This is a genomic window from Halalkalibacter lacteus (assembly GCF_036663595.1).
Lineage (GTDB): Bacteria > Bacillota > Bacilli > Bacillales > Bacillaceae_D > Halalkalibacter > Halalkalibacter lacteus.
Map to the genome: position 1 here is coordinate 1 of NZ_JAWRVL010000009.1, position 57,671 is coordinate 57,671.

Below are 57,671 nucleotides of genomic sequence, written 5' to 3' on the forward strand. Positions count from 1 at the left end.
CGCCCTTAGCTCAGCTGGATAGAGTGTTTGACTACGAATCAAAAGGTCGGGAGTTCGAATCTCTCAGGGCGCACCATCATTTTGCCGGTGTGGCGGAATTGGCAGACGCGCACGACTCAAAATCGTGTTCCTTCTGGAGTGTCGGTTCGACCCCGACCACCGGTATTTAAAAGCTACTATAATAACTTTAATATCAACGCTTTTCGCATTTCGCGGGAGGCGTTTTTTGTATTTATATCGTTAGATTCGTCCTTAATAATCGTACGCGATGAGTCATGTGCGCTGTCGAAAGGAGCGAATTTTTTTATGCGAAAAAGTAAGCGAAGAGATAACCATATAACTGCCGCTGAATTTTACGAAGTGGGGATGCGTTAGAAGTATTTCTGCGCGAGCTGAGCTGAAAAATCTAAGCAGTGATACTCACAATTATTAGGAAAGAGAACTCCTTACGTTTAAGAAGAAGATATCGAAATACAAGAAATCGATACAACGCCGATAAACATTACGACAACGAATAAAGAGGATAACTTGATCCGATATATGGCGAATGAACAGAAGTTAAAGACAACGACCATTAATGCAAGATTACGAGCCATTCGCGCGACAGATACAGCATCGCTTAAAAGCTTATGGAAAGCAAGCTAACATTACGGGGGAGGGTGAATCCGCACACGCCTTTGCAAAAATGTACGTACAGGGCGGAGCAAACATTTTGAGCTGCAGCAGATACTACGCCATTCTTCGATGGACATGGTTCGAACGTATGTAAATTTAGTTAGCGATGAAGTAAAAGAAAGGCATAAAGAATTCAGCCCTTTATGTCAGTTAAGAAGTCGAAATTAAGACATAAAAAAAGAGCGCTCCACCTACGAATGTACTCGCCATTCACCGGTAAAGAACTCCTCGCCTAAGGCCATTTTACCGCGAAAAAGAGGTGCAAGTCAAGATGCAATCCATCTGTCTATCAGACACCATTCCGCAGACTTTTATGCGTAGTGGCTCCGACACCTGAATCCTTTATTCTTGAAAACTCAAACGCCGAAGACATCGAGTGGGTCCGTATTTTAATAAACGCATCTCATGACGCGGACTGGAATGACGTAGGAAAAGCGCTTGATTTCCAAGTAGAACTATAAAACAAGAATGAAGACCACCGCTAAATGAGTGGTCTTTTTGTATTTATTCGCCCTCGAACCGCCTAGACGGAATCAACGCCTTCACTCGCTCAATTAATGCGTCATGCCGGGCGGCAGTCAATCGATCCCTTTTACCGCGATATTTAAGATATCTAGCGTAGCCTTGATGCCCTTTCGCTCGGAAGAGTTTGCTTCGTGATAATATAGACAGAGCTTCTCTTCCGGTGAGGCATCCACTTTATATCCAACATAGGTCGCTGCTTGTAGCGTCTCGTATCCACTTTCGTTAACTTTGATGTAATCGACTAATACTTTTAAATCTCGGTTACTCTTTGCAGCATTTGAGACAGCGGGCAGATTCTGCGCCCAACTTTTACCGCGTTCTCCTATCACACTCTCCAAAGCTATCGCGACTTTCTTCGGTAATAATACTTTTACAGCACTCATTATATCGCCTCCGTAGGTTTTATTATTATAAAACTTATTCGAAGACAGCTCGCCATAGTATTAATTGTTCGTGCAGAACCGTAGTAATACGAAATACTTCGATTGTACTACTGCGGTAATACTTGAAAAGTTGACGTGCATTACGCGAAATAACTACAAAAAATGCTATAACCGCGGTAATATTGTATCTATGATTGCGGTAAGAATGCTGGTATTACCAACGTTAGATGTTCGCTTCATACCTTCCGTCATACCCATTACGCGCCTTTATTGCGGAAAGGTACCGATAAATCAACGTTTCTAGTGATGGTGAATGCTAACTTTAATCAAATGTTTAAATTCGATATACATACACGGACCGCTTTAGTCCGGTGAAGGAGGACGATCGAGCGCAATTTCAGTCGCCAGGCACATTCAATTTACGAGCAACTTTTTTTCACTTAGGGGGTTAGGTACAAGGGGAGATTAAAAGTCAGTCGTTTTTTGTTGGATGAATATAAACAATATTTGTAAATAAATAAATCGTTGTTATGAACGAAATAAAACAAATGATTAACAATACAAATTTGTTAGGGAAACCTTGTAAAGGAGAAACTAACAATGTCATAAATATCAAGAAAGTAATAATAATCATACAGAACAGGACATGAGCTGAAAAAAGAGCAGTTGTATATTTAAATTTATCCAATAATCAACTTCCTTCCTATTTATTATGAAAGTTGTACCTTTAATATATTACTAGTAAAATGGATTTTTCCCTTACCTGAGTTTTTACTTAAGGTGGCTTCTCTTGTTTTTTGAATATGCCATATGTTTTTTATAAGTAAAAGAACATATTAAAAAAATGAATAGTGAAACATACATAATGGTGAATATAAACAATAATAAAAAATTCTAAAGGGGGTATCTGATGATAGTAAAAAGTCACAAGTTTAATTTTATAATAGTTGGACTATTATTGATGATCTTGCTTTTACTCATTGCTTGTGTCTCCCAATCAGAACAAGCAATTGAAGAGGATGAAGTTGAGATTTTATCATTAAAAGTTCTCCATTTAAATGATATACATGCATCAATTGGTGACTTTCCCTATATTGCCTCCTACATTGATTCTCAAAAAAACAAAAATGACTATTTTCTTCATCTAAATGCTGGAGATATGTTTAGTGGCGACCCTGTTGTTGATCTTCAGCAAGGGACTCCAATAATTGAGTTATTAAATAAGCTTGAATTAGATGCAGTTACGATGGGGAACCACGATTTTGATTATGGGCAGGAGTATACAGCTGCTGCTGAAGAGTTATCAGATTTTCCATGGTTAAGTGCTAATACAATTGTAATGGACGAGACAAATGTGATTCAACAGCCTAAGCCATATGTAGTTTTTGATATGGGAGAAATCACTGTGGGAGTTCTTGGTTTGACACAATCCCCTCCATCAACAGCTCCGGCTGGCATTAAAGGGTTGGATTTTCTAGACCTTAAGGAAACAATTGAGAAATACACATTCTTACGAGATGAAGTTGATGTGTTCATTGGGTTAACGCATGTGGGAATTCAGGCAGATCGAATGATTGCTCAACAATTTGATCTGTTTGATCTCATCATCGGTGGGCATTCACACACGGTAATAGAGAAACCAGAAACTGTAAATCAGACAGCTGTTGCCCAAGCTGGAGCAAATGGATTATATATTGGAGATGTTACAATTGATTTCGATCGTAAATCCCGAGAAGTTGTGAACGTTGATGGAATATTGCAATCTGTGGAGGAACTGCAAGAAAGAGATGAAAAGGTTCAAACCATGGTAAAACAATACATTGATGAGATGGCTACTACATTACAGAAAGTGATTGGGGTTACTAAAACAGGGCTGACACGGGCAGGGCGAAATGAAAGAGATGTGCCATTAGGAAATTTTTGGACAGATGCGATGCGTCATATGACAGGAGCGGACATTGCCCTAACGAATAATGGGGGAATCCGTGATAGCATTGAACCTGGGGAGATAACGAGTGGTGACATTTATACGGTAGAGCCTTTTCAAAATGATTCAGTCGAATTTAAGATGACAGGTCAAGCAATTAAAGATGTAATTGAATTTTCCTTTAAACGAGGTAACCAAATTGATTTGCAAACGTCAGGCTTGCATTACACGATTTTTACAAATGATAAGGGCCAGTATGTCGGTGCTGAGTTAGAGGTTGATAATAAAGTAATTGATTTAGATGAGACGTATCGTGTTATAACGAATAGTTATATTGCTAGTGGGGGAGACGGCTATCACTTTGAAGGAAAGGTCATGTTACCTGCAGCTGGAAATCTTGCAAATGCATTAATTATCTATGCTGAACAAGTTATGCAAGAAAAAGGTTCTATTGATTATGAAGATGAAGGGCGTATCTTGATTAGAATGGCTGAATAAACAAATGACGCGAAAGTAGGTATCTTTGAAGTCCGCCCAAGGGCCACTAGAAAGGAAACGAACCGTTTTAGAAGGAGAATTTCCAAGTCAGATTAATCGACCAAGTAGCTGTTTTTTTTTGGGCAATTTCCTCAATTTGCTATTCAGAAAAGTATTTATGTAATTCTTTTACTATCCAATCAAAAACTTGATGCTATTGTTTCAAAAGAAAATCCCCCCTTTATTAAATCAAAGGAAGGATATCTCTTAATGACCAAAATCTACTGTAATTTGTTTAACTTGATGGCATGCGGTTTGCCCCCTATAATTATTTCACGGCAATATAATCGCCGTTTTTCCCTCCTGTTTTTTTTGCTAAAAAGGTCTCTTTAATGACCATGCTTTTATCAACTGCTTTACACATATCATAAAAAGTTAAGGCAGCAGCTGTTACCGCGGTTAGAGCTTCCATCTCAACTCCAGTATTTCCTTTACATGAAACCTCAGCTTGAATAATCAGTTCGTAAGCATTGTTCACTTCTTTGTATTCAAAATGAAAGTCAACCCCTGTAATTTGAATAGGGTGACACATTGGAATAATGTCAGATGTCTTTTTCGCAGCCATGATTCCAGCAATTTGTGCAACCTGAAGGGGATCACCTTTTTTGATTTGGGCGTTTTGTATCGCATCATATAATTCTTGTTTTAACAAGATGGAACTTTGGGCGACAGCTGTTCGTTTTGTACTATCCTTTTGAGAAATATCAACCATTTTTGGTCGTCCTTTTTCATTCCAATGTGAAAATTTACTCATAGTTCTTCTTCTCCTTTTCCTTTATAAGGTTTCCAGTCTGTCTCATAGTTAATGTTTGTGAAGTCTTTATATTCATTTGAATAGTGAACATATTTTGTGTTGACTGCTTTTAGTAGTGGTCGCACACTTCTTTTGTTGTTTACGAGGAGTTCGTTGGCATACGGCAAACAACGACGGTGATAGATCGCTAGCAATGGTTGTTCGTTTTCTTCTGTGACGGGAATAATCGCATCAATTGATTGAGTATTAGTATGTTCCAATAATGATGTGATGAATGCTGAGGTGACAAAAGGTATGTCAGCCGCTAAAATGAAAAACCACTCATAATCAGGAATAGAATGCATTGCAAAAGTTATCGCATACAATGGACCATTATGAGGCTTAGTTTCTATTAGGATATTGGCACTTGTTTGAATAAACTGCGTTGAGAACTCGTTATTGGTTATAACATAGGTTGACTTTATACCAGCGTCAATTAGAGCGTTAACACTATGTTGAAAAAATGGGATATCATTATATTCCTCAAACATTTTAGGCTTTCCGAAGCGCGATGACTTTCCCCCAGCTAAGACAACTCCTGCGATCGTCATTTTTTTACTAATTCATCTGCAAAATGAGACATAGTAGGTAAAATTAATTTCTCCATGGCTAATCGGACAGCGTTTGTCGATCCAGGTAAAGCATAAATGGCAGTAGATCCTTTACTTCCTGCAACTGCTCTACTAAATAAAGCTTTAGGTCCGATCTCTTCATAACTTAGCATTCGAAAAAGCTCGCCAAATCCATCCATTTGTTTATCCAATAGAGTAGCTACAGCTTCATATGTAATATCCCGTGGGGAGAAACCAGTTCCTCCGTTTAAAATAATTGCTTGTATGTCAGCTAGTTCTGACCATGTCTTTATCTTATCCTGAATCATAGATTTCTCATCTTTAACGATTTCGTATTCAAGAATCGCATGGTTTTTTGATTGCAAAAGCGTCTCAATCGTCTGCCCACTACGGTCATCTTCTTTGTTTCTCGTGTCAGAAATCGTTAAGATAGCAACATTAACACTTTTGGAAGTATTTAAATTATGCATTCTAGTCATTCACCCTCTTTTTTTATGTTAGAATGATTAATTATATCTTACTAATAGTAACAGTTTTTTACGTAACAACCAATCATTCGCCGATGTACTTGAAAGGACTCATTAATTTAGAGGAGGAATATGCATGGAAATCAACTCAGTTAGCGATAAATACTTGCGACCTTTGCAAGATTTGCGTATATCAATTATGGACAAGTGTAATTTTCGCTGTTCCTACTGTATGCCTGCAGAAGTTTTCGGCGAAGATTATGTGTTTATGAGAGAAGAAGAATTGCTTTCATTTGATGAAATCGAAAGGTTAGTAAAGCAATTTACAAAATTAGGAGTAAAGAAAATACGTTTAACAGGTGGAGAACCTTTGCTAAGGAAAAATGTTCCGCAGCTAGTAAAAAGGTTATCCTCACTTATTGGGATAGAAGATATTGCCTTAACGACGAATGGAGTTCATTTAGTAAAACAGGCAAAAGCATTAAAAGAAGCTGGACTTATACGTGTGAATGTTAGTCTTGATGCACTTGATACAGATATTTTTCAAAAAATGAATGGAAGAAAAGTGACGTCGTCTGTCGTGTTAAAGGGAATAGAGGCTGCAAGAGCAGCGGGACTTCAAGTGAAAATTAACATGGTTGTGAGAAAAGGTGTAAATGAAGGAGAAGTCGTAAAATTAGCTAAGTATTGCAAAGAACAAAACATCACATTACGGTTTATTGAGTTTATGGATGTTGGACAAACAAATGGATGGGACTTCTCTCAAGTTGTGACGAAAAAGGAGCTACTTGAAAAAGTATCAGCCATTGCACCAATTGAAGCAGTTGAGAGAGATTATTTAGGAGAAGTAGCTTCAAGGTATCGATACAAAGGGACGAATACAGAGATCGGAATTATCTCATCAGTGTCTGATACGTTTTGTGGGAATTGTACTCGTGCTAGAATATCAGCAGATGGAAAGCTTTTTACTTGTTTGTTTGCTGAAGATGGGTATGATTTACGTGATTTCATTCGATCGGGTGCATCAGATGATGAAGTCGAAAAGAAAATAACGGGGATTTGGAGTAACCGTGTTGATAAGTATTCAGAAGAACGGACCGAAGAGACAGTTAAGAATAGAAAAAAAATTGAAATGTCATATATAGGTGGGTAGAATAATGCAAGGGGCTATCCCTTGCATTATTTCGTTATTATATGGAATGATAGAATAAGTATTGTCGAAATATTAAAAAACGGAGTGAGAGCTATGGTAGAAAAGCGAAAGCCAATCCCGGTTGAAGAAGCTGTTAGGAAAGTAATTGATAATGATGTTTATCCAAATACGGAGACGGTCCCTATTGAAGAGGCATACGGAAGATTTCTAGCGGAAGATTTACTAGCGTCTCACGATGTTCCTTCTTTTAATCGGTCACCATACGATGGGTTTGCTATTCGCTCTGAGGATACAAGAGAAGCAAGTTCAGATCACCCTGTGCGCTTTGAAGTAGTGGGGGAAATTGGAGCGGGATCTGTCTTTACCGAGGGTGTCGAACCATTTCAAGTGGTAAGAATCATGACAGGGGCTCCGATCCCAGACGGTTGCGATGCGGTTGTGATGCTTGAATTAACAAAGGAAATAAGTAAGAAAGAGATTTTAATTAAACGTATGTTTAAAAAAGGGGATAACATTTCATATCAAGGCGAGGACACGCAAAAAGGGTCTGTATTAGTTAAAAAAGGGACTCAAATCAACCCTGGAATTGTAGCGCTACTCGCAACATTTGGTTATCATGAAGTCCCAGTCGCAAAAAAGCCAATTATTGGTGTAATTGCAACAGGGAGCGAATTATTAAATGTCGATGAGCCACTTGTACCAGGGAAAATACGCAATTCAAATGCTTATATGATTATGGCACAAATAGAGAGAGCTGGTGGGCAAGCTAAGTACTTTGGTAAATTGGATGATGATTTTGACGCTTGTCTGAATGCAACAAAAGAGGCGTTGGCCCAAGTTGATATCTTACTTACAACAGGTGGAGTATCTGTTGGCGATTATGATTATGTTCCAACTATTTTAAAGGAATTAGGTGCCACTGTTTTCTTTAACAAAGTAGCGATGAGACCAGGGAGTGTAACGACGGTTGCAAAATGCGATGATAAAATGATCTATGGATTATCAGGCAATCCATCTGCTTGCTATGTTGGATTTGAGCTATTTGTCCGACCAATGGTACGTCGTACTCTATACAATCAGTATCCTCATCTTCAAAAAGTTAAAGCAACACTAGGAATTGATTTCCCTAAGCCTAATCCATTTATGAGATTGGTACGAGCTAGACTAGATTATGTAGATAGTCAGCTTGTCGTTTTTCCTTCAGGTGTTGATAAATCTGGTATCGTAAGTTCTTTAGGTGGAGCAGATTGTTTCCTGTTGTTGCCTGGAGGAACAAGAGGGTATGAAAAAGGGATGTCGGTTGATGTGTTGTTGTTAGAAGATCATCAAGGAAGTGAATGGCCTTGGAACGATATTGTCCCATCTTACAGGTAGTAGGATATCAAAATAGCGGGAAGACGACGTTGATGGAAAAATTGATTACGAAAAGCGCTGATCAAGGACTGCATGTTGCGTCGATTAAACACCATGGTCATCAGGTTGCACAAAAAAACGAGATTAGGGTAAAAGATAGTCAGCGTCACCAACAGGCAGGAGCAACAATTACAGCTGTAGAGGGTGGAGGCTCTTTGCAAATACATAGTAAAAACCAATCATGGTCTCTTGAAAAACTGCTAAAACTATATGAACATTTTTCTCCAGATCTTATTTTTGTAGAAGGATATAAAAAAGAACAGTATCCAAAAGTTGTCTTATTACGAGGGGAAAAAGATGTTGTTCTTTTACATGAGGTAACTAATATTCTATGTGCCATTACATGGAAGCCCTTATCAGTTACAGAGGTAGAATTCCCTATTTTTGATCTGGAGGATTCATCTAGTTACGTTGAATTTATTTTACAGAAATTGAGTGATGAATATGAAACATCTATTTGATATACAAGACACACCATTATCAATCGAGGAAATGGTAGCAAAAGTTACGAGAAGAGACTGTGGTGCAATTGCCACCTTCATCGGAACGGTAAGAGAGTTAACCCACGGGAAGCGAACGCTTAAGTTGGAATATCAGGCATATAAACCGATGGCGATTAAAATGCTAGAACAAATTGGAAAAGAAGTTGAGGAAAAATGGCCAGGAACTATGATTGCCATTACTCATAGAGTAGGGATCTTAGATATATCAGAAATAGCCGTCATCATTAGTGTTTCAACTCCCCATCGAAAAGCAGCCTATGAGGCAAATGAATATGCAATGGAGAGAATCAAGCAAATTGTTCCGATTTGGAAAAAAGAATTTTGGGAAGACGGGACAAAATGGATTGGTGATCAACTTGAAACGACTTCTTATCCAAAAGGAAAGCCTGAAATAGGGGAGGAAACAGATGATTAAAATATTGTTATTTGCTGAACTCCAAGAAGAGGCCGGGGTTGACCAAATTGAAGTTGATAAAGCTGGATCAACCGTTACTGAATTGAAAGAATGGTTACTACAAGAATACAAACTATCATCGCTTTCGAATACAATGATCGCGATAAATGAAAGCTATGCTACAGAAGAAGAACGGGTCAAAGACGGCGATACGGTTGCTTTTATTCCTCCTGTTAGTGGGGGGTAAGGTTTTCATTTCATGAAGATAGGATATATCATTTCTCTTTAGAGGCACACCAATCAAAATGAATGGTGTGCTTTTTTCTTGCTGCTATGCCTGTAATAAGTTCAGTTTTTAAACTTATAATAAGTCTTCCATTGATTGGACCTTACTTGTTTTATTTACTTACGAGTTCACTTAATTTTTCATTGCGACTTAGCTGTTCTTCTTCAGAAGCCAAATCATATTTTTTTAGCAGGTGGAATAGTTCATTTAATTCTAGTTGGGTAGGACTGTTTTCAAGGAACTGTTGGCATTTTGAATAAATGTTTGCTGATAGGAATGATTTTTGAGATTCTAATTTGTTTACTACGTCCTCTACTGGATGATCTAATTTACATGAGCTCATGGTATACCTCCTTGAAATTGACTACTTTTATTATAGTATAAAATGAATGCCGTTTGGCTATTCTAGGATGATTCTCTCAGGTTTTGAGTAAATATTAAATGAAGATCCACGTATAAAACCAACTGCTGTAATATTCAAATCTTCAGCTAATTGAATTGCTAGATCAGTAGGGGCTGATTTGGACAAAACGATTCCAACACCGATTTTGGCTGCTTTTGTTATAATTTCAGACGAAATACGTCCACTAAATACGAGAACTTTATCTTTAACGGGTATACCGTTTAATAATGAGTACCCATAAAGCTTATCTAGGGCGTTGTGCCTACCAATATCGGAACGACTAACTATCAATTCATTAGAAGTACAAAGCGCTGCATTGTGAACGCCACCAGTATTTATAAACACAAGGCTTGTTTCTTGCATTTTTTTCATTAAGTGAATGCATTGTTCAGCCGTTATTGTTGATGTAATCATGGATGTTTTTGCTGTTCGAACATCATTTTGGAAATAAAACTGTCTGCTTTTCCCGCAACAGGAACCAATAAATCTTTTCGAAAAATATTGCTGGTTTTTTATCTCTTTTGTATATAATTCTACATAAGCGAAACCACGGTCAGGATCTAGGGTCAATTGTTTAATCTCTTTTTTAAAGCGAATAACTCCTTCTGACGCTAAAAAACCAATCACCATTTCTTCAAGGTCTCTTGGACTACAAACCATTGTGGCGAACTCCTCTTGATTTATATAAATAGTTAATGGAAACTCAATTGCAACTTCATCATATAGCATAGTGAATTTGTTTTTGTTGTATTTGACGATGGATTTTATAGAACTTAAAGGTTCTGTCATATTGGTCCCCCTTTTTTTGAATTGATCAAGTTTCTCTAATGCTTATCATATAAACACATTCTATTACGAGTGACAAGTGTAACGAAATAGCAAAACTCAAGTCCTTTACCGACCTAACATATTGAAAAGTAAGTTAAAACAAGGTAGTATTTAGTTGTATTCATAATTTTGCGACTTTTAAGAATGGAGATGGCGAACCTGTTGTCGATTTTCAATGTTGCTTTATTGTAAGCGTTTACCTTTAGGGCGGGAGATCAATGAAATAATTGGTATGGCACTTAGTAGCAACCATGCAGAAGACTTAACCACTGTTATGATCTCAATATTTGAGGAAGAACGGTGGTTTTTTTATAAGTTAAATCATAACTATTAGATAGTAAGATTAAGGGAGTGAACAACATGGGTAAAACAAAACACACGGGACCGATTAAGTTACCTAGTACACCCTCTCCTAAACTTTGGGCAAGTAAAGTTCCATTTGGTTTAGGGAAAGTAAAGCCGAAGCATATTCGCGATACGATGAAGGTCGTTTGGGATAATAAAGATAATTTAAATTATGCAAAAAACATCATTACAAAAGGTGTTTGTGATGGATGTGCGTTAGGGGTTTCTGGCTTGTATGATCAAACATTAGCTGGTCCGCACGTCTGTACGACCAGGTTGAATGTATTACGTCTTAACACAATGCCTGCGATGAAAGAAGAAATGGTTCACGCTGATATAGCTGAGTTACGGAAATATTCAAGTGCAGAATTACGTGAATTAGGACGTGTTCCCTATCCATTAATTCGTAGACCTGGAGAAAGAAAATTTTCACGTATTGAATGGGATCAAGCAATGGAAATGATTTCAAATAAAATGAAGAAGTTAGATTCAAAAAATTACGGATTTTTCTTAACATCAAGAGGAATTACGAACGAATCGTATTATGTAGCGGCAAAGGTTGCAAGATTTTTAGGAACAAATAATATAGATAATGCATCTCGTATTTGTCACTCACCGTCTAAAACGGCCTTGAAGCGCTCAGTGGGGATTGGGGCATCAAGCTGTAACTACAAAGACTGGATTGGTTCAGATGTCATTATCTTTTGGGGTTCTGTGGCAGCAAATAACCAGCCTGTTTCAACAAAGTATATGTATGCAGCGAAACGCAAAGGAACGAAAATTATTTGTATTAATCCATATCGTGAACCAGCAATGGAGAAATATTGGATTCCTTCTGTTGGAGAGTCAGCTTTATTTGGGACAAAGCTTGCGGATGATTTCTACCAAGTCAACATTGGTGGAGACATTGCCTTTATGCACGGAATTATGAAGCACTGGTTTGAAATGGAGGAAATTAAGCCTGGATCAGCAGTTGATCATAACTTTGTTCAAGAGCATGTAAACGGCTATAGGGATTTAAAAGCAAAAGTTCAAGAGCAATCTTGGGATGCAATTATTGAGTCTGCTGGTGTATCAAAAGAAAGAATTGGGGAGTTAGCTGAGTTACTAGCCCATAGTAAATCAGGTGTATTTATTTGGTCACTAGGCCTAACGATGCATACTTTTGCCTCTGATAATATCTCTCAAGTTGCGAATCTAGCATTGCTTCGCGGTTTCTTAGGAAGAGAAAACTGTGGTGTGATGCCAATTCGTGGTCACTCAAGTGTACAAGGGAGTGGTGAAATGGGAGCAGATCCATTTGTCCTTCCTGGAGGAGATTTTGAACCGAATAATATCGAGCGAATGGAGAAGATTTGGAACTTTGACATTCCGAAGTGGCAAGGGGACGTACTAGGGGTAACTCTTGAAAATTGCTTATTGCCAGATAATCATGAGCGTAAAATTAAAATGTACTATTTATCTGGTGGGAACTTCCTTGAAACGATGCCAGATCCTACCTTTATCGAAAAAGCGTTATCTGAACTCGAGATTCGTGTCCATCAAGATATAATTTTCAATACATCGACACTTGTTGATGCGAAAGAAGCTGTTATTGTTCTTCCTGCAAAAACGCGATATGAGCAAGATGGTGGTGGAACATCAACATCTACTGAGCGGATGGTTTATTTTTCTCCACAAATTGAAGGCAATAAGCAAATCGTTGAAGAAGCTCGTTCAGAATGGGAAATTTATATTGATCTTGCAAAACGTGTGAACCCCAAGGAAGCTCACTTAGTAGATTTTAAAGATGGCCAAGCAATTCGTGATGAAATTGCATTAGCAAATCCGAACTATGATGGTGTACAATATTTGAAAACACAAGGCGATGTGTTCCAGTGGGGTGGAGCCTGGTTATGTGAGGATGGGATTTGTCCAACTCCTGATGGCAAAGGCAACTTAATTCCGGTTGATATACCAGATCTAAACAAAGTAGCTGGAGATTTCTATGTGACGACTAGACGCGGAAAGCAATTTAACTCCATGGTTTACAGTGAGCATGATCCATTTAATGAGGCTAGCCGGTATGATGTACTTATGAATTCAGATGATGCTAAGGATCTTTGTATTACAGAACGTGAGTCGGTTGTCGTCTACAACCAACATGGTGTGTTTACAGGAAACGCTAAATTCGTAGATATTGCACGTGGAAATTTAGAAATGCATTTCCCAGAAGGAAACTTCTTACTTCCTAAGGGGGTATATGAGAAATTAGCAAAAATACCAAGTTATAATGTCGCTGTTAAAATGGAGAAAACAGAGCGTTTTAATGCCCGAAAAGACATGCGCTATGTAGAAAAACGAATTGATGACTTAGAAATGACAGGTGAAGGCTAAGTAGTTCAAAGAAAAGAGAGTGTAAAGAGACTAACGGCTTCGGAACAGAGGGAGAAAATTCTAATCATCGCAATAAATGGAGACGTAAATCACATTGATTTTTGTCTCTTCTTTTTTGTTGTTATATCAAGCGTGGTTGTTTCAGTAGGTTACTCAATAATAAATAAATTTTCAGCTGGACGTTCTTTTACTAATCTGATGCAACACGTATAGTCATTGGCATTTAGTCGTCTAATTATTGTAATCGCCTCCAAATGTTTCATTATCTATCATAAGGGGAATAAAATAACCGTCGAATTTTGGAGGAGAAAAAACAACGAAAAGGAAATATTGCTTTGCACCGATACAAAGAATAGAAATAGTTATTTCAAGACATCGTAAATAAGGGAATGCTATAATATGGATGTACAGAAAGTGAGGAATTTCTATGGTTAAAGAAAAGTTGTTGAATGCTTTAAATGAACAAATGAATTTTGAATTTTATGCAGCGCATTCTTATTTGGCAATGGCTGCTTATTGTTCAGAAGAAAGTTTAGATGGATTTGCTAACTTTTTTCTCGTTCAAGCAGAGGAAGAACGGTTTCATGCAATGAAGTTTTACAACTTTATTAATGCACTTGGAGAAAGAGCAACGATCAAGTCAGTAGATGAGCCTAACAATACGTTCTCGTCGGTTCTAAATGCATTTGAAAAAGCATTAGAACAAGAGAAAGAAGTGACGAAGAGAATCTACCATTTATCAGATTTGGCTTTAGATGACCGGGAACATGCTACGATGTCTTTCTTAAAATGGTTCATTGAAGAACAAGTGGAAGAAGAAGACATGTTTGATAGCATTATTCAAAAGTTGAAACGGATTAAAGATGACAGCAATGCATTCTTTATGTTAGATGAAGAATTTGCTAAAAGGAGCTTCACTCCTGAGGGAGAATAAAGATGAAAAGAGGGTGAAGGCGTGTCTATTACGTTTTCATCCTCTTTTTTTCACTAATTGAAACTAAACAGAGAGGGATGATCATATACATCTTTATGAGAGGAGGATAAAGATGAATACAACACAATTACCGGTTGGTATTATCTCACGTCATATTATTCAACCTCGTTTAGATATATATTACCCTGAGTTGGCAGGTCTTGAAAATCCTCAAATTGAGCAACACTTGAATGCACGAATTATGAAGCAAGTGAAGATGATGATTCGAAAGCAAGGTTACGAGGAAAATCTGCAAACGACGATTACTGGTGGTTTTGAGATGAAAAACAATCAGAGGGATATAGTTAGTTTAACCAATAGTCATTACTCTTTCTCTGGAGGGGCTCATGGAATAACGATTCAACGTTCCTTAACGATGGATGTGAAAACAGGTCAAGTCTATTCATTAAAGGAACTGTTTAAACCAAATAGTCATTATCAACAACGACTAAATGAGTTAATAAAAGAGCAAATTACGTCACGCGATCTGCCTTTATTATCGGATTTTACAGGAATAGCACCAAATCAATATTATTATATTGCCGACAAAGCTCTGATCATCTATTTTCAACTGTACGAATTGCTCCCCTATGTATATGGGTTCCCTTATTTTCCGATTTCAGTATATGATGTTCAAGATATCGTGATTGAGGACGGTCCGTTTGGTCGGATGATGTATTAAAGAGGTTGATCAAAAAGGGATGCTTTTCCCCTTTTTGATCAACCTCTGTTTTAATTATTTAAGAAAAGACCGTAACATCCAGTTGTGTTTCTCTAGGGATTGGTGAATGGCAAGTAACATATCTGCTGTTGTTTCGTCACCAAGAGAATCAGCCGCTTCCATTCCTTCTTTTAACTCATCTATTAAAGTAGTGAAATCTTCGACAAGTTCACCTACCATTGATTCTGCATCCTGGTTCCCGCTTGCTTCTTTTACTGATGCTGTTTCAAGAAATTCTTTCATTGTTGCAACAGGGTGACCTTTTAAAGCAAGAAGACGTTCTGCTAATTCGTCAATATGAGTTGCTGCCTCGTTATACAATTCTTCAAACTTATCATGAAGTGTGAAAAATGCAGGCCCTTTTACATACCAATGGTAATTGTGTAATTTAGTAAACAAAACACTCCAGTTAGCTATTTGCTTATTTAAGATTAACGATACTTTATCTTGACTCATAATGTGGTGACCTCCTTGGATTATCTGCAGTTTACTATTTCCCAATTCACCAATATTATAAACTAAATTTTTCTTTTAAGAAGTGACAACTTTATGGATAAAACTTCCACCATGGATTTGTGTAAACATCGTTCCTGCCGCTTTGATTAGCTCATTCGCTTCTTCTGTGTTCATAGAAGGACGTATGTAGTATAGGTGGAGAGCTGAAGTTGTATTAGTTGTCACGTTTGACCTAATGGAATCGACAATAGGACTGCCAAAAGCACCTTGATAATCTGCACTTACTAGCTTACCGCTCATATCATTTACACGTCCATTCACCCCTTCATATGACTCGTTTTCTTGACCAAGTCTGAAGGTAATATCACCTGTTAATGAAGCTAAATCGTAAATACCTAGCGGGATCACATATTCTAATGAGAAGAACGTATTTAAGTCAACCGCAGACTGCACAAGTGGTAGAGGGTGTCCCTTTTTCACACGGCAAAATAGAGCCTCATGAGATGGCCGGTATCTTCCGGGATTCATTTGAAGAGATTTAAATGTTTGGCGCCACTCAGAAATCCCTTTATAATCGGTCAATTCCTTCGATTCTAATTCAACTCTTAACGTTTCTTGAAAAAATTGTAATCTGCCTTTTAACATTTGAGGTGAATCACTAATCACGATATCATGGTAGAGGATAACCCCTACTTTAAATGCAGGCACACGAGATGAAATGGATTTATCAATTAATATATTGACCATCGTTAGATCCTCCTGTTATAATCTGTCATTTTATTGTAGCACATAAGTAGGAAAAGAAAGAAGAAAGGTGATCGACCATGACACTAGCCCAATTAAAAGATGAGCTCATTGCATACAGTAAAACAATAGGAGTCGATAAAATTGGTTTTGCCTCAGCAGACCCATTTTTACAATTAAAAGATCGGCTTCTTACTCAACAAGAACTAGGGTTTCAGTCTGGTTTCGAGGAGCCTGATATAGAGAAGCGAGTACAACCTGATAAGTTGTTACAAGGAGCAAGAACGATTATTTCGATTGCTCTTGCATATCCATCGAAGATGACCAATCCTCCTAAAAACACCCGCGAAGAACGAAGAGGGATCTTCTGTCGGGCATCATGGGGAAAGGATTATCACGATGTTTTGCGAGATCGACTTAAGAATTTAGAACAGTTTTTACAGGAGAGAGTACCAGAAGCTAGAACGATTTCAATGGTCGACACTGGGGAACTATCGGATCGGGCTGTGGCTGAACGCGCGGGGATAGGTTGGAGTGGGAAGAATTGCGCGATCATTACGCCTGAATTTGGAAGTTATGTTTACTTAGGAGAACTGGTAACTACGATCTCTTTTGAACCAGATAGCAAAGTAACTGAACAGTGTGGAACGTGCAACAAGTGTGTGGATGCTTGCCCAACTGGTGCTTTAATCCAAGGGGGACAATTAGACTCTTCAAAATGTATAGCTTTTTTAACACAGACAAAGGATTTTCTTCCTGATCAGTATCGAAAAAAGCTAGGGAATCGATTATATGGCTGTGATACGTGCCAACAAGTTTGTCCAGAAAATAAAGGGAAAGACTTCCATAATCATTTAGAAATGGAACCTGATCCAGAGATCGCGAAACCAAAATTAATTCCACTTTTGACGATGAGTAATCGTGAATTTAAAGAGCGATTTAGTCATGTGTCTGGCTCTTGGCGAGGAAAAAAGCCTATTCAACGCAATGCAATTATAGCGTTAGCACACTTTAAAGATCAAAAGGCATTACCAGAGTTAATAACTCTTTTAAGGAAAGATCCACGACCGGTTATTAGAGGGACAGCAGCTTGGGCGATTGGAGTAATTGGGAGTAAAGAAGAGGAAAACCTACTGATTCAAGTGAAAAATACAGAAACAGACGCGAAAGTTCTTCGAGAGATCGATAAAGGACTGGATTTACTTAAAAACAAGGATTGAGAAATGAGCGAATCTTGTTTCTGTCATGTAAGATAAGGAAAAGATTGGACAATCGGAAGGAAGGGATTATATGACAACGCATTTAACCCATTATGTCGATGAAATGAATAGTCCCCTAGGCACTCTTACCGTCGTTGCAACTGAAAAAGGCGTTTGTCACATTCATTTTGGAGAATTAACTAAGTGTATGGCTTCATTAAAAGCTTGGTTAAAAAAGCAAGGACGAAAAGGTGAAGTGATTCGTTGTAAAGATACGTTGCAGCCAATTTGTAAACAGTTAGAAGATTATTTTTCTGGAGAAAGAAGCATGTTTGATGTTCCACTTGATTTATGTGGAACTGAATTTCAGAAAAAAGTGTGGAATACGTTGAAAGAGATTGAATATGGAGAAACAAAGTCTTATAAAGAAATAGCACAAAAGATAGGAGCTCCAAAAGCGGTTCGAGCAATTGGTGGAGCTAATAACCAAAATCCGATTCCTATCATTATTCCGTGCCATCGTGTGATTGGAAGTAATGGGAGTATGGTAGGATATGGCGGAGGATTAGATAAAAAAGAGATCCTTCTAAGTTTAGAAGGGGCAATTGAAAAAATTTCCTAAGGGAATAACTTAAGAGAGTGTCCAAAGGGTTGTGTTTTACCTTTTTGGATGCTCTCTTTCTTATTATTTCATGTCATACAAGCTGATTGGCATATGTTGATATAGGAGAAAGGAGAATGTAGAATGGATGAAAAAATTGTAAAGAAATTGCATCAACGTATTGAAGAAAGAAACGGTCAGTTTGTTCAAGATCAAAGAGGAGAGAATAAGGTAGATTCATCAGTTGAAAAAAAATTGAACATGCATAAAGCTAGAGGAGCTGAAATTGTCCGTTCATTTGTTGTAGGCGATGTTATGCGTACGTCCACCTTTAGGAATCAGCAGTATATCGATTATCGCCAGCGAAGTGAATACTTAATTCATCTTAAAGATCAATTGTACATCGAAGAAGAGGTTGAGAACAGGAGAGCCATTTTCCTAAAAGGAGCACTAGTTGATGATATGATTTGTGAGCCCAAAGAGATAGAACGAGGTGCTACAATTGAATTAAGTATGAAAGATATAGAGAGTAACAGAAGTATACGTGCTTACAATAGACGAGAGGCGGTGCGGTATGCCGAAAGGTGGTGGGACGACTACAATCCAGTATACCGGAAGTTTACCAATAATTGTACGAATTTTATTTCTCAATGTTTACATGCAGGTGGAGCACAAATGACAGGGCATCATGATCGTTCGAAAGGTTGGTGGTTTCGCTCCAATAATTGGAGTTACAGCTGGTCAGTGGCGAACGCTATGCGTTGGTATTTGAGTGGTGCGCAAAGTGGCTTGCGAGGCGAAGAGATGGAGAGCGCATCAGACCTGGAGCCAGGTGATGTTATTTGCTATGACTTTGATGGAGATGGCACGTGGCAACATACAACGATTGTAGTCGCCAAAGATGCAAATGGTGAACCACTAGTTAATGCACAAACAGCCAACAGCCGAATGCGTTATTGGAAGTACGAGGACTCAACGGCATATACTCCAAATATTAAGTATAAATTTTTTCATATTGTACTATAAAGAGTTTGTTTAAAGGGGATGTCTAATTATGGTCATCCTCTTTTAACGTTTCTTCTTTTAAAAGTAGGTGGTATAATGATTTTTGTCGTAGAATTAATAAGAAATAGAGGTGTGTGCACGTGGGATTACATATCGTGCTTTATCAGCCAGAGATTCCAGCCAATACTGGTAATATAGCTAGAACATGTGCCGGAACTAACACAACGCTGCATTTAATTCGTCCACTCGGCTTCTCGACAGACGATAAGATGCTAAAGCGAGCTGGTTGCGATTACTGGCCAAGTGTAGCTATTCATTATTATGACTCCATTGATGAGTTATTTGAAACGTATAGCGAAGGTGCTTTTTATTTTATAGAGACTGTCGGAACGAAAAACTATAGTGATTTTGATTACTCAAATAATGAAATCGATCATTTTTTTGTTTTTGGTAGGGAAACAACAGGTTTGCCACAAGAAATTATTGAAAAGAATGTAGAGCAATGTTTTCGGATTCCACAAACAGATAAGATTCGTTCACTTAATTTATCAAATACGGCAGCTATTGTGATTTATGAAGCAATCCGTCAACAAAGATTTCCAGGTTTAACTTAAAAGGTTGATCAAAAAAGGGAACTTCTTGGGACAACCATTGAAGCAATGGAGAAAAAATCGACCACCTCCGGAGAGAATGGTCGATTTTTAAGTAATAAAAGAGGCTCTTAATTAGTTCTTGTGTGGATTGTCTTCGTAACCTGCTGTGAAAATAGCAACAAAGAAAACAATACTAACACCAAGGATGAGCAAAGTACCCATATTTATTCCTCCTTGTCAAAGCATAATCCCATTATAAAACAAACTGAGTAAGAAAGAAATGAAAGTTACGTGAATGTAGAAAGAAATAAAACGTTATCGTTGAAGAGATAGGAGACGTTTAAGTTGTCAAATCGGTATATTACAAGTCATTTCCCACTTATATCAATATTATTGTTCAGTCTCGCTTTTGCTATTTTTGTTCAAGGGTTTATTCTTGGGAAATTAGTCGACTTAGGTATTTATAGTGGGATGAGAGAATTTATTTCCGAAAGTGAAATCAAGCTGACTTTACTTTTTTTATTGCTATTATTTTTCTTTATGGTGTTCTCAGCGTTAAAGTTAATAGCTGATACAACGATTGAGCTTTCCATGCTCTTCTTCTCAAAAGATGAAGAAGGAAATGAATTAAATAAAGTTAGAATAGGCACTTGGATTTATTTAGTTGCGAGTGTCCTAACAATTCTCTTAGCTCAATACATTTTGTTCGTTGTCGTGCTATTTCTTGTTGCGAGTTTAAGTTATTTTGTATTTCTAGTTTATAAAGTAAGGACAACGTTTAGCCTCTCAGGGTTAATCGGCCTTATCCTTTTCCAGGTGATCTTTTGGAGTGCATTTCTATTAGCTATTGTACTTGCCCTCGTCAAGCTCTACAACAGCTTCATGGCAAGCTTACCACTTTAAAATCAAAAGAACCTGCCCGGTTTTGGCAGGTCCTTTTGGTTTTTTAGAAATGTAAAAATTGAGTGAATTCAATGAAGTATGAAATACTACTCAAGGGTGGCAATGGCTCCACACGTTGCGCGTCGGACTACTGTTACCTACTTGTCGTTACACTTTTTAAAAAAAGCTCTACTCATTGCAAATAAGAAAGACGGCGCAGCCGTCTTTCTTATTTCATCAATTCCTGCCAAATGAGTAAATGTGGAGCTTTGTCATTGAGGTGAGCAATACTTGATTGCTTGTCTCTTCCTACCCATACACCTGTTGTATATTCATCCGTTAGTCCAACAAACCATAAATCATAATAATTATTGGTTGTGCCTGTTTTTCCTCCTGAATAGGGTGCTGATACTTGAGCCCTTCTAGCAGTACCGCCTTTCATTACTTCTGATAAGAGGGAACGCATTTGGTCATTAGTTCCTTTACTCCATACGTCAACTTGATTCTTTTCCCAACTATAAAGAATAGTTCCATCTTGATCAGTAACGTTGCGGATACCATAAGACGGACTATATGTGCCATCATTTGCAAAAGTTGTATAAGCGCTCGTTAGTTCTAGTGGCGTCACCCCATACGTTAATCCGCCAAGAGCTGATGGTAAACGATAATCTCTTGAATCTAAAGAAGAAAATGAGAATTTCTCTACATATTGAAATGCTGTGTCCACTCCAACCTGATCCAAGATGCGAACAGCAGGAGTATTATAAGAATGTTTCAACGCTGTTGTTAAAGAAACCATTCCGTACTGACTGCCACCATAGTTCCGGGGACAATATTCACCAAAACAGACATTATCAGCATTTATCGTACTTTGAGTAGAGAGATCGAACTCTTCAAGGTACGGTGCATATACAAGCAATGGTTTAATGGCAGAGCCTGGTTGCCTAGGGCTTTGAAAACCCCTATGAAAATCAAACTTATTATGACCTTTTCCACCAGTAATAGCTACGATCTCGTTGTTAGTGTGATTGAGAATGACTGCAGAAGCTTGCACATCTGAGTCAGGTACTTGTCTATGAATAGCTTTAACTGCTAAATTCTGTAAAAAAGGATCGAGAGATGTTTCAATGTGGATTCCGGAAGACAGTAATTGACGCACTCTCTCTTGTAAAGATTGTTCAATGCTTGACCTCGCTTCATCTGATGTGGCTTGAACTAACTTTTCGTTAAATCCTTCACTTTCAGCTACTAATTCTGTAAATTCGTGGTGGATATAGGTAACGTAGTCTGGATATAGATCAGATTTCTGTTTCACGTTTAACGTAATCGGTTCTTCTAGTGCTTGTTCAAATTGCTCTTCTGTTACGTAGGAGGATTCTAACATTTTGTTTAAAATCCACTCTTGTCGGAGCTTCGTTTGTTCACTGTTTTTTAATGGATCATAATGGCTAGGGTTATTTGGAACGGCACTTAAAAATGCTGCTTCAGCAATTGTCAGTCTCTCGCTTGGTTTATTAAAGTAGTAACGACTGGCAGCCTCGATTCCATACAATCCGTTGCTAAAGTAAATGGTATTTATATAAAGTTCAATTATTTCTTCTTTTGAGTAGTTTTTTTCGAGCTCATGAGCGTATAAAATTTCACTCATCTTACGGTTATATGTTTGGTCATGCGTTAAAAAGAGGTTTCGTACGAGTTGTTGTGTCATCGTACTTCCACCTTCTCCGATGCTATCTTGTCTAGCATTTTGCAAAAGTGCGCGTGCAATGCCAATTGCATCATAGCCCTTATGTTCATAAAAACGTTGGTCTTCTGTTGCAATAAACGCATCAATGATGACAGTTGGAATCTCTTCATAGGGTAAATAAATACGATTCGCATCGCGAAAAACTTCACTGACTACGTCACCGTTACGGTCGTAAATCATACTATTTTTCGAAACTACTATTTCCTCTAAATCTACACGCTCGTTTAAAACCTCTGATAACGTTCTAACTTCTTGTACTTCTGCTGTAACCTCCATTAATAAAAACGTAAAAGCAATGAAGGTGAAAATGATAAAAATCCAACCGGTACTTGATCTTAACATAGATACACACACTCATTTCAGTTTATTCATTTGTTATTGTACCACCAAATTTGTTTTTGTGGTGATGGAAACAGCAGGGAAGCGATTTTAAAAAGAGTTAGCAAAAGTGTGTTTCAAAAAAGAATTGTGCAATGGCTCCTTAGCTAGAAAAGTTCTAAGTGAAACCGTCACTAAGTAGGGGAGAACCATGGCAATCATTATTTGCTACTTTCATTGCTTAAAGGTTGTTACAAAAGGAGGAAAGGACCTTTTGTAACAATTTCTAAAAGAAGAAAATAGAAATCGGATGCATGTTCACTTCCTGTTTTGCATATGTTTTACTAATCTCGCTCTTGAACACGAGGATGGAGGTACAGTAAATGACGATACTAAAAAAAATCGAAAATTTCAGAGAAGAAGAAGAACGTTTGAAATGGGAAGGAACTTTTGCTGACTATTTGGAAATGTTGAAAGAGAAACCCCTGGTTGCACAAACCGCTCACTCCCGTGTTTATAATATGATTAAAGATGCTGGGGTGGAGGAAGTGAACGGGAACAAGGAATATTCCTTTTTCAAGGATCAACTGTATGGTGTAGAAGAATCACTTGAAAAACTAGTTGAGGAATATTTTCACTCAGCTGCGAAAAGGCTCGATGTAAGAAAGAGAATATTATTGTTAATGGGTCCTGTTAGCGGGGGGAAATCAACTTTAGTAACGATGTTAAAGAGGGGATTAGAACAATACTCAAAAACGGATAATGGGGCTGTTTTTGCTATTAAAGGCTGTCCAATGCATGAGGATCCACTTCATTTAATTCCTAATCACTTGCGCAAGGATTTCCAAGATGAATATGGCATTAAAATTGAAGGCAATCTATCGCCATTAAATATGATGCGTGTGGAAGAAGAGTATGGTGGTCGAATTGAAGATGTGTTAGTAGAAAGAATTTTCTTCTCAGAAGATAAACGTACTGGGATTGGGACATTTAGTCCATCAGATCCAAAGTCACAAGACATTGCCGATTTAACAGGAAGTATTGATTTCTCGACAATTGCTGAATATGGTTCGGAGTCAGATCCTAGAGCGTACCGATTTGATGGGGAATTAAACAAAGCAAACCGAGGGATGATGGAGTTTCAAGAAATGTTGAAATGCGATGAGAAATTTCTATGGCATTTGCTTTCTCTTACACAAGAAGGAAACTTTAAAGCTGGTAGATTTGCTTTAATTAGTGCTGATGAGCTCATTGTAGCCCATACAAATGAATCTGAATATAAATCATTTATCTCCAATAAAAAGAATGAAGCCTTGCACTCACGTATTATTGTCATGAAAGTTCCATACAACTTAAAAGTGAGTGAAGAAGAGAGAATCTATAAGAAAATGATTCAAGATAGTGATCTTCCCAATGTTCATATTGCACCACATGCATTAAAAGTGGCAGCTATCTTTACCATTTTAACGCGCTTGAAAGAGCCTGCAAAACAGGGAGTAGATCTACTGAAGAAAATGCGTCTTTATGACGGAGAGAGTGTTGAAGGGTTTAATTCTCAAGATGTAGTAGAATTGAAAAATGAAGACCCAGATGAGGGCATGAGCGGGATTGATCCGCGTTACGTAATTAACCGTATTTCTTCTGCAATCATACGTAAACAGTTAACATCGATTAATGCGCTTGATGTCTTGCGTTCGATTAAAGAAGGGTTAAGCGAACATGCTTCTATCTCAAAAGATGATCGTGAACGTTACATGGACTTTATTTCGATTGCACGAAAAGAATATGATTCGATTGCAAAGAAAGAAGTACAGAAAGCTTTTGTTTATTCATATGATGAATCTGCTAAGACGTTAATGGATAACTATCTTGATAATGTTGAAGCATATTGCAACAAAAATAAGCTTCGTGATCCTCTAACTGGTGAGGAGATGACACCAGATGAAAAACTTATGCGTTCCATTGAGGAGCAGATAGGGATTTCAGAAAACGCTAAAAAAGCGTTCCGTGAAGAGATCTTAATTCGAATCTCTGCATATGCACGTAAAGGAAAGAAGTTTGATTATAATTCTCATGAACGTTTACGTGAAGCGATTCAAAAGAAGCTATTTGCTGATCTAAAGGATATTGTGAAAATTACAACGTCCTCAAAAACTCCAGATGAGTCGCAACTCAAGAAAGTCAATGAAGTCATTGCTAGATTAATTGATGAACATGGATATAATTCAGTATCGGCTAATGAACTTCTTCGGTATGTAGGAAGTCTCTTAAATAGATAAGAAAAACTGCAAAGCGGTCTTTTTCTTAGAAGCAATGAACAGAACCGCTGCCTTTTTTAAGTCAGACGCCAAGTGGGGAATAATCGTCTGACGCGCAACGTGTGAGCCATTGCCACCCTTGAGTAGACTTTCATTTATACATTCAGAATCCATAAGCAAGAGTGGCAGCCTTTCTTTCAAAGGAAGGCTGCTTCTTTTCGTTTAGTCAAACCATCGTTTTATCACATAACAGACTTGTCGTTGTTACAAATCTTTGGTAAATTGAAGGAAAGGGTAGCCGGAGGAAAAAATGTGGAAACGAAAAACGATGAATGGATGGAATGGGGAAAGGCATTTATAATAGCTATTATTTTTGCGGTCTTAATTCGCACGTTTTTATTTACGAGCTATGAAGTCCAAGGTGAGTCAATGACACCTAATGTTTATGATGGTGAACGATTTATCGTCAACAAGATTGGTTATGGCTTCTCAGAACCAGATCGATTTGATTTAGTTGTGTTTCATGCAAATGAAGAAGAAGATTATATAAAGAGGGTAATCGGTCTCCCTGGAGAAACCGTTTTTTACAAGGATGATATTTTGTATATCAATGATAAACCAGTTGAAGAACCATTTTTAGAACAAAGAGTTGCAGACCATGAATGGGGTCTATATACGAATGATTTTGCGATTCCAGAAGTTGTTCCACCAGGTAATGTTTTGGTCCTAGGTGACAACCGTCCGAATAGTTTAGATAGCCGTAGACTTGGTTTTATTGCGAATGAGCAAATAGTTGGCAAAGTAGATTGGCGTTTCTGGCCAATTCAAGAAGCGGGTTTAATGAGATGAAAATAGAAGGATGACGAATTTGAAGGATTTGTCCACTAGCACACAAAACATAGCGTTTGTAAGCTTGTTTTGTGTTACCTAGTCTAGGACAGATCCTTCTTTATTTTTGTATAAAAATCAATTTTGCCCATATAATTAGTCTAATATAAATAGCTAGTTATAAAATGTAACTAGCTTTTCATTTTCCATAGATATTATATATTTAGCGTTAGCGGTAATAAATCATCTGTTTTTCTAAGCGTAACACCGTTCATATGGACATTCCCTAATGAGTGAGAGCAATAAATAGCTTTTCTATTTTGCTTGTCCATTTTTAAAATAAAAGATTTGTCAGAATTTATTAGCAACTCTCCTCCCTGTCTGCATAGGATAAAGTAAGCCATTTTTATTAGAGGCTCAAAATCAACACATGACTCGAGACCATAGTATGCAAAGTTCTTACAAAGTGTGAAAAAGAAAAGATCGATGAACTTTTTACATGTGAAAATACGAATGATGTTATAAGAATACAAAGGGAGGGGAATCACATGACGAAAAACAATCAACGTCAATTTGTCGTGTCACAGGAAAACTGGTCTCTTCACCGAAAAGGTTATCAAGACCAGAGACGCCATCAGGAAAAAGTACAAGAAGCGATAAAAAAGAATTTACCTGATCTTGTTAGTGAAGAAAATATTGTCATGTCAAACGGTCGAGATGTGATTCGTATTCCGATTCGTTCTCTAGATGAATACAAAATCCGTTATAATTATGATAAAAATAAACATGTCGGCCAGGGTGAAGGAGAGAGTAAGGTAGGGGATGTTGTAGCGAGAGATCCCAATGCTCAGAAGCAACAAGGTCCTGGAAAGGGAAAAGGGCCTGGTGATCAAGCTGGAGAGGATTATTCAGAAGCAGAAGTATCCATTATGGAATTACAAGAAATGCTTTTTTCAGAGTTGGAGTTACCTAATCTACAAAAGAAAGAAGAAAATGAGATTCTGATCGAAGACATTGATTTTAATGATATTCGTAAAAAAGGGTTAATGGGAAATATTGATAAACGAAGAACCATTCTTTCCGCTATAAAAAGAAATGCTTTAGAAGGTAGACCGGGTTTAATCCCAATCTATAACGATGATCTTCGTTTTAAAACGTGGAATGAAGTAACGAAACCAGAATCAAAAGCAGTAGTAATCGCGATGATGGATACAAGTGGCAGTATGGGAAGATGGGAAAAATACATGGCACGAAGTTTCTTCTTTTGGATGACTCGTTTCTTACGAACAAAATATGAAACCGTTGATATTGAATTTATTGCTCATCATACGGAAGCAAAAGTTGTTTCTGAAGAAGATTTCTTCTCGAAAGGGGAAAGTGGCGGAACGATTTGTTCATCTGCTTATCGTAAGGCACTAGAAGTCATTGATGGAAAATATGATCCGAAACGTTACAACATTTATCCGTTCCATTTTTCTGATGGTGATAACCTTACATCTGACAATGCTCGCTGTTTAAAACTCGTTGAACAACTTATGAATGTTTCAAGTATGTTTGGATATGGAGAAGTGAATCAATATAGCCGTCATTCGACCCTTATGAGTGCTTATAAAAATATTGATGATATTCGCTTTCGCCATCATATACTAAAAGAAAAAGGCGATGTGTATCATGCAATGAAGACATTCTTTAAGAAAGAAGAAGAGGAAGCGATGGTATAAAGAAACATATTCAGTTTTATTTTGAGGATAGCTACAAAGGTCAAGGTTGACCTTTGTAGCTATCCTTTTTTGTGGGAATGACAATCATAATAAGTACAGTAAGAAAACTCACATGAAATAAGCAGGAACGTGCATTAAGTGTCACAATGAAGGGGATTTAGAAGAAGTTTGCTTATGATCAAACACAGTTGTTAAAATAATGAGCAAATCATTTAACACTTTGTATAGTGCATTTATTCCGAAATGAAAGTATTATAGTTTTAATATTTAGATAAATCAGGTTATTAGTGTTGGTGATCATGGAGGTGACTACTAGATCACCAAAGTAGCTGAAAATAGTAGCGTAGAAGGTGACTGACATTTAAAAGTCGAAAGGGGATCCTAATGAGTAACAAAAATCAATTTTTGAAGTCTCCTGATCTGTTGCCAATTACTCAAAACGGTAAGAAAGTAGGTTCATTAGGTTTTGCATTTATCTGGGTCGGTATGGCGGTCGTATTGGCGGCATTTGCAATTGGTGGCTCTGGTGTACAAAGTTTATCCTTAGGATGGGTAATTTTAGCAACAGTGATCGCATGCGTCGCGCTTGGGCTCTTAATGACCTTAACAGGTGATATAGGTGTAGAGCATGGTCTATCATTTCCAGTTTATATGAGAGCTCCATTTGGTACGGTTGGTACTCATATGCCTTCTGTCGTACGTGGCTTAGTGGCATCTTGTTGGTTTGGAGTGAATACGTTCTTTGGGGCAACTGCAATGAATGCCATTTTAGCGACAATTTCCGGTTTTGATAATTGGTTTGTTTGTTTTCTCATTTTTGCTTCTCTTCAAGTATTGAACACAGCTCTTGGGATCAAGGCAGTTGAGCGGTTTGCCGATTTAGCAGCGCCTGTAATAATCATTATTTCTGGTTGGATGTACATGACTCTTTCTGATCAAGCCCTACAAAATGGTCGTGAAGTCTGGACCTGGGTGGAAAATCCAGCTACTGGTGGAGCTGCATTCACAGCCTTCATGGTTGTCGTTATGGCGAATATGGGATTTTGGGGTACACTAGCTTCTGATATGCCTTCAATTTCTAGGTTTGTAAAAGCTCCAAAGCTTGAAAGAAATTGGTTTAAACGAAACAAAGCACAAGTTGCAGGGAACTTAATTGCGTACCCAATTGTTCAAACGTTTATGGTGGTGATTGGTGCCGTTTCCTATATTGCTGTATCAGATTATGATCCAGTTGTTGCGTTGCAACAATCAGCAAGTGGGGTGATATTAGGAGTTCTATTATTGATGATAGTACTCGCGCAGTGGTCAACGAATATATCTGCTAATCTTATTCCAGCTGCAGTTGTATTTTCAAATGTCGGAGGACCAAAGGTACCTTTTGGGGTCGGGGTAATCGGTGCAGGTGTTATTGGAATTGCAGTTCAACCATGGAGTTTATTTGGCATTATTATTGATATGTTATTGATTATTGCTGCAGTACTTTCAGCTATTGTTGGCATCTTAATTTCTGACTATTATTTACTTCGAAAGCGCAGAGTTAATGTCCCAGATTTATACGAAAGCGAAGGGCAATATAAATACATGAATGGTGTGAATCTCGCTGGGTATTTCTCTTGGGTTATTGGTGGGGGAATTGCATTATTTTTCCCAACTTATTCGTTTATCGTTGGCTTCATAATAGGTGGAGTAAGTTATTATGTGTTGGCTAAATATTGGTGGTTTGAAAAATATAAGCAAGCGGAATTGATTGATCCTAGTGACGAGAAGTACTTAGGATTAACCGTTGGAAGAGACTGGAAGATTGAATTAGAAAAAGGACGTAGTGATGTAGAAATAGAAATTGCTGCAGCAACATCGAAATAAAAGAGTGGCTCCGTAACAGTTTATGAGATCTGTACGGGGCTTTTTGTCTGGAGTTAATAATAACAAATGATCAAGCGAGAACTACTTAACGTAGTTGAAAATGGACTTACAAATAGATTTGCAAAAAGTAGTTTTACCTAGAACAACCTCTAAAAGTAAATGCTATAATAGTATAGATAGTCGAAAAATTATTAGTCACATATAGGCTCATTACATATCAAAAGTGTACCGAATTTGGAACTCTATGACGATTTTGTTACCAGTTAAAGTTGAAGAAACAGCACCACAAAAGTTGGAGGGATTTAGAATGATACGGTTTGGAATAATCGGAACAAATTGGATTACAGAAAGTTTTATTGAAGCGGCAAGAAATGTAGATAGCTTTTCTTTAACAGCTGTGTACTCGCGGACAGAAAAACAGGCAAAGGATTTTGCTGAAAAGTTTGAAGTCGATGTTACATTTACAAACTTAGAGGAAATGGCTAAAAGTAAGGAGTTTGATGCAGTATATATTGCCAGTCCTAATTCGTTTCACGCAAGTCAAGCTATTCTAATGATGAAAAAGGGCAAACATGTTCTTTGCGAAAAACCATTTGCATCAAATACTCTAGAAGTAGAAGCAATGGTCAAATGTGCGCGCGAAAATAATGTTTTATTAATGGAAGCTCTAAAAACAACTTTCCTTCCGAATTTTAAAACAATCCAAGATCACCTACATAAAATCGGCAAAGTTCGTCGTTATTTTGCGAGTTATTGTCAATATTCGTCTAGGTATGATCGTTATAAACAAGGGGAAGTTTTAAATGCTTTTGATCCACAATTTTCAAATGGTTCGTTATTGGATATTGGTATTTATGCTGTCCATCCACTTGTTGTTTTGTTTGGTGAACCAAACAATGTAGCGGGACGTTGTTACAAGTTAGATTCTGGTGTAGATGGCGAAGGCAGCATGATCTTACAATATGAAGAGATGGATGCAGTTATCATGTATTCTAAAATTACCAATTCGTACGTTCCTTCTGAAATCCAAGGAGAAAATGGGAGCATTCTAATTGATAAAATTCATAGTCCTGAAAAAGTTGAAATAAGGTATAAGGATGGATCGGTTGAAGATATTAGCCAGTCTCAAGAGAGTAATTCCATGTACTATGAGGTCAAGGAGTTTATTACCTTACTTACTAATAATCAATTTGAATCATCAATTAATTCATATGAGAGATCGTTAATCACTGCAAATATTCTAGAGGAAGCTCGAAAAGAGATGGGCATTGTCTATCCTGCTGATGCAGGCAAGAATTCATAATATAACTTGGAAGTTTCGCATATATAATAGTAAGTGATCAAATGAGAGTGACGTAACAGGGTCTGATTGCGACTAGTTTCTAACAATATATGGAGGTCGATTTTATTACACGCCATAAATTGTATACTAGCGGTCAGACCCTTTTGTTTTGAGACCATTCATTACAAGTTCTGTCATTTGGGAAGGATAATTTGAAATTTGCGCAGACGCTATTGTAAACATTGCCTGCTTATTCCTAAGCCTGTAATAAAAATTATTGATTAAAAAATCATGGAATGAATCTGGAAATTAGGAAAGTGTAGACGATATGGATAAAAAGGAGTCGATTGCTATGTCAGTACCGTACAAACATGAGCCTTTTACAGATTTCACTCTTGAGGAGAATGTTCGAGATTTTAAGAAAGCATTAAATCAAGTGAAAAGTGAGTTAGGAAAAGAGTACGACTTAGTTATCGGAAATGAAAAAATATCAACGGAAGAGAAAATTATTTCGGTTAATCCAGCGCATATTTCCGAGGTAGTTGGAACAGTTTCTAAGGCAAGCAAAGATTTAGCAGAAAAAGCTATGCAAGTGGCAGTTAAGACTTTTCAAACATGGAAAAAGTGGGATCCAGAGGTGCGTGCAGATATATTATTTAAAGTCGCAGCAATTGTGAGACGACGTAAACATGAGTTCTCTGCTTATCTTGTTTATGAAGCGGGAAAGCCATGGAATGAAGCTGATGCAGACACTGCTGAAGCGATTGACTTCTTAGAATACTATGGACGTCAAATGATTGAACTCACAAAAGGGTATCCAATTGAAAGTCGGAAGATCGAGAACAATCGTCTTTCCTATATTCCTCTTGGAGTAGGTGTTGTTATCTCTCCTTGGAACTTTGCGTTTGCAATTATGGCTGGAATGACATCAGCGGCACTTGTCGCAGGAAATACAGTTCTTTTAAAACCGGCAAGTACAACACCTGTTGTTGCTGCAAAGTTTATGGAAGTATTAGAAGAAGCTGGTCTTCCAGCTGGTGTGGTTAATTTCATCCCTGGTAGTGGCAGTGAAGTAGGAGATTATTTAGTTGACCATCCAAAAACACGTTTTATTAGTTTCACAGGTTCAAAAGATGTAGGCGTACGAATTTATGAAAGAGCAGCAAAAGTACAGGAAGGGCAAATTTGGTTGAAACGAGTCGTAGCTGAAATGGGAGGAAAGGATACGATTGTTGTTGATAACGAAGCTGACCTTGACTTAGCAGCTGAATCAATTGTGCAATCTGCATTTGGCTTCTCAGGTCAAAAATGTTCAGCTTGTTCAAGAGCAGTCATTCACGAAGAAGTCTATGATGACGTGCTAGAAAAAGCCATTGCACTTACGAAAAAGTTAACAGTAGGAGATCCAACGGAAAGAACGTCTATGGGACCCGTAAATGATCAGGCTGCGTTTGATAAGGTGATGAGTTACATTGAAATTGGCAAAGAGGAAGGCACATTAGTTGCAGGTGGGAAAGGTGATCATTCAAAAGGTTATTTCATCCAACCAACAATTTTTGCGGATGTCGATGAAAATGCTAGATTAATGAAAGAGGAAATCTTTGGACCTGTTGTTGCATTTTGCAAGGCTAAAGACTTTGATCACGCATTAGAGATTGCTAATAATACAGATTATGGTTTAACAGGAGCAGTGATCACCAATAATCGTGCCCATATCGAGAAAGCAAAAGAGGAATTTTATGTTGGAAACCTCTACTTTAACCGTGGATGTACGGGAGCCATTGTCGGATATCATCCATTTGGAGGTTTTAATATGTCAGGGACGGACTCAAAGGCAGGAGGACCTGATTATCTGCTTCTGTTTACACAGGCTAAGTTACTATCAGAGCAGCTATAATAGGTAGTTCAAAGAGGGTAGTTTTTCCTTTTGAATTATCGAAAAAAAGGAGGTCAAAGGTACAAGGGGGGGAATATTGTGTTAGTTGAAAAATTATCAAAAAACTTCTTTCTCTATTTATCAAAGAATAAGGTGCTGAACAAAAGTGCAAAAAGATGGGGGCTAAAGCTTGGTGCAGCACAAGTGGTGGCTGGAGTGTCGATCGTTAGTGTGATGAAGGTCGTGAAAACGCTTAATGACAAAGGGTTGGTATGTACAGTCGATCATTTAGGAGAATTTGTATTAAATAGGGAAGAGGCTATTGAATCGACTAATATATGTGTTGAAACATTAGAAACGATTGCAGCAACGGGTGTGATTTGCAATTTGTCTCTTAAGTTAACCCAACTTGGACTCGATATTGATAGGAAACTATGTTTAGATAATATGCTGCAAATTTTAGACGTCGCAAAAAAGAATAATAACTTTGTCAGAATTGATATGGAAGACTATGCACATTATCATCAAACGTTAGAAATTTTAACCGAGCTCAGGAGGAATTATAACAATGTTGGGACGGTTATTCAAGCCTATTTGCATTGTGCACAAAAAGACTTAGAAAGTTTGAGCGGTGTTCCGTTGCGTCTTGTGAAAGGGGCATATAAAGAAGCACCTGAAGTAGCTTATCAAAAAAAAGAAAGAATTGATGAGAATTATATTGAATTAATAAAGCAACACTTGCTAACGGGTAGTTATACGGCAATAGCAAGTCATGATCATGAGATTATTGCAAAAATAAAGAGGTTTTGCATTGAACAGCAAATTCCAAAATCTCAATTTGAATTCCAAATGCTTTATGGTTTTCGGAAAGACATGCAGGAACGAATTGTAAAAGAAGGTTATACAATGAGGGTTTATGTCCCTTTTGGAAAAGATTGGTATGCGTACTTTATGCGAAGGTTAGCAGAAAGACCGCAGAATGTATCATTTGCGTTAAAGGGTTTCTTTTCAAAATAATAACATAAAAGTCGTAACCAAATACGTTACGGCTTTTTCAAAAAGGTAAATGGGTACAAGATTGGTCATTTCAATATAGTAGTAAAACTGTATAGCAGACTAACGAAATGAATCGTTAAAAAGATAGAATGAAGACCGATCTTTCGTTAAGGAGTTTGAATACAATGAAATAATTATTTAGATCTCCATTAATGAAAGGGGTTATATTGTATTATGAGGGAGCATAAGCAAATTTCTATCGTAGGTGTACCAATGGATCTAGGTCAAATTCGTCGTGGAGTTGATATGGGACCGAGTGCAATGAGATATGCTGGTTTAATTGAAGAAATCAAAGGTTTAGGATTCAATGTCAAAGATTATGGGGATATAAAAATTAACCGTTTTTCAAATGGTACAACACGTGAACAAAACTTAAAAAATTTACAAGAGGTTATAAAAACAAGTGAAGAACTTTGTAGAGAATTAGATGAGATTCTGTCAGAGGGAGGATTTCCTTTAGTGTTGGGTGGCGATCACAGTATTAGTATTGGCTCGATTGCGGGAATAAGTAAACATTATAAGGAGTTAGGTGTTATTTGGTACGATGCCCATGCAGACCTAAATACAGCTGAAACCTCACCATCTGGAAACATTCATGGGATGCCATTAGCAATAAATCTAGGCTTAGGCCACCCATTACTAACAGAAATAGGCGGATATGCGCCTAAAATTAAACCAGAAAACATTGTTATTATAGGGGCAAGATCGATTGATGAAGGGGAACGCGAGTTAATAAGGAAAAAAGGATTAAAAGTCTTTACGATGCATGAAATTGATCGTAAAGGGATGACTCGAGTTATGGAAGAAACGATTCATTATTTAGAGACTAATACCGATGGCGTTCACTTAAGTCTTGATTTAGATGCAATTGACCCATTGGATGCTCCGGGAGTTGGAACGCCAGTACTTGGAGGTATTACGTATCGTGAGAGCCATTTAGCAATGGAAATGTTAGCAGAAGCGGCAATCATCACGTCAGCAGAGTTTGTTGAGGTGAATCCAATATTAGATAATAAGAACAAAACAGCTGATGTGGCAACAGAATTAGTTGCATCATTACTTGGGAAAAAACTCATCTAACAATTGATAACGGAAACGTGTATAATATAATCTTTGTAAGATAAGGAGGAGAATAATTTTGGCAATTGAAGATAGAAAAATAAGAAAGAAAGAAGAAATCCAAAGTCGATTATTAGTTGACTATATACGGTTTATTCTTCCTTCATTACTTGGGATTTTTATATTTATGGTTCCGTTAACGTACAATGATGAGATAACGATTCCTGTTGCATTATTGGCAAAGGGAGTCGAAGGGTTGTTCATAGATGTCTTACCACTGGTTACGACTATTCTTTTGTTAATTGTTGCATTATTATCTGCTTGGATTACATTGGCAAAGCCTAAAACAATGATAGAAAACGAGTTAATGAGAGGTTTATTTCTCGTGCATCCTGCATGGCTTATAGTCAGATTGTTAGGTTTCGTTTTCGCAATTCTGACATTATTTGAGTTAGGTCCGTCGTGGGTGTTCTCTGAATATACAGGTGGGTTAGTATTGTATGAGCTTATTCCTTTATTATTTTCAATCTTTTTATTTGCAGGCTTGTTTTTGCCATTACTATTAAACTTTGGGTTATTGGAGTTAGTCGGTGCATTGTTAAACAAAGTAATGAGACCAATCTTTACACTTCCTGGCCGATCATCAATTGATTGCATGGCTTCTTGGATGGGAGATGGGACAATTGGTGTCTTGTTAACAAACAAGCAGTATGAAGAAGGGCATTATACTAAGCGTGAAGCCGCAGTGATAGGAACTACATTTTCCGTTGTTTCCATCACATTTAGTATCGTAATTCTTGCATATATGGAATTAGAGCATTTATTTGTTCCTTATTACGTAACGATTATGATAGCAGGCTTTATAGCTGCCATTATTTGCCCACGGATTCCACCACTTTCACGTAAACCTGATACGTATATAAAAGCAAGTCTCGAGAAGGAAGAGACGAACACAACGGAAAGGGTGAATGTTTTCCAATACGGAATGAATAAAGCCCTGCAGCGTGCAAATGAAAACAATGGATTTTCTATCAATGCAAAAGGCGGAATGAAAAACGTTTTAGATATGTGGTTTGGTGTCCTCCCGGTAGTCATGGCATTTGGGACAATTGCATTAATAATAGCGGAATATACTCCTGTATTTGCCGTATTAGGAGCTCCGTTTGTTCCAATTTTATCAATTATGCAGGTGCCTGAGGCTGCTCAAGCTGCCCAAACGATGGTTGTTGGATTTGCTGATATGTTTTTACCAGCAGTTATTGGAAGTGGGATTGAAAGTGAATTGACCAAGTTTGTTATCGCCTGTGTTTCCGTCACCCAGTTAATCTATATGTCAGAAGTAGGTGGATTGCTGTTAGCATCAAAGCTGCCAGTTACATTCACTGATTTGGTTGTTATTTTTCTAGAGAGAACACTTATTACTTTACCGGTTATAGTAGTTATCGCACACATTATTTTTTAAATATTGTTAAGGTAATGATGAAAGGTTTTAAAACCCGACCTTTTGTTATTACCTAAAAATGAATTTGCTATAAAACGAGATTTTCTTGAAGGTAGTTGAATGGTCTTTAGGTGAACGTTGGCATCAAACTCGCATCTTATGAAGAGAGAACATGAACGAGAGCAAGAATGTTGAGTAACCGCGTTGAAGATTCATGGAGGAGGAAAAGTTATGACTGACACTAAAACGATTATTGCAAGGACAGAACAATATGGTGCAAAGAACTATCAGCCATTGCCAATTGTGATTTCTGAAGCAAAAGGGGTGTGGGTGAGGGACCCAGAGGGCAATCGTTACTTAGACATGTTAAGCTCATACTCAGCAGTGAATCAAGGGCATTGTCATCCGAAGATTGTTGCAGCATTAAAACAACAAGCAGACAAAGTAACGTTGACATCTAGAGCATTTCACAATGACAAACTTGCCCCTTTTTACGAAAAGGTTTCAAATCTCACGGGAAAAAATATGATTCTCCCAATGAATACAGGAGCTGAAGCGGTTGAAACAGCAGTAAAAGCAGCGCGTCGCTGGGCTTATGATTGTAAGGGAGTACCAGCTAATGAGGCTGAAATTATCGTCTGTGAAGATAATTTTCATGGGCGTACGTTGACCGCTGTTTCTCTATCTTCAAATGAGGAGTATAAACGCGGGTTTGGTCCAATGTTGCCTGGTATAAAGATTATTCCATATGGGGATATAGAAGCATTGAAAGCTGCGATTACACCGAAGACAGCAGCATTTTTAGTTGAACCAATTCAGGGAGAAGCTGGGATTATTATTCCACCTGAAGGGTTTTTAAAAGCAGCTTATGATGTGTGTCAACTAGAAAATGTCTTGTTTATAGCTGATGAAATTCAAGTTGGTTTAGGGCGCTCGGGTAAAATGTTCGCTTGTGACTGGGAAAAGGTCGAACCAGATATGTATATTTTAGGAAAAGCATTGGGTGGAGGAGTGTTTCCAATCTCAGTTGTTGCTGCAGACAAAAATATTCTTAGTGTGTTCGAACCTGGGTCACACGGTTCTACATTCGGTGGAAATCCGTTAGCATGTGCTGTTGCGATCGCAGCACTAGAAGTAATCAAAGATGAGAAATTAGTAGAACGTTCACTTGAATTAGGCGATTATTTCATACGTCAATTAAAAAAAATCGATAACCCGAAAATAAAAGAGGTTAGAGGAAGAGGATTATTTATCGGAATCGAGTTGACAGAACCAGCCAGGTCATATTGTGAGCAGTTAAAAGAAGAAGGGTTGTTATGTAAAGAAACACATCTTCATGTCATTCGCTTTGCACCACCACTCGTGATCAAAAAGGTCGAATTGGACTGGGCTATTGAAAAAATAAGAACCGTTCTACAGCCTAGTTCTTAAACGCTTATGATTGATACTTACCTAAAACCATTCGTTATAAAGCAATATTTTATGTAAAAAGAAAAGAAAACGTGATAGAATGTGGAAAAGATAAAAAAGTTGGAAAGGCTTCGAGCCAATCCAGCTTTTTTGTGTGCTTTTTTAAAATATGTAACGTCAAAAGCTCGTAAGGGTGGTTTGTAAGAGTGTTATTTACAGAATGTATACATAAGAGAAATAAGCTTTTTGAAGGGTCAGTCAGGTGTGAAAATCTACCGTCAACGGGGTACGGGTCATAATAATCTTTCCTTTAAATCAAAGAAACAATTGTAACTAGAAAAGAGGGTATCTCAAAAATCACACCCAGATGACAGAGCACCATTGTGATAATGAGTATGAGCTCCCCTCTTTTTCTCTCGTTTATCTGCGCAATTTAGGTAAGGTTAAGTATGTTCCAGCACGCCACATCCATTCAAATAATCCTAGATGATAACGAGAGAGCCACCATCTACTTGCAATAATCTGAAGGAAGAAGAAGACAATAACAAGAACGACTCCACTAACGATTCCAATTTTGTTAAAAAGACCAAATCCATACCCATAAAATAAAGTAGTAAAGACAAGAGATTGCAGCAAATAATTCGTTAACGATAAACGTCCTACATAAGCAAGTGGTTGTAGTCGTTTTCCCCATTTAGGATTAGAAGTGAGAAGAGCAATGCTAGATGCATAAAACATCGCAACAAGCGGACCACCAATTGTTGTATGAAGCATTTCAAATGCGTACGTGTCATTAAATAGAAAAGCGATTTTACATGGAAAGCCGACTAGCAACGTAATCCACCATATCCTCACGAAAAGGTTTCGGTGTTTAGAAACATTTAGAAGCCACTTCTTTCGAGCAACAAAGGCACCTAATAAAAACATGCCGAGAACACTAACCATACCTGTTGCATTAATGATAACATCTCCTGCTATCCCTAAGCCAAGCGGATCTGCAAGCAAGCGAAAAGAGACAACGTCAAAATAGCTACCAGAAGTTAGGACTTCTTTTTCCTCAAGTGAGTAATTTACAAGCTGCTCATCAAGAGCTAACGTTGATTCATCCTCAGGGCTTGCAATGGAAAGAGCCATGAGAAACAGAAAAAGAAATGCCCAGGTAAGTAACCCTCTTTCTTTTAATTTTAAAAAGAAAAAAAGGATAAACGCGGTAAGTGCATAGATGAATAAAATGTCCCCATCCCAAATGAAAGTGCCGTGAATGAAGCCAACAAGGAGTAAAATAAGTGTCCGCCGAAAGTAAAGTGAGCTAAATGGCTTATTTTGCTGTTCGAGTCGTTCCTTTAAAAAGGCCATCCCATAGCCAAAAAGAAAAGAGAAAAGTGTATAAAAACTAGCTGTGGCAAAGGTACGTATAAACCCTTCTGCAATGTGATCTATCCATCCTAGAGGGTAATAATTATGAATATCAGGGATGAGAAATAAACCATATTGAAAATGTAAACTATTAGCTAATAAAATACCAAGCAAGGCAAGACCCCTCATAAGATCAAGTGAGAGAATTCGATTTTCCTCATTTAGTGGAGTGGAGCGTTTATTCATAGGTAACCTCCTAGTAAGGTTTTTCTTTTGTAATTGTAAGTGATTTCCAGTTGAATCACAAGACTATTTTTCAAAGGAATCAAAGCGTTGTACTTACGAGGAAAACTTTTGTAAACTAAAAAGAAATGGAAAATGGGGGAGGAACAATTATGAAGAACAATGACTTGATTGATTTGTTAAAAAGTCACAGGTCTATTCGAACTTTCACGAATCAACAGGTAACGGATCTAGTGGTTGATGAAATTATTGAGTCAGGTAGATGGGCACCGACGTCTCATCATGTCCAAGCATATAGTATTATTGTGATTAAAGATAAAGAAAAGAAAAAAGAGCTGGCTACATTGGCCGGTAATCAAAGCTATGTTGCAACTTGTCCGGTCTTCTTTGTCATTTGTGCCGATTTTTATCGTTTAAAACAGGCTAGTGATAAACACGGACAAGCGTTTGAAATTGGGGAACAAGAACAGGCTCTTGTTGGAGCGGTAGATGCTGCTCTTGTTGCACAAAATATGTTGATAGCAGCTAGATCATATGATCTTGGTGGAGTGATGATAGGTGGAATTAGAAATGACCCGGATGCGGTTTCTAAAGTGCTTGGGTTGCCCCAGTTGACATTTCCTGTTATGGGTTTATGTATTGGCTATCCAGCACAAAACCCTGAACAAAAGCCACGTTTGCCTCAAAGGGCTGTTGTCCACAAGGAGAAATACAATCAAACAAAAATTAAAGAGGCGATTGATGAATACGATCAAGTGATGAAATCGTATTATTATGAAAGAACAAAAGGTAAGCGATCGGATACATGGTCACAGTTAATGGCTCAATTTCTGTCCACTCCGAAAAGACCTCAAGTAGGTGATTTTCTAAAGAAGCAAGGCTTCTTGAGTAAATAAGAAATAGGCAGAAGAAAAAAAGTTTATTTTGGTGTGCCGCCACTTTTAAATAGAAAAAGTGGTCTTTATATAGAGAGGTGACATAAATGAAAACATTTCCACAATCCAATGCTTTGCAGCGTTTGCCAGAGCAATTTTTCTCAAAGCTTGTCAAAAAGGTTCAAAATGTAAAAGAACAGCATGATGACGTCATAAATTTAGGACAAGGAAACCCAGATCAACCAACGCCTCGCCCAATCGTTCAAACATTACAAGAGGCAGCAGATAATCCTCTTTATCACAAATACCCGCCGTTTGATGGCTATGCGTTCTTAAAAGAAGCGGTTGCTGATTATTATAAGCGAGAATATAACGTTGAAATTGACCCGATTACAGAAGTGGCTGTGCTTGCTGGAACGAAAACAGGTCTCGTTGAAATTAGTCAATGCTTGTTAAACAAAGGAGACACTGCATTAGTTCCAGATCCTGGTTATCCTGATTATTGGTCAGGGATTGCACTGACTGGTGCGACCATGCATGAAATGCCTTTACGAGCAGAATTAGGCTTTCATCCGAACTTTGCTGAAATTGAGGATCCCACATGGGAAAAAGCAAAGCTAATGTTTCTAAATTACCCAAACAATCCTACAGGGGCTGTGGCCACGCCTGAGTTATTTGAAGAGGCAATCCAATTAGGAAATAAACATGATGTATGTGTGGTCCATGATTTTGCATATGGTTCCATTGGTTTTGACGGACAAAAGCCGCTTAGTTTCTTACAAATGCCAGGGGCAAAAGATGTTGGTGTTGAAATGCTGACATTATCTAAAACATATAATATGGCAGGTTGGAGAGTTGGTTTTGTTGTTGGAAACCACAGTGTAATTGAAGCCGTTGAACTTATTCAAGATCATTATTATTGTAGCTTGTTTGGAGGGATCCAAGAAGCCGCTGCTTTTGCCCTCACGTCAGATCAATCGAGTGTTGAGCAGTTAGTTGGTATGTATGAAAAACGTAGAAAGGCACTGGTTGAAGCCGCTCGTAGAATTGGCTGGCAAGTTGAAGCTCCTAAAGGATCCTTTTTTGCTTGGTTTCCTGTGCCAGTTGGGTATACTTCTGAATCATTTGCTGATTTATTATTAGAAGAAGCGAGGGTTGTTGTAGCGCCTGGTATCGGGTTTGGAAAGCACGGAGAGGGATATATTCGCATTGGTTTATTAAGTGACGAATCCTTATTACGTGAGGCAATGGAGAGAATAGATGCTCTCCATGTATTTTCTCATCTAGTAAAATAATAAAGGGCATAGGACAGCCGCAATCCCTCATAAAAACATAATGAATCTTATTTTGTTGAATTGGGGGGATGGCTTGTGATAAAACGTCTTGATAAGCTATTAATTGACTTACCTAGCTATGCAAAAGCACTTGAAATTGCAACGGGTGTTGTTATGACAAAAATGTTTCCAATACCAAATCTCTCGAACAGAGCTTTCGATTATGCACGAAAATATGAAGATCAAGGTGTGCACTTAAAGTTGTATACGTTCAGCGATACAGATTACCAAGATATTGATAAGATATGGAAGGGAACTCATCCTGAAGATAAATCCAGTTGAAGTGATAAGGGGAGCGCCACAAGGAGCACCGGTTCCTGATTTTCCAGAGATTACCAAAGAATTTGCCCCTGGGATTTCTCATGATGATTTCTTGGAAATTGCTATACGATTACAAGATCGACGGGGATATAAAATCGTGTTCAACAGTTGAAGGCAAAAGGTAAAAGTGAAGCAATCAAAGCTTCACTTTTTTTGAGATGAGAGCTTTCAGATGGTCATAGTAAATTACCGAAATTAAAATTAATTAAATTAAAACAAGTACAATTAAAGAGAGGAGTAAGACTGTTATGAAAATAATATAGAGCTTATTCTCTCCTTCCGATTAGATTTGAAAAGAGGATGAAGACTATGAATATTTATTGTATAGGACGGAATTATGCCAATCATGCTAGAGAACTAGGTAATGCAGTACCAGATCAACCGATATTATTTTCGAAACCGAGTCCTGCACTCGTTGAAACGAATGGACAAGTGATCTCCTTACCTAAAGACCAAGGTGAAATTCATCATGAGATCGAGATTGTCTTGAAAATTGACAAAGACGTTAAAGAAGGAGATAAAGTAAGTGATGTTGTTAGTAAAATGGCATTAGGTGTAGATTTAACACTAAGAGATGTACAATCAGTATTGAAGGAACAGGGGCATCCTTGGTTACGTGCAAAAGGATTTAAAAATTCTGCGATCGTCACACCGTTCTGGCCATGTGAAGGAAAAGAAGTTTGTGAAAAGACAGACTTTTCATTTGTCATTAACAGTGAGACAATTCAAAAAGGAAATATTCAAGAGATGATGTTTGATTTTCAAGCGATCATTGATGAATGTGTAAATTGCTTTGGACTAGGTGAGGGAGACCTTATTTATACAGGTACACCAGAAGGAGTTGGGCCATTGCAAAGTGGCGATCAATGCCAACTTTACTGGGGGAAAGAAGAAAAGGGGAGATTTGTAGTAGGCTAAATCAAGTATGAGACCTCGCAATTCTATTTAAAAGAACGAGAGGGGAAGCGAACGTGAGTCAAACGAAGATTTTTGCACATCGTGGTTTTTCAAGTCAATATCCTGAAAATACAATGATTGCTTTTCAGGCTGCTCTTGAGATAGGAGCTGATGGTATTGAGTTTGATGTTCAATTAAGTAAAGATCATGTACCAGTTATTATTCATGATCAAACTCTGGATCGAACATCAACAGGATCAGGTGTCGTTGGGCATTACTCCTTGCTTGAACTAAAACAATTTAGCGCTGGATCATGGTTTCACGAAAAATTTAAGGCGGAACAAATTCCTACACTTGAGGAAGTTTTCTTATGGTCAAAGAATAATGCATTACAATTAAACCTAGAATTAAAAGGATATGTATGGGAAAGGCAAAAAATGATTACGATTGTGTTTCCATTAATTAAAAAGTATGGGCTGGAAAATCGGGTGATCGTTTCTTCATTTGATCATAAAATGGTCCGCTTATGGAACGAGCAATACCCAATGATAGAGACGGGAATAATTGTTAAGTCGGCTCTATATAATCCAGAATCATACGTACGACAATTAGCTGCATTAGGGTATCATTTCTCTTTTATGAGTTTGACAATGGAAGAGGCAGAACAGTTAATTAAAAGCGGGATTCTTCTGAGGCCGTATACGGTAAATCAGGAAAAGTGGATTCAGATATTTATTAACTTGAAATGTGATGCGATTATTACTGATTATCCAGATCTTGCTTTAACGTTACGATGAACAAGGTACAGCATGATTAGTCAGCTCCATTTAAGGTAATAAGAAAAGGGGGATTACGCAATAAATAGCGTGAGTCCCCCTAATTCATTTAAATTATTAGTATATTTTTAAGGGCGATGCAACCTTTGTAGGCCGAATATTCCAAATATCTTGAGCGTATTCTTGAATCGTACGATCGCTTGAAAAAGCTCCAGAATGTCCAATATTCACAATACTCTTGCTTAGCCATTCACTTTGATTTTGGTACGTTTGATCAACAAGATTCTGGGTTTCTATATAACTATCAAAGTCTTTTAATACGAAATATTCGTCATTGTTGTACAAGAGTGAGTAGAAAATATCTTTGAAGTCCACATCATCTCCTGAAAAATGTTGATTAACAAGAAGGTCCATAACATTTCTTAATCTTCTATCATTGTTGTAGTAATCACGTGCATTGTACTCTCCACTTTGCTGATAGGCAAATACTTCTTCAGATGTAAGACCGAACGTGAAAATATTGTCATTTCCTACAAAGTCTCCAATTTCCACATTTGCTCCATCTTGTGTTCCAATCGTTAAAGCTCCGTTCATCATTAGCTTCATATTTCCAGTGCCTGAAGCCTCTTTACTTGCCGTTGAAATTTGCTCACTCACATCGGCTGCAGGGATGATTCTCTCAGCAAGGCTTACTTGATAATTTTCTAAAAAGATGACTTTAAGATGCTTACTTACTTGAGGGTGATTATTGATCTTTTCAGCGACGGCGTTAATTAATTTGATTACTTGTTTAGCGAACGTATAACCTGGCGCTGCTTTCGCTCCAAAAATAAATGTACGTGGTGTCATTTCGAGTGCTGGGTTCTCTTTGTACATATTATATAGATGGATAATATGAAATAGATTTAGAAGCTGACGTTTATATCCATGAAGTCGTTTAATATGGACATCAACAATCGATTGATCATCAATGATTAGATTGTAGTGCTCTTTGATATAACTAGCTAATTTTATTTTATTCTCGTGTTTCACTTTATAAATCGCTTCTTGAAAACTGGAGTCAGTTGAGAATGGTATAATTTTTGAGAGCTGTTCAGGTTGATGAATCCATTCAGTTCCAATTGCGTTTGATATAACAGTGGCTAGGTTAGGATTGACATTTAAAAGCCAGCGTCTGTGAGTGATCCCATTTGTTTTATTGTTGAACTTCTTAGGGAAAACAGTGTAAAATGGCTGCATGACTCGGTCCTTTAAAATTTCTGTATGTAACTTTGCAACACCATTTATGCTGAAGCTTCCTACCATAGCAAGGTGGGCCATATGAATCTGTCCGTACGATAGAATCGCCATCTCAGGTATTTTCTCGCGAAGTTCAGGGTAATCAAACCAAAGCATTTTACAAAAACGTTCATTGATTTCTTCAATAATTTGATAAAGGCGTGGAAATAGTGTTGTTATCATATCTTCAGGCCATTTTTCTAAAGCTTCACTTAATGTAGTGTGGTTTGTGTAAGCAACGGTTTCTTGCGTAATTGACCATGCTTCATTCCAACTTAATCTTTCTTCATCGAGTAATAAGCGCATCAATTCCGGAACAACGAGACTTGGATGTGTATCGTTAATTTGAATCACGACATGTTTTGATAATTGATACAACGGTTTATTCTGTTTTTTGTATCGTCGAAGGATACTTTGTAAGCCAGCAGAAACCAAGAAATACTGCTGTTTTAAACGTAAAACTTTCCCCTCGTAATAAGAGTCATCTGGATAAAGAAATTCTGAGATTTTTTCAATTGAACGTTTGTAATCAAGGTAATGATAATAATCATGACCACGGCTAGAATGGAAGTGAAAGTGGTTTGTTGTTGATTCAGCACTCCATAACCTAAGAGTGTTAACAGTATTATTATCGTACCCGACTATCGGAACATCATATGGAATCGCAAGAACACGTTCATAATCATGATGTTGAAACTGGAGCTGTCCATTGACAGCAGTGGTCTCTACGGTTCCTCCAAATCTAACTTCTATTGCTTTATCATCACGTTTTGTTTCCCACATATATTCATCTTCTAACCAATAATCAGGAAGTTCAACTTGATAGCCATTTACAACTTTTTGCTGAAATAAACCGTACTTATAACGAATACCCATCCCGTATCCAGGGAGTTCAAGAGAGGCAAGGGAGTCAAGAAAGCAAGCCGCAAGTCGTCCAAGACCGCCGTTTCCAAGTCCAGCGTCATACTCTTCTCTGAATACATTTTCAGGATTGAAACCTAGTGAAGTCAATGTTTCTTTATAAATATCAAGTAACCCCATGTTTAGCAAATTTGTCTCAATCATTCTCCCTAAAAGAAACTCCATCGAAAAATAATAGACTTGTTTGCTTTCATTTTGATCATACGTTTGTTGCGTCATTTGCCAGTTTGGGTGAATGGAATCTTTCATAATAAGACAAATTGATTGAAACACTTCTTTTGTTGTAGCCTCTTCGAGGCTTTTACCGAATGATGAGGTGAGTTTTTCTTTCAGCAGTTGACTGAGAGTCTCGACAGTTATGGGCATATTGTTCCTCCTCATGAATGTACTTCGTTAATCTGTAATAAATTTCTTCATACTTCGTGGCGGAATGTTCCCAGTTCAATTTGCTTTTGTACACATTTTTAAGAATTCGATTCCAATGAGCTGGTTGATAATAAAGATGGATAGCATAACGGATGGTGTGTAAAAAGTCATAGACATTATAATTCGTGAAAGAAAAGCCATTTCCTTCTCCAGTGAATTCATTATATGGAATTATTGTATCTTTTAAGCCACCAGTCTCCCTAACGATGGGCACACTTTCATAACGTAGGGCGATTAATTGGCTTAATCCACATGGTTCAAACCTTGATGGCATGAGAAAGAAATCAGACGCTGCATAAAGTCTATGAGCTAGCCCCTCGTGAAATACATTAATAAAGCGGCAAGAATCTGTGTAATTATTTGAGATAGATTGGAATGCTTCCTCAAAATGTGCTTCGCCTGTACCCATAATGATAACTTGGATGGACTCCGTGCTAAGTAGTTCATCAAGGATCTCGGTAAGAAGAGGAAGACCTTTATCTTCTACAAGGCGGCTAATTAAGGCAAACATCGGAATGTCCTTAGAAACAGTTAAGTCTAGCTCTTGTTGCATAATCCGTTTATTTTCTTTTTTTCCAGCGTAGTTTCGATAGTACGGGACAGACACGTTTAGATCGGACGATGGATTATATAATTCTTCATCAATGCCGTTGACAATTCCCGAAACACTTGTTTGACGTTCAAGCAAGAATGTCTCTAGGCCTTCTCCAAAATAGGGATTTAATATTTCTTGTGCATACGTTGGACTAACGGTTGTAACCCAATCTGCATGAACGAGAGCGCCCTTCATGAAGTTTATCGTACCGTTTAGTTCTAATCCACCAATGTGAACAGGATCCAAATGTAGTAATTCATGAAAGATGGAAGCTGGGAAGATACCTTGATACTTTAAATTGTGAATCGTAAAGACAGTTTTCACTGGCTTCTTATAAACGCCAGCTTTTATATAGGCAGGGATAAGACCAGTTTGCCAATCATGACAATGAATGATATCAGGAACTAAGTTCAGATGTTTAAGCGTTTGAAAGAAGGCATGAGTAAAGAAAGCATAGCGTTCAGCGTCGTCTACCTCACCATATAAATGAGCACGATTGAAATAGTACTCATTATCTATGAAGTAAAAAGTTACATTTTCAGTTTCATAAGAAAATAGCCCGCAATATTGTTTTCTCCATTTAACCCAGACATCAAAGGTGCCTTCTAGTTGTAGTTGTGATGCAATGTCAGCCGTGAGAAAACGGTGCTTAGGAAGAATAACCGTTAGTGTATGGTCTTTCTTTGAGAGTGCTTTTGGGAGAGAAGCTACCACATCAGCTAACCCCCCTGTTTTGAAAAAAGGTGCACATTCAGATGCTGCCATGACGATATTCATAAACCGATCTCCTTTCAACAATAGTAAGTAAAATGAGGATTCATTACAGTATTTTACGTTTAGCTACGATGTATGGGTTTTCAGGTGCTCCAATAAATGTTCGATTTGGAGACAGGATGATATCTTTATCTAATACGACATTCTCTATGAGAGTTCCTTCTTTTATTTCACAACGTTGCATCACGATAGAGTTTCGAATGACAGCGCCTTTATGTACATGAACGCCACGAAACAAGATACTATTTTCGACTGTACCTTCAATTACACAACCATTGGCTAATAGAGAATTAAATGCACGTGCTTCTTTTGTATATTTGGTAGGTGGTTCATCTTTTGGCTTTGTAAAAATCGGTTTTCGGTTTAAAAAAAGTTGCGTATATACATCAATATCTAGGAGGGACATACTATTTTTATAATAGCTCTCTATTGAATTAATAACAGAAAGGTAGCCTCTATATTCGTAAGAACGAACTGTAAGCCTATTCAAATTTGCAATAATCCCATCTAACAATAAGTTCTCTTTTTGTCTAGCAATACAAAAATCAATAAGTTCTAACAATAATGATTTTTTTAGGATGTACATACCCATAAATAAATTATGATTGCTAGCATCTGTCGTAATATTGCTTATGTTGCCATTCGCATCTATTTCAAGCTTCTTTTCAATGGCATGTTCATCCTCTAACTGTTTCATTGATTTGAAGATAGCCGTTACATCTGCTCCTGATACAAGGTGTTCTTGGAATACTTTCTGATAGTCGATATTACAAATATGACGTGTACCAGTTATAAGTACATATTCAGCTAAACCTCGAGCAAAGAAATCTCGATTGTTGTGAAAATGTTGTAGATCGCCCTTCGATAAATCAGTAGGATCGTTCCAATCGGGAGGGAGAATAAAAAGCCCGCCTCTTTTTCGATCTAAATCCCAAGGTTTCCCTGTTCCGAGGTGATCCATAAGGGAGCGATATTTTCGTCTAGTAAAAACGGCAATGTCGTAAACCTGCGAATTAACCATATTAGAAAGAACAAAATCGATAAGTCGATAGCGACTGCCAAATGGAACGGCAGCCCCACACCGAAAATAAGTAAGCTCTTTAAGTAAATCTTGTTCACTATCTAAGTGAATCACGCCCATTAGTTTTTCCATTCATTTCTTCCTTCCCTTATAGGATTCACCTGAAAATAGTAGTTCGACTTTTAATGGCAGTATCTTTATCAATAACGAGAATATCATCACTTGGAGACTCGATTTCTGTATAGTCTGGAATAGTTACGTCTTCGGCAACGATGACCTTTTTAAGCTTTACATGTTGCCCAATTTTCACATTAGGCATAATAACTGATTCCTCGATTTTGCTATTACTGCCGACTCCCACTTGATGAAACAGGATCGATTTGTCAATTGTTCCATAAATAAGACACCCTTCATTTATTAGAGAGTCCGTAATGTGTGCAAGTGGTGAGATATACTGAGGCGATTGGCAAGCATTAACTGAGTAAATCCGCCAATTGTATTCATGGAGTTTCAGAGAAGGTTGATTTGCTAGTAGATCCATATTTGCTTCCCAAAAACTTTGAACAGTCCCGACATCTTTCCAATATCCTGAAAAAGGATATGCAAACAGATTACGGTTATCACGAAGCATTGTTGGAATAATATCTTTGCCAAAGTCGTGATTAGATGTAAGTGAGTTTGCATCTTCGGTTAAATAGGATTTTAATACAGGCCAATTAAATATATAAATGCCCATAGAGGCAAGATTGCTTTGGGGATGTGCTGGTTTTTCTTCAAATTCGGTAATGTCACCGTTATCAGTGGCATTCATAATACCGAAGCGACTTGCTTCCTCCCAAGGAACTTCTATGACGGAGATCGTCGCATCAGCACCGCGTTCAATATGGTAGTCTAGCATGAGGCTATAGTCCATTTTATAAATATGATCTCCAGATAGAATTAATACATATTCAGGATCATATTGTTCGATAAAATCGCAGTTCTGATAGATTGCATCGGCAGTACCTAAATACCAGGAACCACCCTTTTTTTCAACAAAAGGGGGGAGACAAGTTAATCCTCCGTTATGGCGGTCTAGATCCCAAGGAGTTCCAATACCTAAGTGGGAATTAAGAGCTAGAGGTTCATACTGAGTCAGTACACCTACTGTTTCAATACCAGAATTAATACAATTACTTAATGGGAAATCAATTATTCTGTATTTTCCACCAAAATATACTGCAGGCTTGGCTAACTTTTTCGTAAGGTTTCCTAATCGTTTTCCTTCTCCGCCTGCAAGGAGCATTGCAACGCAATCTTTACCACTATTCATAATTACCGCCCCAGTCTAATTTTGTTTTGTTATATTCGAAGGGACACCTTTTAGATCATCATATGCTTTATGAATGTTGGGTTTCCCTCCTTAAGTTGGTATGACCACTGTAGATATTTCTATGTTTATGCTAGGAGAAGCCCTTAACATTCCAATCAAATAAAAAAAATAACCTTGTTCTGCTCTGAGAGGAAATACAGAAAAATTTTTTTGAACTTTCGAGAAAAGACTGGGTGGAAGTAATTACCGAAAAGTCCTTTATGGCTAGAACAACAGCAACTGAGCTTTCAAAAAAATCCTGTTTCATTGATGTCGGATCTCCAATTTATGTCTTTTTTAGAGTGAAATGCAAAAGAGTGTTCATCCTAGTAAAAAAAGGGTAAACTTCATGAATGTAAGGTAAAGGAGATGAAGATATGTCTAAGAAGATCGATGTTTCGAAGTTTGAGAAAAAAATGATTATTCGCAATTTTAAAGTTGCGGATTTTGATGCAATTATAGAAATGCAAAAATTATGTTTTCCTAATATGAAGCCATGGGAACGTGAACACTTACAAAGTCATATTGATATTTTTCCAGAAGGGCAGTTTTGTGTAGAGTATGATGGAGAAATCATTGGATCTTGTTCTAGTTTAATTATTAATTTTGATGAATACGATGATCAACATACATGGGATGAGATTACAGATAATGGTTATATTACAAACCATGATTACGAAGGTTTCAATCTATATGGTATTGAAGTGATGGTCCATCCGGATTATCGGCGCATGAAAATTGGCCATAGATTATATGAAGCAAGAAAGGACTTAGCTCGTGAATTAAACTTAAAGAGTATTATTATAGGTGGACGGATCCCTAATTACTTTAAGCATGCAAAGGAAATGACTCCTAGGCGTTATGTTGAGCAAGTAACGATGCACAATGTTTATGACCCGGTTCTTACATTTCAAGTGATGAACGGGTTCACGTTAAAACGTATTAATCCAAATTATTTAGAAGATGACCGCGCGTCACTCCGGTATGCAACCTTAATGGAATGGAACAACATTGATTATCGTCCTACTGTCCCAAAAAGACAATTTAAAACATCGTTTCCTGTTCGTATTACCACTATTCAGTATGCAATGAAGAAAATAGCGTCTTTTGAAGATTTTTCCATACAATGTGAATATTATACAGATGTAGCAGCTAGTTATCATTCAGACTTTGCCGTGTTTCCTGAAATTTTTACGTTACAATTGCTATCGTTCTTACCAGAAAAAAGCCCTAGTCTTGCCATAAGACGTTTAACGGAATTTACAGAAGATTATATTGAATTATTTACGAATCTTGCTGTTAAATACAATGTCAATATTATTGGTGGATCGCACTTTGTTGAAGAAGAAGGCAAAATATTTAACATCGCATATTTATTTAGAAGAGATGGAACGATTGAGAAACAATACAAGCTTCATATTACTCCGAATGAAAGAAAGTTCTGGGGAATATCAGGCGGTGACAATGTAAATGTCTTTGATACTGATTGTGGGAAAGTTGCCATCCAAATTTGTTATGATATTGAGTTCCCAGAATTAGCACGTATCGCAGTTGATAAAGGAGCCAATATTATTTTCACACCGTTTTGCACGGATGATCGCCAAGGATACTTACGTGTAAGATTTTGTTCACAAGCTCGTGCAATTGAAAACCAGGTTTATACAGTGTTATCTGGTACAGTTGGAAACCTTACCGATGTTGAAAATATGGATATTCAATATGCACAATCTGGTATCTTCAGTCCTTCTGATTTTACGTTTGCCCGTGATGGGGTCGTTGGAGAATGCCAAGCAAATATTGAAACGGTCGTTGTCGGTGACGTAGATTTAGAAATTCTAAGACGCAATCGCCGTGCAGGAAGTGTCAATCAATTACGTGATCGGAGACACGACATTTATTCAATTAATTATAAGCAAAATAAGTAGTAATAGTTTATCGCCTCTCTAGAATGGCAAGGCTGATGTATGAAAGAGTAGGAGGTCTAACATGATGAGGCTAGAGAGGGAACAAACATTCAATCGAGCTATGTTAATGGTCAGTTTAACAGGTATTGTATTTATTTCATTTTATTTGCTCTCAACTTTTGCTACCACAGAGACACTTGAAACAGAATGGAGACTTTCATTTGCTGGTGCTGATGAGTTTTTTCAAACAGGACAAGCGATTGATTTTCATTTGTTTCTTGAGGATGAATTAGGCAATCCTGTGGGAAATGTCGATATGTCTGTTGTATTTGATCGGCCAGGTACCGTTCATCATATAGAGAAAACATTTGGTTATTTAGAAAGTGGTCTCTATGAAACAGAAGTTGTATTTTCGGTACCAGGTACTTGGGTTGCTATGGTTGAAGCAAAAAAAGACGGGAACATTTATCGAAATCAAATCTTGTTTCAAGTAGATGGATCAATTATTTCTGAAGCAAACCGTGATCCGAAGGATAGTTTTCACTTAAATCAGCCTTTACCAGAAGATTTACAAATTGAATTAAATAATATACCAGCTTTTCGTAGGTAAGCGTTCGATTGAAAGAGGAGGTGTCATCATACTTCTCTTTTTGTTTGTTTAAAATGGAAATTTCATTTTTGTTCCATTTTAAAAAGGATTTAAGAGTTAAAGAATAGAATTATATAGCTATAAATAAATTACATCATATGAATTGATGCATAATCTTAAGGAGGAGACAGAATGAGTTGGAAAGATCAATACAACAAATGGACAAGTTTCACTGCGTTAGAATCAGAGTGGAAACAAGCCTTGGACGAAAGACAAGGAAATGAAGGGGAACTTGAAGATTGTTTTTATAAAAATTTAGAATTTGGAACTGGTGGGATGCGAGGAGAAATTGGGCCAGGTCCAAATAGAATGAATACATATACCATTCGCCGAGCTGCCGAAGGTCTTGCTAGGTTTATCGAGAAACAAGGCAGTGAAGCAAAAAAACGTGGAGTAGCGATTGCATTTGATTCAAGACATAAATCAAGACAATTTGCGTTAGAATCGGCACTGACATTAGGAAATCACGGAATTCGTTCTTACTTGTTTCATGATTTACGTCCAACGCCGGAGCTATCATTTGCCGTACGTCATTTGAACGCTAATGCTGGAATTGTCATTACGGCGAGTCATAATCCACCAGAATATAATGGATTTAAAGTATATGGCGAAGATGGTGGACAACTCCCACCAGGTCCTGCTGATGAACTTGTGAGATTTGTTAATGAAATAGAAGACGAATTGAATATTGGGGTTGCAGATGAATTAGAGTTAAAGAGTAGTCGACTTCTTCAAGTAGTTTCTGATGAGATTGATGAAGCGTATAATAGCGAGTTACAATCTATTTTAGTAAAGAAAGATATCATTGAAGAGTATGGAAATAAAGTAAAGGTTGTCTTTACACCATTGCACGGTGCAGCGAATATTCCTGTACGTCGTGTACTTGAGAGTAGTGGTTTTTCTCAAGTTACGGTTGTCCCTGAACAGGAGCTACCAGATCCGAACTTCTCGACAGTGAAATCTCCAAATCCAGAAGAACATGCTGCTTTTGAATTAGCGATTAAACTAGGAAAAGAGCTTGAAGCAGATGTTCTTTTAGCAACAGACCCTGATGGTGACCGAGTTGGTGTCGCAGTAAAAAATCCAGATGGGGAATATGTTGTGTTAACAGGTAATCAAACAGGAGCTTTAATGCTAGATTATATTCTGTCTCAAAAGAAAGAACAGCAAGTTTTACCAGAAAATGGAGTTGTGCTTAAGACCATTGTTACATCTGAGATTGGAAGAGCAGTAGCTGATCATTATAATTTGAAGACGGTCGATACACTAACTGGATTTAAATTTATAGGTGAGAAAATAAAAGAATATGAGCAAACAGGCGAGCATAGCTTCTTATTTGGTTATGAAGAAAGCTATGGATATTTAATTGGAGATTTTGTACGAGATAAAGATGCGGTTCAGGCTTGTTTGCTTGCAGCGGAGCTTGCTGCCTATTATAAGTCGCGTGAGATGAATTTATATGATGGACTTATTGAGCTTTTTGATAAGTATGGTTATTATCAAGAAGGGTTGGAGTCTTTAACCTTAAAAGGGAAAGCGGGAATTGAGCAGATTAATCAAATATTAGCGTCTTTCCGTAAAACGCCTCCAACAAATCTTGAAGGTAACAAAGTAGTGACAGTTGAAGACTATAAGTCAAGTGTAGCAACCAATATTCTAACCGGTGAAGAAGAAGTCATCCAATTACCAACATCTAATGTTTTAAAATACAAATTAGAGGATGGTTCTTGGTTCTGCATCCGTCCTTCAGGTACTGAACCAAAAATTAAATTTTATTTTGGTGTAAATAAAGAAACATTAGAAGAAAGCAAGAAATCACTTGAATTACTAAAACAAGCAGTGATGAACCTTGTTCATACCCTCACTTAAAATGATAAAAAGCTACCTATATTGGTAGCTTTTTTCTTTTTTTAGATGAATCGATAATAGTTGGACTCATGATTTACTAACCTTCAACATAAATTGTAAGAAAGCAAGTTGAAGGAGGGGTTCGAATGTCATCGGAAACTTGGAAGAAACTTGAACATTCAATTGCTGAAATTACAGAAATCGCCGAAGGGTTTGGGCTTGATTACTATGAAATGCGTTATGAGATATGTCCAGCAGAAATTATTTATACATTTGGTGCTTACGGAATGCCAACAAGGTATAGTCATTGGTCATTTGGAAAGCAATTTCATAAAATGAAATTGCAGTATGATTTTGGGTTAAGCAAAATCTATGAACTTGTGATTAACTCTGACCCGTGTTATGCCTTCTTACTCGACAGCAATTCACTTATACAAAACAAACTCATTGTTGCTCATGTTCTGGCCCATTGTGACTTCTTTAAAAACAATGTGCGCTTCTCTAATACACGTCGGGATATGGTTGAGAGCATGAGTGCAACAGCTGAACGTATTGCCCATTATGAACATCTTCATGGAAAGGAAGAGGTAGAGAGTTTTTTGGATGCCGTACTTGCTGTGCAAGAGCATATTGATCCGAGCATTCTCAGACCAAAACTGGATTGGAATATGGAAGATGAAGTAGATGAGTCACAAACAACTAGAAAATCGGAGTATGATGATTTATGGAATATTGATGTAAAAAAGTCACCAGAAAAGCCTAAAATGAGAAAAAAACATTTTCCACCAAGTCCAGAAAAAGATATTTTGTTGTTTATAGAAGAATATAGCCGGGAATTAGAGACATGGCAACGTGATATTTTAACGATGATGCGCGAAGAGATGCTTTATTTTTGGCCGCAACTTGAAACGAAAATAATGAATGAAGGCTGGGCCTCTTATTGGCATCAAAGAATTCTTCGTGAAATGGATTTAACGAGTGAAGAAACGATTGAATTTGCGAAACTAAATGCAGGTGTTGTTCAACCATCAAAGACATCGATTAATCCTTATTACTTAGGGTTGAAAATTTTTGAAGACATCGAAGAGAGATATGATAATCCAACAGTAGAAATGCAGGAACGCCAAGGTGTCATGCCTGGTAGTGGTAGAGAGAAAATGTTTGAGGTTCGTGAAATTGAATCAGATATTTCATTTATCCGAAATTATTTAACAAAAGACTTAGTGATGCGCGAAGATATTTATTTATTTCAGAAGCAAGGAGCTGACTATAAGATCGTTGATAAGGCGTGGAAAAACGTCAGAGATCAATTAGCTTCGTCTCGTGTAAATGGCGGATTTCCATACTTAGTTATAACAGATGGAGACTACCTAAAAAATGGTGAGCTATATATTAAGCATAACTTTGAAGGAACAGAGTTAGACGTAGGCTATTTAGAAAAAGTGTTACCCTATTTACATCAATTATGGGGACGTCCCGTTCATATTGAATCGGTGATTAACGAAAAAAATATAGCTTTTGTTTACGATGGAAAAAAAGTACACCGAAAATATTTATAGAGTTTGTTCAAAAAGGTCGGTTTTCACCTTTTTGAACAAACTCGAAGCAATGAGCGGAGCCGCTACATCTTTTAAGCCAGCTATGAGTGGGTTTCCCATAGCTGGCGCGTAGCGAGAGTAGCTATTGCCAAACAAAAAGGTCGGTTTTCACCTTTTTGAACAAACTCGAAGCAAAAATCTTAAAGGGTTACTAAAAAAGTTAGATCAAGATGGTAATAGTTGCAATCAATCCACTTCGTAGAATCAGTTGGTAAGCTCTTTTAGTCAAGAGCTTACCTGTTTTATTTTGCATTTTTACAAAGTTGAACAATTTTCAAAAAAACAGAAAAATCAAAATGTATTATTGACAAATTCTCAGAAATCGATAGTATTAAAATTGATCTTAGATCATTCGCGATACTAAAATTTCGTATATGGAAATGAAAAATGAATAAGGCGGTGAGTTTTTTGGAAACATTTCAACGATTAAAACAATTTTATTGGCCATTTAAGACTTATTTTATTTGGTCGCTTTTTGCTTTGTTTATTGTAACAGCAATGACAGTTATCTATCCAATGATATTGCAATTTACAATTGACTATGCAGTCAGAGAACAAAACTATGAGATCATTCCTTATTTAGCCTTAGCTATTGTTGTAGTAATGTCTTTAAAAGGGGTAGCTGTGTATATTCACCAATATTTTGGAGATTTATTTGGGATAATAACCGTACAGCGCTTGCGTAATACATTATACAGGAAACTGCAGTATTTGCCGTTTCGTTATTATGATAATGCAAAAACAGGTGATTTGATGTCTCGTCTGACAGCTGATGTAGAGGCGTTTCGTTTCTTCCTTTCATTTGGCTGTGCTCAAGTAGTAAACTTCGTGTTGCTGGTTGGATTTAGTATGGCGGTTATGTTTTATTATTCTGTGCCGCTTACTCTTGTCACAATGGCGATTCTCCCTTTTTTAGCTATTGTCGTTTCGAAGTTTGATAAGCGCATACATCCTGGATTTCGAGGTATTCGTAAATCTTTAGCACGCTTAAATACAAAAGTTCAAGAAAATGTTAGTGGAATGCATACGGTTAAGGCACTTTCACAAGAAGATGAAGAGATTGTTCGGTTTGAAGATTCAAATGAGGATTACAGACAAAAGCATTTAGACATTTCGAAAATATGGGGTCGCTACTTTCCCTTAATGGAATTTATCGGTAACGTATGTGCGGTTTTTCTATTGGCTTTTGGTGGTTATTTAACGATTCAAGGCAGCTTGCAACCTGGTGAACTTGTCGCTTTCTTTAGTTTAATTTGGTATATTCTCGGGCCGATTATGAATTTAGGATTTATTATTAACATGTTTTCACAGTCTAAGGCTTCTGGAGAGCGTTTACTTGAAATTCTTGATGAAGAAGAGAGAAAAGTTGATGCTGTACCCAACACTCAAATGAACGAAGAATTTGTGGGTGAAATTACATTTACTAATGTTTCGCTAACATATGGAGAAAAAATTGAACCAGCTCTTAAGGGGATTACATTTGAAGCAACAAGAGGGAAGACGATTGGACTTGTTGGGGCGACTGGTTCAGGAAAATCTAGTATTATTCAATTGATTACAAGGTTTTATGAACGATCTGCCGGTGAAATTGTCATTGATGGGAAATCGATCGATCAGTTTTCTATTAAAGAGTTACGTAAACAAATTGGTGTTGTTTTACAAGAAACGTTTTTATTCTCTTCGACGATTCGGGATAATTTAGCATACGGGAGGCCGGATGTTCCGATGGAAGAAATTATTGAAGCGGCTAAACGTGCTGATGCTCATGAATTTATTTCAGCGTTACCAGATGGATATCAGACTGTACTTGGTGAGCGTGGGTTAGGGTTATCAGGCGGACAGAAGCAACGAATTGCCATTGCTAGAGCAATTATTATGGATCCGAAAATTT

At 37.4% G+C, this 57,671-nt stretch carries 48 protein-coding genes, 1 tRNA gene and 1 pseudogene (1 of these 50 running past the window's edge); 35 read left to right on the forward strand and 15 right to left on the reverse strand.

Annotated elements, in window-relative coordinates; translation table 11 throughout:
* Positions 1 to 83 precede the first annotated feature (83 nt).
* A tRNA-Leu gene (locus SAZ04_RS08315) sits at positions 84 to 165 on the forward strand.
* A 1,088-nt stretch (positions 166 to 1,253) separates the two neighbouring features.
* Here the strand turns inward: SAZ04_RS08315 and SAZ04_RS08325 are convergent.
* Both SAZ04_RS08325 and SAZ04_RS08330 read right to left on the reverse strand, forming a co-directional pair.
* A complete protein-coding gene (locus SAZ04_RS08325; RefSeq protein ID WP_332693902.1) occupies positions 1,254 to 1,583 on the reverse strand; it encodes a hypothetical protein in 330 nt (109 codons plus the stop codon).
* Positions 1,584 to 2,055: 472 nt separating this feature from the next.
* A complete protein-coding gene (locus tag SAZ04_RS08330) occupies positions 2,056 to 2,271 on the reverse strand; it encodes a hypothetical protein (protein ID WP_332693905.1) in 216 nt (71 codons plus the stop codon).
* Positions 2,272 to 2,493: 222 nt separating this feature from the next.
* On the opposite strand from SAZ04_RS08330, the gene SAZ04_RS08335 reads away from it, so the two are divergent.
* The gene (locus SAZ04_RS08335; RefSeq protein WP_332693908.1) at positions 2,494 to 4,008 is read left to right on the forward strand and encodes a bifunctional metallophosphatase/5'-nucleotidase; all 1,515 of its coding nucleotides are present in this window, start codon (positions 2,494 to 2,496) and stop codon (positions 4,006 to 4,008) included.
* Positions 4,009 to 4,315: 307 nt separating this feature from the next.
* On the opposite strand, the gene moaC is transcribed toward SAZ04_RS08335, so the two are convergent.
* Genes moaC through SAZ04_RS08350 form a run of 3 tightly spaced genes read right to left on the reverse strand, consistent with a single transcriptional unit; the run spans position 4,316 to position 5,882 of the window.
* Positions 4,316 to 4,801, reverse strand: coding sequence for a cyclic pyranopterin monophosphate synthase MoaC (gene moaC / locus SAZ04_RS08340; protein ID WP_332693911.1), 486 nt, complete (start codon positions 4,799 to 4,801; stop codon positions 4,316 to 4,318).
* A complete protein-coding gene (gene mobA / locus SAZ04_RS08345; protein ID WP_332693914.1) occupies positions 4,798 to 5,391 on the reverse strand; it encodes a molybdenum cofactor guanylyltransferase in 594 nt (197 codons plus the stop codon). Before mobA ends, moaC begins: the two co-directional genes overlap by 4 nt.
* Positions 5,388 to 5,882, reverse strand: coding sequence for a MogA/MoaB family molybdenum cofactor biosynthesis protein (locus SAZ04_RS08350; RefSeq protein WP_332693917.1), 495 nt, complete (start codon positions 5,880 to 5,882; stop codon positions 5,388 to 5,390). Before SAZ04_RS08350 ends, mobA begins: the two co-directional genes overlap by 4 nt.
* A 133-nt stretch (positions 5,883 to 6,015) precedes the next feature.
* Here SAZ04_RS08350 and moaA point away from each other — a divergent pair, with 133 nt between their 5' ends.
* The 5 genes from moaA to moaD all read left to right on the forward strand — a co-directional run bounded on the left by moaA (position 6,016) and on the right by moaD (position 9,589).
* Positions 6,016 to 7,032 carry a GTP 3',8-cyclase MoaA gene (moaA, locus tag SAZ04_RS08355; protein ID WP_332693920.1) on the forward strand — a complete coding sequence of 339 codons (1,017 nt, stop codon included), beginning with the start codon at positions 6,016 to 6,018 and terminating at the stop codon, positions 7,030 to 7,032.
* Between the two features lie 93 nt (positions 7,033 to 7,125).
* Positions 7,126 to 8,406: a molybdopterin molybdotransferase MoeA gene (locus SAZ04_RS08360; RefSeq protein ID WP_332693923.1), complete on the forward strand. Its 1,281-nt coding sequence runs from the start codon at positions 7,126 to 7,128 to the stop codon at positions 8,404 to 8,406.
* Positions 8,370 to 8,906 (forward strand): molybdopterin-guanine dinucleotide biosynthesis protein B, encoded by a 537-nt coding sequence (gene mobB, locus SAZ04_RS08365; RefSeq protein WP_332693926.1) that lies wholly within the window; start codon positions 8,370 to 8,372, stop codon positions 8,904 to 8,906. The genes SAZ04_RS08360 and mobB overlap by 37 nt, the downstream gene beginning before the upstream one ends.
* Positions 8,890 to 9,363 carry a molybdenum cofactor biosynthesis protein MoaE gene (locus tag SAZ04_RS08370; RefSeq protein ID WP_431308979.1) on the forward strand — a complete coding sequence of 158 codons (474 nt, stop codon included), beginning with the start codon at positions 8,890 to 8,892 and terminating at the stop codon, positions 9,361 to 9,363. Before mobB ends, SAZ04_RS08370 begins: the two co-directional genes overlap by 17 nt.
* Positions 9,356 to 9,589 carry a molybdopterin converting factor subunit 1 gene (moaD, locus tag SAZ04_RS08375; protein ID WP_332693931.1) on the forward strand — a complete coding sequence of 78 codons (234 nt, stop codon included), beginning with the start codon at positions 9,356 to 9,358 and terminating at the stop codon, positions 9,587 to 9,589. The genes SAZ04_RS08370 and moaD overlap by 8 nt, the downstream gene beginning before the upstream one ends.
* A gap of 151 nt (positions 9,590 to 9,740) precedes the next feature.
* Here moaD and SAZ04_RS08380 read toward each other — a convergent pair whose 3' ends face one another.
* Both SAZ04_RS08380 and fdhD read right to left on the reverse strand, forming a co-directional pair.
* Entirely contained in the window at positions 9,741 to 9,971 is a 231-nt protein-coding gene (locus SAZ04_RS08380) for a hypothetical protein (protein WP_332693933.1), read from the reverse strand.
* Between the two features lie 57 nt (positions 9,972 to 10,028).
* A complete protein-coding gene (gene fdhD, locus SAZ04_RS08385; protein WP_332693936.1) occupies positions 10,029 to 10,820 on the reverse strand; it encodes a formate dehydrogenase accessory sulfurtransferase FdhD in 792 nt (263 codons plus the stop codon).
* Between the two features lie 399 nt (positions 10,821 to 11,219).
* Between fdhD and SAZ04_RS08390 the strand changes: the two genes are divergently transcribed.
* The 3 genes from SAZ04_RS08390 to SAZ04_RS08400 all read left to right on the forward strand — a co-directional run bounded on the left by SAZ04_RS08390 (position 11,220) and on the right by SAZ04_RS08400 (position 15,235).
* Positions 11,220 to 13,580 carry an FdhF/YdeP family oxidoreductase gene (locus tag SAZ04_RS08390; protein WP_332693939.1) on the forward strand — a complete coding sequence of 787 codons (2,361 nt, stop codon included), beginning with the start codon at positions 11,220 to 11,222 and terminating at the stop codon, positions 13,578 to 13,580.
* Positions 13,581 to 14,007: 427 nt separating this feature from the next.
* Positions 14,008 to 14,514 carry a ferritin gene (locus SAZ04_RS08395; RefSeq protein WP_332693942.1) on the forward strand — a complete coding sequence of 169 codons (507 nt, stop codon included), beginning with the start codon at positions 14,008 to 14,010 and terminating at the stop codon, positions 14,512 to 14,514.
* A gap of 112 nt (positions 14,515 to 14,626) precedes the next feature.
* Complete coding sequence (locus SAZ04_RS08400; protein WP_332693945.1) at positions 14,627 to 15,235, forward strand: DUF3298 and DUF4163 domain-containing protein; 609 nt, start codon at positions 14,627 to 14,629, stop codon at positions 15,233 to 15,235.
* A gap of 54 nt (positions 15,236 to 15,289) precedes the next feature.
* Here the strand turns inward: SAZ04_RS08400 and SAZ04_RS08405 are convergent, their stop codons facing one another.
* Both SAZ04_RS08405 and SAZ04_RS08410 read right to left on the reverse strand, forming a co-directional pair.
* Positions 15,290 to 15,730, reverse strand: coding sequence for a Dps family protein (locus SAZ04_RS08405; RefSeq protein WP_332693948.1), 441 nt, complete (start codon positions 15,728 to 15,730; stop codon positions 15,290 to 15,292).
* 75 nt (positions 15,731 to 15,805) lie between these two features.
* Entirely contained in the window at positions 15,806 to 16,477 is a 672-nt protein-coding gene (locus SAZ04_RS08410) for a B3/B4 domain-containing protein (protein ID WP_332693950.1), read from the reverse strand.
* A gap of 77 nt (positions 16,478 to 16,554) precedes the next feature.
* Here SAZ04_RS08410 and queG point away from each other — a divergent pair, with 77 nt between their 5' ends.
* The 5 genes from queG to SAZ04_RS08435 all read left to right on the forward strand — a co-directional run bounded on the left by queG (position 16,555) and on the right by SAZ04_RS08435 (position 20,775).
* Complete coding sequence (gene queG, locus SAZ04_RS08415; RefSeq protein WP_332693954.1) at positions 16,555 to 17,694, forward strand: tRNA epoxyqueuosine(34) reductase QueG; 1,140 nt, start codon at positions 16,555 to 16,557, stop codon at positions 17,692 to 17,694.
* A gap of 70 nt (positions 17,695 to 17,764) precedes the next feature.
* Positions 17,765 to 18,295, forward strand: coding sequence for a methylated-DNA--[protein]-cysteine S-methyltransferase (locus tag SAZ04_RS08420; protein ID WP_332693957.1), 531 nt, complete (start codon positions 17,765 to 17,767; stop codon positions 18,293 to 18,295).
* Positions 18,296 to 18,418: 123 nt separating this feature from the next.
* Positions 18,419 to 19,300 carry an amidase domain-containing protein gene (locus tag SAZ04_RS08425; protein ID WP_332693960.1) on the forward strand — a complete coding sequence of 294 codons (882 nt, stop codon included), beginning with the start codon at positions 18,419 to 18,421 and terminating at the stop codon, positions 19,298 to 19,300.
* A 119-nt stretch (positions 19,301 to 19,419) separates the two neighbouring features.
* Entirely contained in the window at positions 19,420 to 19,893 is a 474-nt protein-coding gene (gene trmL / locus SAZ04_RS08430; protein WP_332693962.1) for a tRNA (uridine(34)/cytosine(34)/5-carboxymethylaminomethyluridine(34)-2'-O)-methyltransferase TrmL, read from the forward strand.
* Positions 19,894 to 20,217: 324 nt separating this feature from the next.
* Positions 20,218 to 20,775, forward strand: a complete 558-nt coding sequence (locus SAZ04_RS08435; protein WP_332693967.1) for a DUF5366 family protein — start codon at positions 20,218 to 20,220, stop codon at positions 20,773 to 20,775.
* A gap of 208 nt (positions 20,776 to 20,983) precedes the next feature.
* Here SAZ04_RS08435 and SAZ04_RS08440 read toward each other — a convergent pair whose 3' ends face one another.
* Positions 20,984 to 22,843 carry a transglycosylase domain-containing protein gene (locus tag SAZ04_RS08440; RefSeq protein ID WP_332693970.1) on the reverse strand — a complete coding sequence of 620 codons (1,860 nt, stop codon included), beginning with the start codon at positions 22,841 to 22,843 and terminating at the stop codon, positions 20,984 to 20,986.
* 359 nt (positions 22,844 to 23,202) lie between these two features.
* Between SAZ04_RS08440 and SAZ04_RS08445 the strand changes: the two genes are divergently transcribed.
* From SAZ04_RS08445 to SAZ04_RS08490, 10 genes are all read left to right on the forward strand, one after another.
* Positions 23,203 to 25,098, forward strand: a complete 1,896-nt coding sequence (locus SAZ04_RS08445) for a PrkA family serine protein kinase (RefSeq protein ID WP_332693973.1) — start codon at positions 23,203 to 23,205, stop codon at positions 25,096 to 25,098.
* Positions 25,099 to 25,389: 291 nt separating this feature from the next.
* Positions 25,390 to 25,926, forward strand: coding sequence for a signal peptidase I (lepB, locus tag SAZ04_RS08450; RefSeq protein ID WP_332693976.1), 537 nt, complete (start codon positions 25,390 to 25,392; stop codon positions 25,924 to 25,926).
* 527 nt (positions 25,927 to 26,453) lie between these two features.
* The gene (gene yhbH, locus SAZ04_RS08455; protein ID WP_332693978.1) at positions 26,454 to 27,626 is read left to right on the forward strand and encodes a sporulation protein YhbH; all 1,173 of its coding nucleotides are present in this window, start codon (positions 26,454 to 26,456) and stop codon (positions 27,624 to 27,626) included.
* Between the two features lie 384 nt (positions 27,627 to 28,010).
* A complete protein-coding gene (locus tag SAZ04_RS08460) occupies positions 28,011 to 29,489 on the forward strand; it encodes an NCS1 family transporter (RefSeq protein WP_332693981.1) in 1,479 nt (492 codons plus the stop codon).
* A 307-nt stretch (positions 29,490 to 29,796) separates the two neighbouring features.
* Positions 29,797 to 30,792, forward strand: a complete 996-nt coding sequence (locus tag SAZ04_RS08465; protein ID WP_332693984.1) for a Gfo/Idh/MocA family protein — start codon at positions 29,797 to 29,799, stop codon at positions 30,790 to 30,792.
* Between the two features lie 331 nt (positions 30,793 to 31,123).
* Positions 31,124 to 32,668, forward strand: a complete 1,545-nt coding sequence (gene pruA, locus SAZ04_RS08470; protein ID WP_332693987.1) for an L-glutamate gamma-semialdehyde dehydrogenase — start codon at positions 31,124 to 31,126, stop codon at positions 32,666 to 32,668.
* Positions 32,669 to 32,743: 75 nt separating this feature from the next.
* Entirely contained in the window at positions 32,744 to 33,664 is a 921-nt protein-coding gene (locus SAZ04_RS08475; RefSeq protein ID WP_332694282.1) for a proline dehydrogenase, read from the forward strand.
* Between the two features lie 213 nt (positions 33,665 to 33,877).
* Entirely contained in the window at positions 33,878 to 34,783 is a 906-nt protein-coding gene (gene rocF / locus SAZ04_RS08480) for an arginase (RefSeq protein ID WP_332693990.1), read from the forward strand.
* Positions 34,784 to 34,841: 58 nt separating this feature from the next.
* Positions 34,842 to 36,224, forward strand: a complete 1,383-nt coding sequence (locus SAZ04_RS08485) for a YjiH family protein (RefSeq protein WP_332693993.1) — start codon at positions 34,842 to 34,844, stop codon at positions 36,222 to 36,224.
* 210 nt (positions 36,225 to 36,434) lie between these two features.
* Positions 36,435 to 37,634, forward strand: coding sequence for an ornithine--oxo-acid transaminase (locus SAZ04_RS08490; RefSeq protein ID WP_332693996.1), 1,200 nt, complete (start codon positions 36,435 to 36,437; stop codon positions 37,632 to 37,634).
* Positions 37,635 to 38,033: 399 nt separating this feature from the next.
* On the opposite strand, the gene SAZ04_RS08495 is transcribed toward SAZ04_RS08490, so the two are convergent.
* Positions 38,034 to 39,215 (reverse strand): DUF418 domain-containing protein, encoded by a 1,182-nt coding sequence (locus SAZ04_RS08495; protein ID WP_332693999.1) that lies wholly within the window; start codon positions 39,213 to 39,215, stop codon positions 38,034 to 38,036.
* 149 nt (positions 39,216 to 39,364) lie between these two features.
* On the opposite strand from SAZ04_RS08495, the gene nfsA reads away from it, so the two are divergent.
* From nfsA to SAZ04_RS08520, 5 genes and pseudogenes are all read left to right on the forward strand, one after another.
* The gene (gene nfsA / locus SAZ04_RS08500) at positions 39,365 to 40,108 is read left to right on the forward strand and encodes an oxygen-insensitive NADPH nitroreductase (RefSeq protein WP_332694002.1); all 744 of its coding nucleotides are present in this window, start codon (positions 39,365 to 39,367) and stop codon (positions 40,106 to 40,108) included.
* Positions 40,109 to 40,194: 86 nt separating this feature from the next.
* The gene (locus SAZ04_RS08505; protein ID WP_332694005.1) at positions 40,195 to 41,382 is read left to right on the forward strand and encodes a pyridoxal phosphate-dependent aminotransferase; all 1,188 of its coding nucleotides are present in this window, start codon (positions 40,195 to 40,197) and stop codon (positions 41,380 to 41,382) included.
* 114 nt (positions 41,383 to 41,496) lie between these two features.
* Positions 41,497 to 41,854, forward strand: a pseudogene (locus SAZ04_RS08510) (manganese catalase family protein); the annotation flags it as partial.
* Between the two features lie 188 nt (positions 41,855 to 42,042).
* The gene (locus SAZ04_RS08515) at positions 42,043 to 42,660 is read left to right on the forward strand and encodes a fumarylacetoacetate hydrolase family protein (protein ID WP_332694008.1); all 618 of its coding nucleotides are present in this window, start codon (positions 42,043 to 42,045) and stop codon (positions 42,658 to 42,660) included.
* A gap of 53 nt (positions 42,661 to 42,713) precedes the next feature.
* Positions 42,714 to 43,436 carry a glycerophosphodiester phosphodiesterase gene (locus tag SAZ04_RS08520; RefSeq protein ID WP_332694011.1) on the forward strand — a complete coding sequence of 241 codons (723 nt, stop codon included), beginning with the start codon at positions 42,714 to 42,716 and terminating at the stop codon, positions 43,434 to 43,436.
* 96 nt (positions 43,437 to 43,532) lie between these two features.
* On the opposite strand, the gene SAZ04_RS08525 is transcribed toward SAZ04_RS08520, so the two are convergent.
* Genes SAZ04_RS08525 through SAZ04_RS08540 form a run of 4 tightly spaced genes read right to left on the reverse strand, consistent with a single transcriptional unit; the run spans position 43,533 to position 49,742 of the window.
* Positions 43,533 to 45,980: a glycogen/starch/alpha-glucan phosphorylase gene (locus SAZ04_RS08525; RefSeq protein ID WP_332694014.1), complete on the reverse strand. Its 2,448-nt coding sequence runs from the start codon at positions 45,978 to 45,980 to the stop codon at positions 43,533 to 43,535.
* Positions 45,916 to 47,412 (reverse strand): glycogen synthase GlgA, encoded by a 1,497-nt coding sequence (gene glgA / locus SAZ04_RS08530; RefSeq protein ID WP_332694017.1) that lies wholly within the window; start codon positions 47,410 to 47,412, stop codon positions 45,916 to 45,918. Before glgA ends, SAZ04_RS08525 begins: the two co-directional genes overlap by 65 nt.
* A gap of 43 nt (positions 47,413 to 47,455) precedes the next feature.
* On the reverse strand, positions 47,456 to 48,562 hold the full coding sequence (gene glgD, locus SAZ04_RS08535) for a glucose-1-phosphate adenylyltransferase subunit GlgD (protein ID WP_332694020.1): 1,107 nt from the start codon (positions 48,560 to 48,562) through the stop codon (positions 47,456 to 47,458).
* A gap of 25 nt (positions 48,563 to 48,587) precedes the next feature.
* Entirely contained in the window at positions 48,588 to 49,742 is a 1,155-nt protein-coding gene (locus SAZ04_RS08540; protein ID WP_332694023.1) for a glucose-1-phosphate adenylyltransferase, read from the reverse strand.
* 416 nt (positions 49,743 to 50,158) lie between these two features.
* Between SAZ04_RS08540 and SAZ04_RS08545 the strand changes: the two genes are divergently transcribed.
* The 5 genes from SAZ04_RS08545 to SAZ04_RS08565 all read left to right on the forward strand — a co-directional run.
* Entirely contained in the window at positions 50,159 to 51,706 is a 1,548-nt protein-coding gene (locus SAZ04_RS08545) for a bifunctional GNAT family N-acetyltransferase/carbon-nitrogen hydrolase family protein (RefSeq protein WP_332694026.1), read from the forward strand.
* A 61-nt stretch (positions 51,707 to 51,767) separates the two neighbouring features.
* Positions 51,768 to 52,295 (forward strand): FixH family protein, encoded by a 528-nt coding sequence (locus SAZ04_RS08550; RefSeq protein ID WP_332694029.1) that lies wholly within the window; start codon positions 51,768 to 51,770, stop codon positions 52,293 to 52,295.
* A gap of 171 nt (positions 52,296 to 52,466) precedes the next feature.
* The gene (locus SAZ04_RS08555; protein ID WP_332694032.1) at positions 52,467 to 54,203 is read left to right on the forward strand and encodes a phospho-sugar mutase; all 1,737 of its coding nucleotides are present in this window, start codon (positions 52,467 to 52,469) and stop codon (positions 54,201 to 54,203) included.
* 125 nt (positions 54,204 to 54,328) lie between these two features.
* A complete protein-coding gene (locus tag SAZ04_RS08560; protein ID WP_332694035.1) occupies positions 54,329 to 55,741 on the forward strand; it encodes a SpoVR family protein in 1,413 nt (470 codons plus the stop codon).
* Positions 55,742 to 56,188: 447 nt separating this feature from the next.
* Positions 56,189 to 57,671, forward strand: the 5' portion of a protein-coding gene (locus SAZ04_RS08565) for an ABC transporter ATP-binding protein (RefSeq protein WP_332694038.1). Its footprint extends 269 nt past the window's final position; 1,483 of the gene's 1,752 nt are visible here — the first part of the coding sequence; its start codon is at positions 56,189 to 56,191; the stop codon falls past the right edge of the window.

Excerpts from the sequence above, each read along its gene's own strand:
- SAZ04_RS08325 (WP_332693902.1), bottom strand. The coding sequence starts at position 1,583 with ATGAGTGCTGTAAAAGTATTATTACCGAAGAAAGTCGCGATAGCTTTG.
- SAZ04_RS08335 (WP_332693908.1), top strand. The coding sequence starts at position 2,494 with ATGATAGTAAAAAGTCACAAGTTTAATTTTATAATAGTTGGACTATTA.
- moaC (WP_332693911.1), bottom strand. The coding sequence starts at position 4,801 with ATGAGTAAATTTTCACATTGGAATGAAAAAGGACGACCAAAAATGGTT.
- mobA (WP_332693914.1), bottom strand. The coding sequence starts at position 5,391 with ATGACGATCGCAGGAGTTGTCTTAGCTGGGGGAAAGTCATCGCGCTTC.
- SAZ04_RS08350 (WP_332693917.1), bottom strand. The coding sequence starts at position 5,882 with ATGCATAATTTAAATACTTCCAAAAGTGTTAATGTTGCTATCTTAACG.
- moaA (WP_332693920.1), top strand. The coding sequence starts at position 6,016 with ATGGAAATCAACTCAGTTAGCGATAAATACTTGCGACCTTTGCAAGAT.
- SAZ04_RS08360 (WP_332693923.1), top strand. The coding sequence starts at position 7,126 with ATGGTAGAAAAGCGAAAGCCAATCCCGGTTGAAGAAGCTGTTAGGAAA.
- mobB (WP_332693926.1), top strand. The coding sequence starts at position 8,370 with ATGGCCTTGGAACGATATTGTCCCATCTTACAGGTAGTAGGATATCAA.
- SAZ04_RS08370 (WP_431308979.1), top strand. The coding sequence starts at position 8,890 with ATGAAACATCTATTTGATATACAAGACACACCATTATCAATCGAGGAA.
- moaD (WP_332693931.1), top strand. The coding sequence starts at position 9,356 with ATGATTAAAATATTGTTATTTGCTGAACTCCAAGAAGAGGCCGGGGTT.
- SAZ04_RS08380 (WP_332693933.1), bottom strand. The coding sequence starts at position 9,971 with ATGAGCTCATGTAAATTAGATCATCCAGTAGAGGACGTAGTAAACAAA.
- fdhD (WP_332693936.1), bottom strand. The coding sequence starts at position 10,820 with ATGACAGAACCTTTAAGTTCTATAAAATCCATCGTCAAATACAACAAA.
- SAZ04_RS08390 (WP_332693939.1), top strand. The coding sequence starts at position 11,220 with ATGGGTAAAACAAAACACACGGGACCGATTAAGTTACCTAGTACACCC.
- SAZ04_RS08395 (WP_332693942.1), top strand. The coding sequence starts at position 14,008 with ATGGTTAAAGAAAAGTTGTTGAATGCTTTAAATGAACAAATGAATTTT.
- SAZ04_RS08400 (WP_332693945.1), top strand. The coding sequence starts at position 14,627 with ATGAATACAACACAATTACCGGTTGGTATTATCTCACGTCATATTATT.
- SAZ04_RS08405 (WP_332693948.1), bottom strand. The coding sequence starts at position 15,730 with ATGAGTCAAGATAAAGTATCGTTAATCTTAAATAAGCAAATAGCTAAC.
- SAZ04_RS08410 (WP_332693950.1), bottom strand. The coding sequence starts at position 16,477 with ATGGTCAATATATTAATTGATAAATCCATTTCATCTCGTGTGCCTGCA.
- queG (WP_332693954.1), top strand. The coding sequence starts at position 16,555 with ATGACACTAGCCCAATTAAAAGATGAGCTCATTGCATACAGTAAAACA.
- SAZ04_RS08420 (WP_332693957.1), top strand. The coding sequence starts at position 17,765 with ATGACAACGCATTTAACCCATTATGTCGATGAAATGAATAGTCCCCTA.
- SAZ04_RS08425 (WP_332693960.1), top strand. The coding sequence starts at position 18,419 with ATGGATGAAAAAATTGTAAAGAAATTGCATCAACGTATTGAAGAAAGA.
- SAZ04_RS08440 (WP_332693970.1), bottom strand. The coding sequence starts at position 22,843 with ATGTTAAGATCAAGTACCGGTTGGATTTTTATCATTTTCACCTTCATT.
- SAZ04_RS08445 (WP_332693973.1), top strand. The coding sequence starts at position 23,203 with ATGACGATACTAAAAAAAATCGAAAATTTCAGAGAAGAAGAAGAACGT.
- yhbH (WP_332693978.1), top strand. The coding sequence starts at position 26,454 with ATGACGAAAAACAATCAACGTCAATTTGTCGTGTCACAGGAAAACTGG.
- SAZ04_RS08460 (WP_332693981.1), top strand. The coding sequence starts at position 28,011 with ATGAGTAACAAAAATCAATTTTTGAAGTCTCCTGATCTGTTGCCAATT.
- SAZ04_RS08465 (WP_332693984.1), top strand. The coding sequence starts at position 29,797 with ATGATACGGTTTGGAATAATCGGAACAAATTGGATTACAGAAAGTTTT.
- pruA (WP_332693987.1), top strand. The coding sequence starts at position 31,124 with ATGTCAGTACCGTACAAACATGAGCCTTTTACAGATTTCACTCTTGAG.
- rocF (WP_332693990.1), top strand. The coding sequence starts at position 33,878 with ATGAGGGAGCATAAGCAAATTTCTATCGTAGGTGTACCAATGGATCTA.
- SAZ04_RS08490 (WP_332693996.1), top strand. The coding sequence starts at position 36,435 with ATGACTGACACTAAAACGATTATTGCAAGGACAGAACAATATGGTGCA.
- SAZ04_RS08495 (WP_332693999.1), bottom strand. The coding sequence starts at position 39,215 with ATGAATAAACGCTCCACTCCACTAAATGAGGAAAATCGAATTCTCTCA.
- nfsA (WP_332694002.1), top strand. The coding sequence starts at position 39,365 with ATGAAGAACAATGACTTGATTGATTTGTTAAAAAGTCACAGGTCTATT.
- SAZ04_RS08505 (WP_332694005.1), top strand. The coding sequence starts at position 40,195 with ATGAAAACATTTCCACAATCCAATGCTTTGCAGCGTTTGCCAGAGCAA.
- SAZ04_RS08515 (WP_332694008.1), top strand. The coding sequence starts at position 42,043 with ATGAAGACTATGAATATTTATTGTATAGGACGGAATTATGCCAATCAT.
- SAZ04_RS08525 (WP_332694014.1), bottom strand. The coding sequence starts at position 45,980 with ATGCCCATAACTGTCGAGACTCTCAGTCAACTGCTGAAAGAAAAACTC.
- glgA (WP_332694017.1), bottom strand. The coding sequence starts at position 47,412 with ATGAATATCGTCATGGCAGCATCTGAATGTGCACCTTTTTTCAAAACA.
- glgD (WP_332694020.1), bottom strand. The coding sequence starts at position 48,562 with ATGGAAAAACTAATGGGCGTGATTCACTTAGATAGTGAACAAGATTTA.
- SAZ04_RS08540 (WP_332694023.1), bottom strand. The coding sequence starts at position 49,742 with ATGAATAGTGGTAAAGATTGCGTTGCAATGCTCCTTGCAGGCGGAGAA.
- SAZ04_RS08545 (WP_332694026.1), top strand. The coding sequence starts at position 50,159 with ATGTCTAAGAAGATCGATGTTTCGAAGTTTGAGAAAAAAATGATTATT.
- SAZ04_RS08550 (WP_332694029.1), top strand. The coding sequence starts at position 51,768 with ATGATGAGGCTAGAGAGGGAACAAACATTCAATCGAGCTATGTTAATG.
- SAZ04_RS08555 (WP_332694032.1), top strand. The coding sequence starts at position 52,467 with ATGAGTTGGAAAGATCAATACAACAAATGGACAAGTTTCACTGCGTTA.
- SAZ04_RS08560 (WP_332694035.1), top strand. The coding sequence starts at position 54,329 with ATGTCATCGGAAACTTGGAAGAAACTTGAACATTCAATTGCTGAAATT.